Annotated in this window: 42 protein-coding genes, 1 tRNA gene and 1 pseudogene (2 of these 44 cut by a window edge); 26 read left to right on the forward strand and 18 right to left on the reverse strand. The window is 55.0% G+C overall.

Annotated features, from left to right (window positions below; all coding sequences use genetic code 11):
- The 4 genes in view from W02_RS20975 to asnB are tightly spaced (at most 17 nt apart) and all read left to right on the forward strand, a layout consistent with a single transcriptional unit that may run on beyond the window.
- Window positions 1–420 carry the 3' end of a hypothetical protein gene (locus W02_RS20975; protein WP_173051253.1) on the forward strand. The gene continues 1371 nt to the left of window position 1, outside the view, so 420 of the gene's 1791 nt are visible here — the last part of the coding sequence; its start codon lies off the left edge, out of view; it ends in the stop codon at window positions 418–420.
- Window positions 421–437: 17 nt separating this feature from the next.
- Window positions 438–1028, forward strand: a complete 591-nt coding sequence (locus tag W02_RS20980) for an acyltransferase (protein WP_173051254.1) — start codon at window positions 438–440, stop codon at window positions 1026–1028.
- A 5-nt stretch (window positions 1029–1033) separates the two neighbouring features.
- The gene (locus W02_RS20985) at window positions 1034–2194 is read left to right on the forward strand and encodes a glycosyltransferase family 4 protein (protein ID WP_173051255.1); all 1161 of its coding nucleotides are present in this window, start codon (window positions 1034–1036) and stop codon (window positions 2192–2194) included.
- Window positions 2169–4055 (forward strand): asparagine synthase (glutamine-hydrolyzing), encoded by a 1887-nt coding sequence (asnB, locus tag W02_RS20990; protein ID WP_173051256.1) that lies wholly within the window; start codon window positions 2169–2171, stop codon window positions 4053–4055. Before W02_RS20985 ends, asnB begins: the two co-directional genes overlap by 26 nt.
- Window positions 4056–4079: 24 nt before the next feature.
- On the opposite strand, the gene W02_RS20995 is transcribed toward asnB, so the two are convergent.
- The gene (locus tag W02_RS20995; protein ID WP_173051257.1) at window positions 4080–5201 is read right to left on the reverse strand and encodes a GDSL-type esterase/lipase family protein; all 1122 of its coding nucleotides are present in this window, start codon (window positions 5199–5201) and stop codon (window positions 4080–4082) included.
- Window positions 5202–5713: 512 nt separating this feature from the next.
- On the opposite strand from W02_RS20995, the gene W02_RS21000 reads away from it, so the two are divergent.
- The 12 genes from W02_RS21000 (at window position 5714) to W02_RS21055 (ending at window position 24161) form a co-directional block, all read left to right on the forward strand.
- On the forward strand, window positions 5714–7861 hold the full coding sequence (locus W02_RS21000; RefSeq protein ID WP_173051258.1) for a bi-domain-containing oxidoreductase: 2148 nt from the start codon (window positions 5714–5716) through the stop codon (window positions 7859–7861).
- Between the two features lie 19 nt (window positions 7862–7880).
- Window positions 7881–9800, forward strand: a complete 1920-nt coding sequence (locus W02_RS21005) for an alginate lyase family protein (protein ID WP_173051259.1) — start codon at window positions 7881–7883, stop codon at window positions 9798–9800.
- On the forward strand, window positions 9781–10578 hold the full coding sequence (locus W02_RS21010; protein ID WP_173051260.1) for a WecB/TagA/CpsF family glycosyltransferase: 798 nt from the start codon (window positions 9781–9783) through the stop codon (window positions 10576–10578). The genes W02_RS21005 and W02_RS21010 overlap by 20 nt, the downstream gene beginning before the upstream one ends.
- Window positions 10579–10600: 22 nt before the next feature.
- Window positions 10601–12235: a VPLPA-CTERM-specific exosortase XrtD gene (gene xrtD / locus W02_RS21015; protein ID WP_173051261.1), complete on the forward strand. Its 1635-nt coding sequence runs from the start codon at window positions 10601–10603 to the stop codon at window positions 12233–12235.
- Window positions 12236–12245: 10 nt separating this feature from the next.
- Window positions 12246–13880, forward strand: coding sequence for a glycosyltransferase family 4 protein (locus W02_RS21020; protein WP_173051262.1), 1635 nt, complete (start codon window positions 12246–12248; stop codon window positions 13878–13880).
- Window positions 13881–13903: 23 nt separating this feature from the next.
- Window positions 13904–16288, forward strand: a complete 2385-nt coding sequence (locus W02_RS21025) for a tetratricopeptide repeat protein (RefSeq protein ID WP_173051263.1) — start codon at window positions 13904–13906, stop codon at window positions 16286–16288.
- Window positions 16281–16901, forward strand: coding sequence for a polysaccharide biosynthesis/export family protein (locus tag W02_RS21030; RefSeq protein ID WP_232068603.1), 621 nt, complete (start codon window positions 16281–16283; stop codon window positions 16899–16901). Before W02_RS21025 ends, W02_RS21030 begins: the two co-directional genes overlap by 8 nt.
- 35 nt (window positions 16902–16936) lie before the next feature.
- The gene (locus tag W02_RS21035; RefSeq protein WP_173051264.1) at window positions 16937–18133 is read left to right on the forward strand and encodes a hypothetical protein; all 1197 of its coding nucleotides are present in this window, start codon (window positions 16937–16939) and stop codon (window positions 18131–18133) included.
- A 16-nt stretch (window positions 18134–18149) separates the two neighbouring features.
- Window positions 18150–19928 carry a Wzz/FepE/Etk N-terminal domain-containing protein gene (locus tag W02_RS21040; RefSeq protein WP_173051265.1) on the forward strand — a complete coding sequence of 593 codons (1779 nt, stop codon included), beginning with the start codon at window positions 18150–18152 and terminating at the stop codon, window positions 19926–19928.
- Window positions 19929–19965: 37 nt separating this feature from the next.
- Window positions 19966–20796 (forward strand): CpsD/CapB family tyrosine-protein kinase, encoded by an 831-nt coding sequence (locus tag W02_RS21045; protein WP_173051266.1) that lies wholly within the window; start codon window positions 19966–19968, stop codon window positions 20794–20796.
- A gap of 20 nt (window positions 20797–20816) precedes the next feature.
- A complete protein-coding gene (locus tag W02_RS21050; RefSeq protein WP_173051267.1) occupies window positions 20817–22205 on the forward strand; it encodes an AAA family ATPase in 1389 nt (462 codons plus the stop codon).
- 123 nt (window positions 22206–22328) lie between these two features.
- Window positions 22329–24161 carry a TIGR03790 family protein gene (locus W02_RS21055; RefSeq protein WP_173051268.1) on the forward strand — a complete coding sequence of 611 codons (1833 nt, stop codon included), beginning with the start codon at window positions 22329–22331 and terminating at the stop codon, window positions 24159–24161.
- Window positions 24162–24231: 70 nt separating this feature from the next.
- Here W02_RS21055 and W02_RS21060 read toward each other — a convergent pair whose 3' ends face one another.
- Window positions 24232–24645, reverse strand: a complete 414-nt coding sequence (locus W02_RS21060; protein WP_173051269.1) for a hypothetical protein — start codon at window positions 24643–24645, stop codon at window positions 24232–24234.
- Between the two features lie 318 nt (window positions 24646–24963).
- On the opposite strand from W02_RS21060, the gene W02_RS21065 reads away from it, so the two are divergent.
- From W02_RS21065 to W02_RS21080, 4 genes are all read left to right on the forward strand, one after another.
- Window positions 24964–25488, forward strand: a complete 525-nt coding sequence (locus W02_RS21065) for a hypothetical protein (RefSeq protein ID WP_173051270.1) — start codon at window positions 24964–24966, stop codon at window positions 25486–25488.
- A 43-nt stretch (window positions 25489–25531) separates the two neighbouring features.
- A complete protein-coding gene (locus W02_RS21070) occupies window positions 25532–26419 on the forward strand; it encodes an outer membrane beta-barrel protein (protein WP_173051271.1) in 888 nt (295 codons plus the stop codon).
- 480 nt (window positions 26420–26899) lie between these two features.
- The gene (locus tag W02_RS21075) at window positions 26900–27088 is read left to right on the forward strand and encodes a hypothetical protein (RefSeq protein ID WP_173051272.1); all 189 of its coding nucleotides are present in this window, start codon (window positions 26900–26902) and stop codon (window positions 27086–27088) included.
- Window positions 27089–27298: 210 nt separating this feature from the next.
- A tRNA-Thr gene (locus W02_RS21080) sits at window positions 27299–27373 on the forward strand.
- Between the two features lie 158 nt (window positions 27374–27531).
- On the opposite strand, the gene W02_RS22340 is transcribed toward W02_RS21080, so the two are convergent.
- A complete protein-coding gene (locus W02_RS22340; protein WP_370467951.1) occupies window positions 27532–28122 on the reverse strand; it encodes a tyrosine-type recombinase/integrase in 591 nt (196 codons plus the stop codon).
- Here W02_RS22340 and W02_RS21090 point away from each other — a divergent pair.
- Together W02_RS21090 and W02_RS21095 are read left to right on the forward strand one after the other, a co-directional pair.
- Window positions 28082–29198 (forward strand): annotated as a pseudogene (locus tag W02_RS21090) (IS3 family transposase). The gene W02_RS22340 and the pseudogene W02_RS21090 overlap by 41 nt on opposite strands.
- Window positions 29199–29249: 51 nt before the next feature.
- Window positions 29250–30370, forward strand: a protein-coding gene (locus W02_RS21095) for an IS3 family transposase (protein ID WP_370467949.1) whose coding sequence is annotated in 2 segments (ribosomal slippage) — window positions 29250–29496 and window positions 29496–30370 — 1122 coding nt in all. Because the reading frame shifts where the segments join, the coding sequence is not laid out codon by codon here.
- A gap of 121 nt (window positions 30371–30491) precedes the next feature.
- On the opposite strand, the gene W02_RS21100 is transcribed toward W02_RS21095, so the two are convergent.
- The 3 genes from W02_RS21100 to W02_RS21110 all read right to left on the reverse strand — a co-directional run bounded on the left by W02_RS21100 (window position 30492) and on the right by W02_RS21110 (window position 38258).
- Window positions 30492–35648, reverse strand: coding sequence for a DUF4011 domain-containing protein (locus tag W02_RS21100; RefSeq protein WP_173051274.1), 5157 nt, complete (start codon window positions 35646–35648; stop codon window positions 30492–30494).
- A gap of 143 nt (window positions 35649–35791) precedes the next feature.
- Window positions 35792–37174: a hypothetical protein gene (locus tag W02_RS21105; RefSeq protein ID WP_173051275.1), complete on the reverse strand. Its 1383-nt coding sequence runs from the start codon at window positions 37172–37174 to the stop codon at window positions 35792–35794.
- Window positions 37175–38039: 865 nt separating this feature from the next.
- Complete coding sequence (locus tag W02_RS21110) at window positions 38040–38258, reverse strand: hypothetical protein (RefSeq protein ID WP_173051276.1); 219 nt, start codon at window positions 38256–38258, stop codon at window positions 38040–38042.
- Window positions 38259–38317: 59 nt separating this feature from the next.
- On the opposite strand from W02_RS21110, the gene W02_RS22345 reads away from it, so the two are divergent.
- Together W02_RS22345 and W02_RS21120 are read left to right on the forward strand one after the other, a co-directional pair.
- Window positions 38318–38476, forward strand: coding sequence for a DUF433 domain-containing protein (locus W02_RS22345; protein ID WP_197742090.1), 159 nt, complete (start codon window positions 38318–38320; stop codon window positions 38474–38476).
- A gap of 225 nt (window positions 38477–38701) precedes the next feature.
- Complete coding sequence (locus tag W02_RS21120) at window positions 38702–39853, forward strand: outer membrane beta-barrel protein (RefSeq protein WP_173051277.1); 1152 nt, start codon at window positions 38702–38704, stop codon at window positions 39851–39853.
- A 234-nt stretch (window positions 39854–40087) separates the two neighbouring features.
- Here W02_RS21120 and W02_RS21125 read toward each other — a convergent pair whose 3' ends face one another.
- The 4 genes from W02_RS21125 to W02_RS21140 form a co-directional block, all read right to left on the reverse strand.
- Window positions 40088–40450 carry a TraR/DksA C4-type zinc finger protein gene (locus W02_RS21125; protein WP_173051278.1) on the reverse strand — a complete coding sequence of 121 codons (363 nt, stop codon included), beginning with the start codon at window positions 40448–40450 and terminating at the stop codon, window positions 40088–40090.
- 105 nt (window positions 40451–40555) lie between these two features.
- Window positions 40556–41245, reverse strand: coding sequence for a YbhB/YbcL family Raf kinase inhibitor-like protein (locus W02_RS21130; protein WP_173051279.1), 690 nt, complete (start codon window positions 41243–41245; stop codon window positions 40556–40558).
- A gap of 29 nt (window positions 41246–41274) precedes the next feature.
- A complete protein-coding gene (locus tag W02_RS21135) occupies window positions 41275–41634 on the reverse strand; it encodes a DUF3175 domain-containing protein (protein ID WP_255458546.1) in 360 nt (119 codons plus the stop codon).
- 42 nt (window positions 41635–41676) lie between these two features.
- The gene (locus W02_RS21140) at window positions 41677–42243 is read right to left on the reverse strand and encodes a type 1 glutamine amidotransferase domain-containing protein (protein WP_173051281.1); all 567 of its coding nucleotides are present in this window, start codon (window positions 42241–42243) and stop codon (window positions 41677–41679) included.
- Window positions 42244–42805: 562 nt separating this feature from the next.
- Here W02_RS21140 and W02_RS21145 point away from each other — a divergent pair.
- Window positions 42806–44191 carry a glucose-6-phosphate dehydrogenase gene (locus W02_RS21145; RefSeq protein ID WP_173051282.1) on the forward strand — a complete coding sequence of 462 codons (1386 nt, stop codon included), beginning with the start codon at window positions 42806–42808 and terminating at the stop codon, window positions 44189–44191.
- 30 nt (window positions 44192–44221) lie between these two features.
- Here the strand turns inward: W02_RS21145 and cysC are convergent, their stop codons facing one another.
- The 5 genes from cysC to W02_RS21170 all read right to left on the reverse strand — a co-directional run bounded on the left by cysC (window position 44222) and on the right by W02_RS21170 (window position 51105).
- On the reverse strand, window positions 44222–44758 hold the full coding sequence (gene cysC, locus W02_RS21150; RefSeq protein ID WP_173051283.1) for an adenylyl-sulfate kinase: 537 nt from the start codon (window positions 44756–44758) through the stop codon (window positions 44222–44224).
- A 4-nt stretch (window positions 44759–44762) separates the two neighbouring features.
- Window positions 44763–46025: a PepSY domain-containing protein gene (locus W02_RS21155; protein WP_173051284.1), complete on the reverse strand. Its 1263-nt coding sequence runs from the start codon at window positions 46023–46025 to the stop codon at window positions 44763–44765.
- Window positions 46026–46229: 204 nt separating this feature from the next.
- Entirely contained in the window at window positions 46230–48923 is a 2694-nt protein-coding gene (locus tag W02_RS21160; RefSeq protein WP_173051285.1) for a TonB-dependent receptor, read from the reverse strand.
- 292 nt (window positions 48924–49215) lie between these two features.
- Window positions 49216–50253 carry a FecR family protein gene (locus W02_RS21165; protein WP_173051286.1) on the reverse strand — a complete coding sequence of 346 codons (1038 nt, stop codon included), beginning with the start codon at window positions 50251–50253 and terminating at the stop codon, window positions 49216–49218.
- Window positions 50254–50595: 342 nt separating this feature from the next.
- Entirely contained in the window at window positions 50596–51105 is a 510-nt protein-coding gene (locus tag W02_RS21170) for a sigma-70 family RNA polymerase sigma factor (protein WP_173051287.1), read from the reverse strand.
- 456 nt (window positions 51106–51561) lie between these two features.
- Here W02_RS21170 and W02_RS21175 point away from each other — a divergent pair, with 456 nt between their 5' ends.
- The gene (locus W02_RS21175) at window positions 51562–51984 is read left to right on the forward strand and encodes a hypothetical protein (RefSeq protein WP_173051288.1); all 423 of its coding nucleotides are present in this window, start codon (window positions 51562–51564) and stop codon (window positions 51982–51984) included.
- 255 nt (window positions 51985–52239) lie between these two features.
- Here W02_RS21175 and W02_RS21180 read toward each other — a convergent pair whose 3' ends face one another.
- The 3 genes from W02_RS21180 to W02_RS21190 form a co-directional block, all read right to left on the reverse strand.
- The gene (locus W02_RS21180) at window positions 52240–54006 is read right to left on the reverse strand and encodes a tetratricopeptide repeat-containing sulfotransferase family protein (RefSeq protein ID WP_173051289.1); all 1767 of its coding nucleotides are present in this window, start codon (window positions 54004–54006) and stop codon (window positions 52240–52242) included.
- A gap of 75 nt (window positions 54007–54081) precedes the next feature.
- On the reverse strand, window positions 54082–56766 hold the full coding sequence (locus tag W02_RS21185) for a TonB-dependent receptor (protein WP_173051290.1): 2685 nt from the start codon (window positions 56764–56766) through the stop codon (window positions 54082–54084).
- Between the two features lie 193 nt (window positions 56767–56959).
- Window positions 56960–57671, reverse strand: partial view of a FecR domain-containing protein gene (locus W02_RS21190; protein ID WP_173051291.1) — the 3' portion only. Its footprint extends 335 nt past the window's final position; 712 of the gene's 1047 nt are visible here — the last part of the coding sequence; its start codon lies beyond the right edge, outside the window — the gene reads right to left on this strand; its stop codon occupies window positions 56960–56962.

The raw sequence follows: 57671 nt of genomic DNA on the forward strand, positions 1-57671 counted from the left end.
CCGGGTTTTTCGCCGGGACCAAATGTGTGGGCCAATAATACGGTCGTCGGTTCCACCTTTTCCGGTATTGGTCTCGTCCGTGACGCCGCACTTCCCCAAATCCACACGTTCGTCAACAATATCGTGGTAGGCAGCGGAGCGGCCGGCCATGGAGGCTATGGATTCCGCAATGGTACCCCCAACCCGCAAATCATGACGACCAATCTGTTTTTCAACAACGCTTCGGGAGATTACTTGAGTCAACCTCTTCATCCGACGGATATCACGGGAAAGGACCCGTTGTTTCTAGGATCGGCCGATTACCGGCTGCAGCCGGCTTCTCCTGCTCGCGCCGTAGGGACATATTGGGGACCTCAGTGCAGCGACATACGAGGAACTCCCTGCGTAGCAGGACAGGTCTCTCTAGGAGCGTATCAGTAGGGCGGCGCCGTTCACTTATGGATATCCTCGCAGTGTTCTATAACAGACTCTTGTATCGGCCGTACGTCCGCTCCCGGCTGAAACACGCAGGATCCGACTTCCGGCTGGGCTACTCATCTGAGTTTCTTCGGCCGGAACTGTTCCATGTCGGCAATAATTTCTTCACCGGCCCTCACTGCTACTTCGATACGAATCAGTTCAGTCCCGTACGGATCGGCGACGATGTCATGTTCGGACCGTATTGCAAACTCATAGGAGGCAATCATGACTACAGCTATACCAAGGGGCCTCTTGCCGACAATCGATATCCCCGACCTCATCAGCAGGAAATCATCATCGAGAATGGAGTATGGATCGGGGCAAACGCCGTGATCTTAACGGGTGCTCGAGTCGGCGAGGGTTCGGTCATCGGGGCCATGGGATTGGTCAACCATTGTATTCCGCCGTACACCGTCGCAGTGGGAGTGCCGGCCAAACGTTTGTTCGCACGCTTCCGTGAAGACAAAGACTTGGCGGACATTCTGCGGAATGTCGGAAGTCGTTACACGGTCGAGATGGTGCGGGCCCTGCAGAAGCAGCATGGAGTAGAGGTACAACGCACTCGATGAGCTCTATGAACGGGACCAAGAGAGAAGTCCCTCCCGTCGGAGTGATGGTGGTCGGACCGGACGCCCGCTCCCAGGGGGGCATCGCGGCGGTCATCGCGAATTACCGGCGCACCAGTTTTTGGAGAGAGTGCAACTGTGAGCATTTCTCGACGTGCGCAGATTGGGCCTGGAAATGGGCCAGAATGCTGTATTCGGCCTGGAGAGGATGCGTCTTTGTCCCGACGGTTGTGTTCAAGAGGCCGGCTGTCGTCAGCATCCACACCGCCGACCGGAGCAGCTTTTATAGAAAGTTATTTTACATCGTCGTCGTACGGCTCTTCTCTATCCCAGTGGTGGTGCACGTGCACCCGGCATCATTCGTCGAATTTTTCGTCAAGGGGAATCGCTTGACGCGATTTGCAATCACAACGGTCGCCGACATCAGCAACCGCATCGTGTTTCTGTCAGACATTGCAGCAAGCCAGTTTCGCGAACTCTTCCCGCACACGCGCATGGCCGTGATTCCCAATCCCGTCGATGTAGACCGCTATGGCGTTGAGCCACGCGCACCCATGAAAGACCATTACCGTATTCTGTTCATGGGGTGGATCGTCAGAGAAAAAGGCGTATACGACATCGTGGATGCGATGCCGGATGTGCTTGCGCGATTTCCCCAAGCGGAATTTCTGTTCGCAGGAAACAAGGAGACGGAGCAACTCAAGAATATGATCGACGAACGCCAATTATCCCGCCATGCGAAAGTATTGGGCTGGGTGGAAGGCCGGGAGAAGTATGAACTCTTGATGTCCAGCCGTTTATTATTGCTCCCCAGTTATTCAGAAGGAATTCCCAATGTTATTCTGGAGGCCATGGCGAGCGGTCTTCCGGTGGTCACCACTCCCGTCGGCGGCATTCCGAGCGTCTTTGTCGAAGGCGAGACGGGCTACTTCGTGTCTCCAGGCAATCCACGAGAATTGAGCGCCCGGATCGTTCAAATGTTGAGCGATGACGAGGACTGCGAAAAGATTTCACGTTCGAGCCGTCAGAGGGTCAAAGCACTGTACGACCTCGAGGTCATTGGCCGTCAACTGGAGCACCTGTACCGCGAGTTTCAGCCGCAGCCATCCCAGATGGCATATGCGCGACCCAACGGAGATCAACATGTGCGGCATCGTCGGCCTTTTTGACCCGGGGGGCCGGGGTATCACGGAAGAACAGTTGGCGCATATGCGCGATCAGATGGTCCACCGTGGCCCGAATGATGCCGGGTTCTTTGTTCACCGTGATCAGGATCTGTTTGTCGGTCTGGCTCACCGGCGCCTCTCGATCATCGATCTGTCGGAACTCGGCCGACAGCCAATGTCGACTTCCGATGCCCGGCTCTGGATCGTCTTCAATGGAGAGATCTTCAATTACGCCGAACTCCGCCGACTGCTCATGCAAACCGGACGGTACGCATTTCGCTCGCGCACCGATACGGAGGTCATTCTCTATGGCGTACGTGAATGGGGGCTGGACGGCTGTTTGAAGCGGCTACGGGGAATGTATGCGTTCGCCCTTTTCGATGTCACCGCACAGACTCTGACGATTGTCAGGGATCCGCTCGGCATCAAACCGCTCTATTACTCACGACAGACGGCCGGATTTGTTTTTGCGTCTGAGGTCAAAGCGATTCTTGCCGCGCCGGACGTGAAAGCCTCGCTCAACAGCGAGGCGTTATACCATTACCTTACCTTTGCCAGTGCTCCGGCGCCTTTGACGTTCTTCGAAGGCGTACAGAAACTGGAGGCTGGAACGTATCTGACTCTCGACAGGCGAGGCCGTGCGAATCACGTTCGATTTTGGGATCCGTTACATATTACGCCGGAAGTCTCGATGACCGAAGACGAGGCCGTGTCCGAGTTGCGACGCCTGTTGAGGCAGTCCGTGGCGAGGCGGATGGTGTCCGATGTCCCGTTCGGTGCGTTTCTCAGCGGCGGCGTGGATTCCTCGTTGAACGTGGCCTTGATGGCTGAGCTGCTTGACAAGCCGGTTGAAACGTTCTCGATCGGCATCAAGGACGATTCCTCGAACGAATTCGAATACGCGCGACAAATTGCGGGACGATTCAGAACCAATCATCACGAGTTAGTCATCGACGACGATGATTTCATCGATTTCCTCCCACGCATGCCCTATTTCCAAGATGAACCGCTCGCCGATCCGGTCTGTGTGCCGATCTACTATTTGTCCAAGCTTGCACACGAGTCCGGCACTCCGGTGATTCAAGTCGGAGAGGGCAGCGACGAGCTCTTCGCCGGATATCGGATGTACCACTCGTTTGTGAAATGGGAACGCAGGCTGTTTCACCCGTACAGCAAATTGCCATCGGGGCTCAAGCAGTTAGTCCACCGGGTCGCGGCCCATCATGTCAGACCGGAAATGGCCGATGCGTTCAGACGTGCGATTGACGAGGAGCCCTTGTTTCTGGGAAATGCCATCGCATTTTGGGACAACGAGAAAAGACGCTTGCTGAATCATGAGGGGGGAAGCGTTTTGACCTCCGGCGCGTTGATTGCGGATATCGTGCGCCGACTGCCAGCGAGTGATTCTCTGGCACGCATCACCGGCATCGAGCTCAAAAACCGCTTGCCGGAACTCTTGCTCATGCGCGTCGACAAAATGAGCATGGCCCATTCGATCGAAACCCGCGTGCCGTTTCTCGACGAAGATGTGGTCGAGTTTGCGCTGACGATTCCGTCCCGCGTGAAGTGTCGGAACGGTGTGTACAAATACGTCTTGAAGCAAGCCGCCCGTGGCATCATTCCTGATGAAATCATCGACCGTAAGAAATGGGGGTTCTGTGGGTCGACGACCAACATGCTGACCCCACGATTGGTCGGGTTTGCTCGTCAGCGCGTGTTAACAAGTTCTTTCATCCGTGAGCGCTTCCGGGTTGAGGAAATCAACGGGCTTTTCGAGTGTCACGGTCGCACGCCTCGATTCAACAGTTTTAAGATCTGGAACCTCCTTAATCTGGCCCTATGGCATGAATGCTGGTTCGAGTAGCTGCAGGCACAACGGGACTTTTAGTTAGAGGCGGGATTGCAGAGACGGCGTATCCCTTACGAAAGCAGCCAGCCAATCCGCAATGAGTGCATGAGCAAACGGTTTCGGGTGGCCATCCTTCTTGTACTGGATTTCTTCGACTGAATGACCTTCATAAATGTTCTCGGCGACATCGACGTTGTCGATCAGTGACGAATCGGGAAGTGCCCCAGGCGGCATGTTTTGCGTCAACTCTGTTTTTCCATACAGCGGAATATTCAGGACAATGAGGGGAATCTCTCTCCTGGTCGTCTCGTCGGACACCGCTCGGAGGAGGCGTGATGTCAGTTCTGTCTGCTCGCGGGTGAGCGTGGTGGACGATTCTGATTGTATGTCTTGCTGCTCCCCCAGCCGACGCGTGAAATACATAGAAAGTCGATCCCGAATGAAGTTGACGACGTGGGAATGCTGGCACAGAAATGAGTACCCGGGCAGCTGATAGAGCCGGTCACGCACATAAATTGCCGGGACAAACGCATGTTCAGTTCGTACGAGACGGCCATCTGTGACGCGAAACAGTTGGGATACGGCATTGTTGTAAGGATCGTTCGGGAAATAGGCCAGAATGACCAGGTCAGGATCATACTGTAGACCAACCTGTTGCAGTTGAATCAATTCTTCCGCTGTTCCGAATCCCGACACAGCCATGTTGATGACTTCGGCCGGTCTTTGCCTCGACAGTCGGGCTTCAAGTACGGACGAGAACGTCTCATCGTCGCCGACCCCGTGCCCAAGAGCTACGGAATCTCCGAGCACGATGATTCTGAATACATGGGCCGGTTTCTTGATGCTATATTCCCTTGTTCCACGGAACCCCTGGGAATTCGTACTAAACTGATGCCGGTATTCTGGGACGATCATCTCGCCACGAACATTGCCGATATTCTTCCTGATTCCATAGGGACTCGTTTCAACGTAACGTGGAACAATTGGTTGGGGATCGAAGAGCCGGAAATACACCTCGGCTGCGCCAAGAGCCAGCATGATCGACAGGATCGCTAATCCAATATTGAACAGGACCTCTTTGAGGGAAATGGTCGCCCGGCCGGGCGTGATCCTGGCTGCGTGGGGCTTGGTATGATCGACTTGGGTGAGTTCCTCGTTCATTACAGCGTCTCGACGATCCTTCGAACGATTTTCCTACCCGCTTGTCCATCTCACGAGAGAGGTCTTCTCAGACGTGCAGGCTTGCAAGCTTCTGTGCTGCCAGGATGATTTCAGCGGTCGACATGCTTGCCAGAACGTTCGTTCTCGCTCACACCTTCGCCGTGCGTTCCGTACTGTTTCGTAACTCACACACGGAACCCCGAGAACTATAGCATGGCGTTTCAGCAGGTTTGTTACATCTCCTTGAAGTTTAGAAGACACGGGCTCTTCTCGTTTAGCCAGAGGTCCCCGTCATGGAATGGACGTGACAATCCGGCACCAATCCTGGTTTCCCTCCAAGTACGCCGATTTCATCACATCGGCCTGTCTTTTCATGAGGATGCGAGGCGGCTCCTCTCATAGCCGCTGCCCATCATTCTTGACATTCTGTTAACACAATCTTGACACGTCTGGCGCGCGGGCACTTCCTGTGAATCGATAGACTGTGGCCAAGATTCTCCAGGAATGTCTTGATGAAGCAGGTCATACAACATTTCAGGACAGGTGTACTCAGTGTCGAATCCGTCCCGGCGCCTACTATTTCTGACGGCGAAATCCTGGTCGCCAATCGGGTCTCGCTGATTAGTCCGGGAACGGAGAGAGCCACCGTCCAAGTCGCCAAAAAATCACTGATTGGCAAGGCTCTGGACCGTCCGCAGGAAGTACGCAAAGTCGTTGCGGCTCTCCAGAAGGACGGCCTGCTTGCCACGTTCCACCGGGTCCTCGATCGTCTCGATACTCCCGGCGCCCTCGGTTACAGCTCGGCCGGTGTGGTGCTGGCTGTCGGCAAACATGTCCAGGGTCTCTCTGTCGGAGACCGGGTGGCCTGTGCCGGACAGAATTACGCGTCGCACGCTGAGATCATATCTGTTCCGACGCACCTGTGCGTGAAGCTCCCTGATGGCATCGCATTTGAGGACGCCGCGTTTGTCACGCTTGGTGCGATTGCGCTTCAGGGAGTTCGACAGGCCAAGCCGAGTCTAGGCGAGCGGATCGCCGTGATAGGGCTTGGTCTTCTCGGTCAACTGACTGTGCAACTCCTGAAAGCTTGCGGCTGCGTCGTTCTGGCTTCCGACCCTGACGTGTCGAGACGTAATCTGGCCCATGAATTGGGTGCCGATGTCATCCCATCGCCGCAGGATTTGATCGAGGCCTCGCGTGCGTTCAGCCGAGGGGTCGGCATGGATGCCGTCATTATCACCGCAAGCACAGCTTCCAATGAGCCGGTGGAAACCGCCGGTGAAATTTCACGCCAGAAAGGCCGGGTCATCGTTGTTGGAGCCGTCGGAATGACGCTCCCGCGCGAGCCCTACTACAAGAAGGAACTGGACTTTCGGCTTTCGATGTCCTACGGCCCGGGCCGCTATGACAAGCAGTACGAGGAGAGGGGACACGACTATCCGATCGGGTACGTACGTTGGACTGAACAGCGCAACATGGAGGCGGTTCTCGATCTATTAGGGCAGGGCAAGGTCAATACATCGAAGCTCGTGACGGACCGTTATCCGATTGAACGTGCAGAGGAAGCCTATGATCGTCTGAAAGCCGGTGCGGCATCGCCGATGGCCGTGCTCCTCTTCTATGCCGGAGAAACCGCAGATGGCTCGTCTCGAATGGTCTGCCGGGCCATCAGGAAGGCTGGAGCGGTTAGTCTCGGGATCATCGGAGCTGGACAGCATGTACGAGACATGTTGCTCCCACAGTTGACTGCCATCCGCAACGTGTCGATCGCAGCGATCTGCACCGGGTCCGGTATTACGGCCAAGTTGATTGCTGAAAAGTACGAGGCAGGCTATTGCACGACCGATTTCCGCGCCATCCTCGGTGATGAGACGGTCAATTCCGTTCTGATCGGCACAAGGCATGATTCCCATGCCGACATCACGCTGGAAGCGCTTCATGCCGGCAAGCATGTGTTTGTCGAGAAACCTCTTTGCATCACCGAGTCGGAGCTGGAGCGCATCGCGGAGCATTGGGAGCGCGCGGCTGCCGAGGGATTGCAGCTGTGGGTGGGATTCAATCGGAGATTTTCTTCCCATGCGACCAAGATCATCGAGTTCTTCAACGGCCGGCGCAATCCCTTGGTCATGATCTACCGTGTCAACGCCGGAACGATTGCTCCGACGCACTGGATCCAGGATCCGTCGATCGGCGGAGGGCGAATCATCGGCGAGGCCTGCCATTTCATCGATTTCATGCAGGCCGTCTGCGGGGCTCGGCCGATCTCGATTCATGCGGTCCGCATAGCCAGTCATACCTCGGGCATCTCGGAAGATCAGACGATTCTCTCGATGACATTCAAGGACGGTTCCATCGGCACGCTCGTCTACACGGCCGGGGGCGATGCGGCTATTCCGAAAGAGCGCTTTGAAGCGTTCGGAGACGGCAAAGCCGTGATTTTGGACGATTTCACGACGACTGAATTCTGGGAAGGTGGAACCAAGAAACGCCACAAGACGGCGGTACGCGATAAAGGGTTTCAGGAAGAGATGCGGCAATTTACTGAAGCGGTCGTCGGGGCCGGCCGCAGCGGACCTACATTCGAGGAGATCTACGCAGTGACGAGGACCTGTCTCTTGGCCCTGTCAGCTCAGAAAACCGGAGCGGTATACGACGTCTGATTGTATGCACGCGATGTCAATGTATTCACTGACAGCGTCGGGGCGGACGTTTGGTTGGTATGCCAGGCGGCTGAGCGTGATGAGGCCTCAGGAACTGTGGGCTCGAATAGGCTCACAGTGCGGCATAGCCGTGCTGTCACTCCGACATCGCCTTGGCCTGACGCCGGCCGTGTCGGAGCAATCGGATTTTCGACGCTATCGCTTCTGCACGGCGCAAACATCCGTTCTTCCCGCAAGACCATCGGAAGCACTCGATGAGCACATGGTCGAACGGGTCCTTGCCGGGGGATTGCCGCAGATAGGCTGGAACTGGACATGGCGCGACGAAAGCGATACATGGCACCGAGATCGGCAGACCGGAATCCTGTGGCCGAGACGCTTCTTCAATTCGATTTCCTATCGTGAAGGAAATCCCTACGGCGACGTCCGCTGTCTGTGGGAGCCCTCCCGTCTGCAGCAGTTGGTGATTCTGGGCATGATTGCCGCCTGCGAGGGAAATCCGTCGCGAGACCGCGCCCTCAAGATGCTCGAGGCCCAGTTCCTCTCCTGGGTTGACGCCAATCCGCTCTATACAGGCCCCCATTATATTTCGGCTATGGAATGCGCTCTCCGTCTCATAGCTGTCTGCCACACGTTCGATCAGGTGCGCATGCAGATCACCGATCCCGAGCGCATCTGGATCTCACTGGTACAACTCGTCGAAGGGCACGCGGCGTTGATCCGGCAGAGGATGTCTCTGCACTCTTCTCTGGGGAACCATACGATTGCGGAGGCAGCGGCTCTCGTCTACGCAGGAGTGCTCTTTCCAGAAATGCCGCAGGCGGCGGAATGGGAATCGATCGGTCTTTGGGTCCTGGAATCCGAGGCCGGTCATCAAATTCTTGCCGATGGCGGTGGAATCGAACAGGGGTTCTGGTACCTGAAGTTTATATCCGATTTGTACGGACTGACCGCGGATCTGCTCGCGCACCATGGGCGTAGTGTACCCGCAAAGATCTTACAGGCCATCAGGCGGAGCCGGTCATTTCTTTCCGCTATGGCGGACTCCGATGGCCGTTTGCCCTCCATCGGCGACAGTGACGATGGGTATGCGCTGACTCCCTTGTTGGGCATCCGGCACGACGTCCAAGAGGGGAAGGCGCTGAGCACCTTCGCTTCGTCGGGCTATTCGATCATTCACGGTAAGGGCCGGGTGAAGACCACGTTGATGTTCGATCACGGTTCTTTGGGCATGGCGCCGTGCTTTGCCCACGGGCATGCAGACGCCTTATCGGTCGCTCTGCGCGAGGATCGTGAAGACATTCTCGTCGATCCGGGAACGTTCGTGTACTCGGGAAAGCCCGAGTGGCGAGCCTATTTCAGGGGAACGCGAGCACACAATACGGTCGCGGTCGACAGCCTGGACCAAGCGGTTCAGGAAACACCCTTCCAGTGGTCTTCCTCATTCAGCGCGCGGTTGGTCTCACGCAGAGAAGCGAAGGACGGGCAAATTACGTTGATCGCGATGCACGATGGGTATGTGAGGAGATGCGGCGTCCACCACTGGCGTGGGGTGCTGTCCAATGGTGATGGATTGTGGGTCATCGTCGATATGCTGACCGGGCAAGGAGCGCACGCGCTTGAACTCAACTGGCACCTGGGCCGAAGGCCGGTCGTGCAAGGCACCGAATATGTGCTTCCCGGACTTGAATCGAAATTCTGTTTATCTGCCACCGGCGGGACTCATGAACTTATTCGGGCGGGTGACAATGCGTCCGGTGGGTGGCGTTCCTCCTTCTATGGGGTCCGTGAACCGCTGGATACGTTACGTGTCCGCTATCACGGAACCTTGCCCCATCATTTCGTGACGTGCATAACGGAGCGCCCGATTGACGAAAATGTTCGCCTATCGGCTATGTCGCTCCTGAAAGGCCTGATCGATGAAGCCCGAACGCATTGAGATTCTCGGCGTTCCGGTCGACTGCCTCACGATGAACCAGGCGCTGGAACATGTCGACTCCGTCTTGATGAGCGGCACGGCCCACAGCGTGGTCGCGGTCAATCCGGAGAAGGTCATGAAGGCGCTCGACGACAAGAGGCTACTCGAACGGCTCGGTCGCGCCAGCGTGCTGATCCCGGACGGAATCGGGGTGGTCTTTGCCGCGCGCATATTAGGCTTAGGCCGGTTCGAGCGTGTCCCGGGCTCTGAACTCATGCCCAAGCTCTGCGAGTTAGCCGCGCGAAAGGGTTATCGCACATTTCTGTTCGGGGCCGCTGTCGATGTTCTCGCCAGTGCGGTCGAGACACTACGCCAGCGATATCCCGGCATCATCATTGCCGGGTCGCAGCATGGGTTTGTAGCGGATGAAGACATGCCGGGGTTGATCGAGCGGATCAATTCACTGGAGGTCGATATCTTATTCGTGGCATTGGGCAGCCCCAAACAAGAGGATTGGATCGACCGCTATCTGCCTTTATTAAGAGTCCGGCTGTGTCAGGGTGTCGGAGGAACGTTCGACGTCATTGCCGGCCGGGTCAAGCGCGCCCCCGCTGCCTTCCGCGCAGCGCATCTGGAATGGTTTTACCGCCTGGCGACCAATCCGCAACGGATACGCCGGCAAACCGCGCTGCCAAAGTTTGTGTTCGAAGTATTGAAACAGCGAGCCAAGCATAACTTCATCTTGTTCGGACATCGTACGACCCCAAAATCGCAGCCGACCCAGCGCCCCCATTCGTAATGGATGTGAGTCTGGACAGCACATGGAGACCGTGCATATGCAGGACATGAACGTTGCCGAACACTCGATCCTCGCGGAAGGGAAACCATCCCGCTATTCGGAGAACGACAATCAACGGCGTTACTCGGCACCTGTGATGTGGGCGGTCGCCGGGCTATTCGCTGTGCTGCTCATCGGTGCGGCCTATGCCGACACGCTGGCGTACGTCATCCAACAGTGGATGGAAGACGACAATTATAGCCACGGATTCTTCATCCCGGTGATCGTTGCCGTGTTGATTTGGCGGAAGCGCGATTTCATGCTCGCCGCCGGTATCCGGCCTTCGTGGTGGGGCGTGCTGGTGCTAGCGGTCGGCGGTCTGCTTCTCATCGTGGGGCAACTTGCAACCTTGAATGTCATCGAGAACGCATCGTTATGGCTGGTCATTGTCGGTCTCTTCCTCGCGGTGACCGGACCTCGTGCGACATGGGAAGTAGCCTTCCCTCTCGGCTATCTGCTGACGATGTTTCCGCTTCCTCAGATGATTCAGCAGAACCTGTCATCCTCGCTACAACTTCTGTCTTCGAAGTTTGGGGTCGGCTGTCTCCAGTTGATCGGCGTGACGGCCTTCCGAGAAGGAAACGTGATCGACCTTGGTCCGATTCAGCTGCAGGTGGTGGAGGCCTGCAGCGGGCTGCGGTATTTGTTCCCGCTCGTGTCACTGGCCCTCTTGTGCGGGTACTTGTTCCAGGACCGCTTGTGGAAACGGGTCCTGTTGGTCGGATCCGCCATTCCCTTGGCGATTTTCCTCAACGGAATTCGTATTGGAGTGATCGGTGTGTTGGTGGAATGGTACGGGCAGGGTGCGGCGGAAGGGTTCATGCACTTTTTTGAGGGATGGGTGGTGTTCGTCGTGAGCTTTGTCATTCTACTGGCCGAAATGCAGTTGCTCAGTCGCATCGGGCAATCTGCTCCTCAGCCATCTCCGTCACCCGCTCACGGGTCCGTCGCAAAACCATTCTCTGCCGTTCCGGTTTGGTCTTCTTCGATGACAGTCTGTCTGCTCCTCCTGCTGGGTATTGCCGCCGCATCGGTTCCGCTTCGCGGCCGCGAGGACATTACGCCGTCACGGCAACTGTTTCTTGATTTTCCCATGGACTTGTCGGGATGGCATGGCAGCCCGTTGACGATGGAAAAGGTCTATGTCGATGCATTGCGGTTCGACGACTATCTGCTGGCCAATTATCAGACTTCGGCGAATGGTCCGATCAATCTGTACGTGGCATATTACGGGTCGCAGAAAACCGGCCAGTCTGCGCATTCCCCGAAAACCTGCCTGCCGGGGGGAGGTTGGGAGGTGACGTCATTGGATCAGATCACCGTCGGAAATGGTCTCTCGAACCGGATCTTCTTTGCGAACCGAGCCGTGATACAAAAAGGAGATGCTCGGCAAATCGTCCTCTACTGGTTCAAGCAGCGTGAACGCATCGTGACGAACGAGTACCTCGTCAAGGCATGGCTGTTTTGGGATGCACTGACAAAGCAGCGAACTGACGGAGCGCTGATTCGATTGGTTGCCCCGGTGTTGCCGGGTGAAGACGATGCGGCGACGGATCAGCGGTTGCAGCAATTTGCCGCATTGGTACAACCGACCCTGTCCGCCTACGTCCCGGATTAAATCGAAGGATATGGCCACCGCATTCTTTTTCAGCTTTTTGGGGTCTCTGATCATCTGCATGGCGCTCATTCCGCCGTTGATGGCATCGGCCGGGCGCCTCCAGGTGCTCGATGTTCCCGGCGGCCGGAAGGCACACTCGGGCTCTGTGGCCAAGGTCGGCGGTATTGCTTTGGCCACGGGCACCTTCATTGGTGTGCTGATGTGGGCGCCGAAGGACGATGTGATCCTGGCCAGTCTCCTGGGCGGATTGATCATTCTGCTGTTCGGCATCTGGGATGATCGGGTCGGGTTGACCTACTCGGTCAAATTTGCAGGACAGGCGTTGGCGGCATTCATCGTCTTGGCGGTAGGCGGAGTACACGTGAGCAGTCTTCCAATGATTCCAGATTCCTGGATGACTCCGTGGGTCAGTCTCCCGTTTACGTTTCTGACCTTGATCGCCGTGACCAACGCCGTCAATTTAGCCGATGGGTTGGACGGGCTGGCCGGCGGATTATCACTCATCAGCTTTGCCGCGACCGCCATTCTGGCGTTCCAAATGGAAGACTCCCTGCTGATGCTGATGGTGGTATCCGTGCTCGGCGGGCTGCTCGGGTTCCTCCGATTCAATACCTATCCGGCACGCGTATTCATGGGCGATGCAGGAAGCCAATTCCTCGGTTTCTATCTCGGCGTGACGGCGCTCGTTCTCACTGATCCATCACATGGTCCGTATAGTCCGATGACGGCACTGTTCATTTGGGGATTACCGGTCCTCGACATGTTCGGAGTGATGATCCAACGCTGGCATGAAGGCCGTTCACCGTTCATCGGAGACCGGAATCACTTGCATCATCGTCTGCTGAGCATGGGATGGTCGCATCGCGAGGCCGTGATGCTCATTTATGCCGTTCAAACCGGATTGGTGACATTGGCATATACCACACGTTGGCAGCCTGACTGGGTGTTGATGCTGATCTATCTGGTCGTTGCGGCGTGCGTCTTGATCATTTATATACGGCCGGTTGATCGGCTGATGTTGCATGCGCGATCTGCCGACACTATGCGCGAGGATGGCAGAGCCGTCGCCTGGCGTTCAAATTATCCCGGGCTTGCGCAATTGCCCATCCGTCTGCTGGCGGTTGTCGTGCCGGGATTTCTTATTGTGAGCGTAGGCCTGCCGCAACACATTCCCTTTGATGCCGGCCTCGTGGCCGCCGGCCTTCTCGCCGCGCTCGTGTGCGGCATGCGGCTGTGGCCCCGTTCGGCGCCATTTCTGGTGCGCGCGGGCCTTTACGTCGGCAGTACCTTTGTTTTGTATTTCAGTGAACTCAGCGCCCCTGCTATGGCGTCTCCGTGGCTTCAGCCGGTCAACCTGTTGCTCATCGGGGTGGCGCTGCTCGTCATCACGGTCATGAAGGTGACGGCGGCAGACAAATTTGAAATGACGCCGCTTGATTCCTTAATGGTGCTGTTGGCAACGCTATTGCCGTTTCTGCCGGACATGGAGGTCGGCGAGATTAATCTGAGTCTGTTGACGGCAAAACTGATCGTGCTCTTCTTCTCATTCGAACTTCTTCTTCACGGCTATAGCCGACGGATTACGGAAGCCGGATTCCTGGCCATGTGGCTCTTGAGCGGCCTGGTGATCCGCGCGTGGGTGTAACGATGCATCGAAAGGACGACCATATGTGGTTCCGCGGCCAAGCAGTGGTGTTCATCGTGTGTTTCATCGCGATCACGGCATGCGGAGGGCCGGAAGAGCGCAAAGCGCAACATCGGTTGCGGGCACAAGAGTACATGCAAGAGGGGAATTTCCCCAAAGCTCGAGTGGCCCTCCGCAACGTGCTGAAAATCGACCCGAAGGACGCCGAAGCGTACCTGCTGGCCGCTCAGGTGGAAGAAAAAGAACGTAACTGGCGGAATGCCTTTGCGAACTACCAGCGTGTGGTGGAGCTGGTTCCTGATCACGAACGGGCCCAAGTTCGTCTGGCAAAGTTCTACCTCGAAGCCCGCATGATCGACAAGGTCTCCGAGATCGTGGACAAGGTCCTTGCCCAACATCCAGACAACGTGCAAGCTGCGAGTTTGCGGATCGCCGTTGAGGCCGTCACCGGGCAACTTTCTGAGGCGACGGTCAAAGGTGAGAAATTGGTCGCGGCTCATCCGACCGATCCGGACGCCACGTTGCTGCTCGCCACTCTCTATGTGGCCCAAGGCAGAGGAACCGATGCGGAGGCCATTCTCCAGCGTGCGGTTGATGCCAACCCAAAAAATCTCGAACTGCTCGACGGATACGCGAGTGTCTTGAGCAAGATCGGTGAACCGCAGCGAGCAGAGAGTCTGTATCAACGCATCGTCGCGACCGAGCCGAAAGTCATGGAGCACCGGACCAGACTCGTGCAGTTCTACGACCAGCAGAAGCAGTACGACAAAGCGCAAGGAGTCCTGCGCCAGGCTGCACAGGACCAGCCCGACAGTGAAATGTGGCAGCTCCGGCTGGCTGAGTATTTGATGCTGCGAGGCACGCCGGCTCAGGTCGAGGCCGCCCTTCAGGATGCAGAGCGCAGGTTGCCCTATGCGACGAAACCGCCGTTGTTGTTGGCGAAGTGGTATGAGACGCGGGGAGAGATTCCGAAGGCCCGGGCCATCTACGTGCGGTTGCGCGACGACAACAAAAAGGAACCGATCGGCCTTGAGGCCAAGATCAAACTGGCAACACTCGATTGGACCGAGGGCAAGGAGGCCGATGCCGAGCGGCAAATGCAGGAGGTTTTGAAAGAGAATCCGCGGTCGTCGGAAGCGTTGATGCTCCAGGGAAAGATTGCACTGAAGCGCAACAACGGGAAGGAAGCCGTTACTGCCTTCCGTTCCGTCCTGAAGGATCAGCCGGAGTTGGTGGAGGGACACGTGCTGCTCGGCCGGGCTCATCTGGCCATCGGAGAAACCACGCTGGCGAAGGACAGCTTCGAACGGGCCGCGGCGCTGAGTCCTGGCGTCTCGGATATTCAGGTCATGCTGGCCGGAATCGACGTGATGACTGGAAAAACCGCGGAAGCCAAGCAACGGCTCGAAGCCGTGCTGGCGAGAGAACCTCAGAACCTTCCCGCTCTGGACGCAATGTTCCGCATTCAGGCTGCATCACAGGAATGGGATAAGAGCGAGCAGACACTCTCTAAGTTGCGGACCGCCGGAGCCGGGAAGGCCTGGGCGGATATGACCGAGGGCAACGTCCATCTGGCGAAGAAAGAATGGGATCTGGCCACGGCATCGTATGAACGAGCGCTCAATGCGGCTCCCAACGCTCCGGAGCCCCTCCTGGCGCTGCTTCAACTCGACCAGGCCTTGAACCAACGCGAGAGATCACGGGCAAGACTTGAACGATTGCTGCAGAATCCCAATCATCCGTATGCCCACGGCTTTCTTGGTGAGTTGCTGTTGCAGCAGGGTGATCGGGCTGCGGCCGATGAACATTTCCAAGCCGCTACCAAAGCGAATCCGAAGTGGACGATTCCCTGGATTCATCTTGCCACGTTGCGCTTTACCGACAAGCGTCATCAAGACGCGCAGACCGTCATCAGAAGCGGATTAAAGGAAAATCCGAACAGCCAGGAGCTGCACATGTTGCTGGCTACGACATTGACGGAGGTGGGCGAAGTGGACGAGGCGATGAAGGAGTATGAGATCATTCTCAAGGCAAGCCCCGGCGCAGCGCTCGCGGCGAACAATCTCGCGACGCTCCTCGTCGACCGCAAAGGGGATACGAAGAGTCTTGAACGGGCGCTTGCCTTGAGCCGGGACTTTGAACGGCAGGCCCCCAATGCCTTCTTCCTCGATACGTTGGGATGGGTGCATCATAAGCTCGGACACAAGGAAGAGGCCATTCGCGTCATGCAGCTCGCGGTGGGTAAGGCGCCCGAGCATCCGGTCCTGAACTATCATCTCGGCGTCGCCTATGCGCAAAGCGGAAAGGCAAAGGAGGCAAAGGACTATCTGCAAAAGGCGCTGGACACGGGGAAGGCCTTCACTGGTATCGATGATGCCCGATCGCTCTTGAGTTCACTCAATGGATAACAGGATTGATCTGGTGACGTCGATCCATAGCACGTTCGTAGTCCTGAGCCTCATGCTCGTTCTGGGAGTCGCCGGGTGCGCCGGTACGGCGAATCAGATGAGCACGCCGGCGGCGACTGATGCCCCGGACGCCGGGTATCTGCTGGGACCGGAAGATGTGCTGACCGTGACTGTATGGCGGGACGAACATCTGACGAAAGAAACGGTCGTGCGCCCGGACGGCATGATCTCCTTTCCACTGATCGAGGACGTCCCGGCGGCCGGCCGTACGGTGGCAGACGTTCGAGCAGACATTACAAAGCGTCTGACTCGGTATATGCCCACGCCGAATGTTTCGGTTGCAGTCACGAAGCTGCTCAGTTACCGAATATATGTGCTGGGCCGAGTCAACAAACCTGGTGAGTTTATGGTCGGTCACACGACCGACATTCTTCAGGCCCTGAGTCTCGCCGGAGGTCTGACGCCCTATGCATCGGAAAACGACATCAAGATCATACGCCGGGTTGGCGGAGAACAGCAGACGTTCGAGTTTCGGTATGCGGAAGTCAGAAAAGGAAAGGATCTGAATCAGAACATCATATTGCAACGCGGCGACGTGGTCATGGTGCCTTGACGGCCACCCGGACGTTTCAAGGAATATGAAGGCCCATGATGCGTGCATCGCGATGGTGGCTGCAAGGAATTGGCGTAATGATGGTGTTGTCTGCGACATTCATGAGGAGCGAAGCGGCCGAATGGTCCGCTCAGCCTTCCTTGAGTGTTCGGGGACAGTACAATAGCAATCTTCTCTTGACGTCTTCTCCTCATGAGGGCGTGTGGGGCGTATGGGCCAGTCCCGGGATGAAATTTGCCGGATCAACGGAAAATTTTGAAATGAGCGGTAGAACCGCAGCCGATTTTGTCAACTACTATGGAGGAGAAAATCGATCGCTCACGAATCTGTATTTTCCAATATCGGCCAAATATACCACTCAGCGGGAAACGTTTGGATTCGACGGCGGATTCATACGAGACAACACCTTGATGGGAGAACTGCGTCAAACGGGCGTGGCGATAAATTTTACTCAACGAAACATGTGGAATCTTTCGCCATCATGGACCCACGCTCTCACCGAGCAAGTCTCGCTTCAAGCCGGCTTTCAATATGTGAACACGACCTATGAAAATGGTCTGCAACTGGGGCTAGTGGATTACGATCTGCAAGGGGGGTCAGGAGCAGTGATTTATAGTCCGGGAGAAAGAGACGAATTCAAGCTTTCCTTCTCATACACGGATTTTCATGCTCCTCAGGCGAACAGCTTGCGGTCTGAGATCTATAACGTACAACCGTCCTGGACTCACGGGTTCAGTGAATCGATAAGCGCCACGATCGCTGGCGGGCCCAGTCTCGTACACTCTGCCGTTGGTGCCGAACCGTTTCGACAAAGTGACCGTCAGACTGTGTGGGTGGGGTCCGCCAATCTCAAAAAGCAATGGGAAGATGCCTCCGCACAGGTCGAGATCGGGCGAGACATAAACCCGAGCGGCTTTGGTCTGCTACTAAAGACCGACAGATTGACGATGACTCTTTCAAAAAATGTGAATGAGCGATGGACCGCTTCGCTCTCCGGGGCGTATGTGATGTCCTCAGGGCTCAGTACCCAAACCTTTCGGGGCAGTTTCCCGGACAATCAATATATAACCGTTTCTCCTGCAGTGAACTGGAAGATTGGTGAGTGGTGGGCGGTGGACTTCACGTACACCTATTCAGATCGACAGGTCAAGACGTTCAATGATCATGCCACTGCAAATATTGGCAGCATCATGTTGACCTATTTCCCTCCAAAACTCAGGATGGGCCGGTAGGTGAAGGAGTAGATGTATGGTATCTGTAGAATCTATTTCCTCGGTTCCAGTATCTCAAGAAACACAAAGTGTACGTGACCTTTGGCAGATGTTTCGCCGCCGTCGATGGGCGGTCGGCATCATAGGGGTCACGATCTTCGCTCTCGGTGTGGCTATCGCGTTACTGTGGCCTCCCGTCTATCGGTCGAAGGCCACCATTCTAATCGAGGAGCAGGAAATTCCTCCAGACCTCGTCCGATCAGCAATCAGCAGTTATGCGGACCAGCGAATCGAGACGATCAAACAGCAGGTGATGAGCCGCGCGACGCTCTGGAAGATTATCGAACAATACAACCTCTATGAAGCCTTGCGCCGCAGGAGCGCAACCGAAGAGGTATTGGAACAATTCACCAAGGACATTCGTCTCGAGGTGATCAATGTCAAGGTCGTTGACCGCAGGTCTCAGCAACCGACTCAGGCAACGATTGCCTTCACGCTGGCCTATGACGGAGAGTCTCCGGAAGTCGCGCAGAAAGTTGCGAACGAAGTGACGAGCCTGTTTCTCCAAGAGAATCTCAAGACACGTGAGCGGCATGCACAGGAGACGACCGCGTTTCTGAAACAGGAAGCAGAACATCTGAGCAAGCACATCGACGAACTGGAGATGAAGACTGCGGCGCTGAAGCAGAGAGCGGACGGCGCACTTCCAGAACTCACCCAACTCAACATGCAGCTCATGAGCCAGACGGAGCGTGAACTGCTCGAAGTCGATCGGGACATCAGAAGCACTGAAGAACGGAAGCGTTTTCTGGAAGGCGAACTGGCCACTTTGAAGCCGAACACGCCGATCATTGCAGCATCGGGGGAAAGGCTTCTCGATGCGGGAGAACGACTGAAGACCTTGCGGGCCCAGTATGCCAGCGCCAATGGATATTTGTTTCCCGAGCATCCGGATATCATCAAGATGCAACAGGAAATGGAAGCCCTTGAACGTGAGGTCGGCGCCAAAGCTCCTGGTGAGGAAGTCGGAAAGCGTCTGGACGGTCAACGGGCCTATCTTGCGTCATTGATCAACAAATATGGGGAAGACCATCCGGATGTCATTCGGGGACGAAGGGTCATAACCGGTCTGGAAGAAGAACTCGGGCGCATTGCGGCTCAACCGCGCGAGGCATATCCATTGAAACCGGAAAATCCGGCGTACATCAATATTCAGTCCCAGCTGTCATCGACGGCCGCATCCCTGGAATCACTGAAGAACCATAGGACCGCCTTGAAGAAACGTGCTGAAGATTATGCCAAGCGCGTCGAACGCTTGCCGCAGTTCGAGCCGGAGTATCAAGCGTTGCAGCATGACCGCGAAAGTTCGCTCCGGAAGTATCATGAAATTCGGTCACGTCTCATGGAGGCGCAGGTTTCAGAAGGACTGGAGATTCAACGAAAAGGTGAGCGGTTTTCGTTGATCGATCCCCCGGATCTGCCGGGTCGTCCGGATCGGCCGAACCGGCCGCTCATCCTCATACTAGCAGCGGTACTGGCTTCGATCGGAGGGTTGGGGGCGGGTGTGGCGATGGAACAGGTGGACGAGACGATCCGCAATCCAGCGCAAATATGCCTTGCGGCGGGAGTGCCTCCGCTGGCGCTGATTCCCTATGTTCCCGATGCAAAAGAAATTCAAGTACACAGAAGCCGGCGATGGAAGATGCGATGGGTAGGCGTGGGTGCTGCAGTGGTGCTGCTCGTCCTGGGACATCTGTTCTGGTATCCACTGGACGTCGTCTGGTATGCAGCGTTACGGAAGCTGGGGCTGACCTAAATCAAAGGATGTGCGAAAGCGTGTGAAGGAGCATGTAATGGAAGATCTACAACATGCCATGGAACGATATCGCGAGCAGGGCGGCGGTTCGCCCAGCAGAGGGCCCGGAGGTACCAGATTAAAAGAGGTTCCTCCTCCCATCATCTATAGCCGGACGAAGGTGATTGATTGTCCGGAGCATGTTCTGCGGCGTAAGCGCATCGTGGCAGGATTTGATCGCGGGCCGTTCGTCGAGGGTTACAATCTGCTTCGCACACAGGTGTTACATCGCTTACGGGAGAACAATTGGAATGTGCTTGGGATCACGAGTCCGAGGCAGTCGGAAGGAAAGACGCTCACGGCGGTGAATCTCGCGGTGACCCTTGCGATGGAGGTCACGCAAACCGTGTTGCTGGTCGATGCAGATCTGCGCAAGCCCGGAGTGGACGAGTTGTTTGGCCTGACAGACCTTCCCGGGCTTGCCGATGTGCTGCTGGACGAGAAACCGGTCGACGAGGCGCTCGTGCATCCTGGAATCGGCCGGTTTGTCATCCTTCCGGCCGGCCGGTCAATTCCTCGGTCCGCTGAAACGCTGACCACTCCACGCATGAGTGCGCTGGTCAGCGATCTCAAGCATCGATATGAGTCCCGCATTCTGATTTTCGATCTTCCGCCGGTTCTCACCAGCGCCGACGTGCTGGCGTTTGGGCCCTCGCTCGACGCGGTCCTGATCGTGGCAAGCGAAGGCATCACGCGGCGGGCCGACTTGGAAGAAGCGATTCACCGGCTGAAGGGGGCTGTGCCGATTCTCGGCACGGTCCTCAATCAGGTCGGCCGCGGAGATCCTCGTTCGGTCAAGGCCCATGCGAAGAAACCAATTACGTTCTGACGATGGAGGCATGATCAATCGTGTATGAATCGTACTATGGCCTTCGCGGTAATCCATTTTCGCTGATCCCGGATCCCGCGTATCTCTATCAAGGACGCAAGCACAAGTTGGCCTTGAATCTGCTGGAATACGGAATGCTCAATCGAAGTGCGTTCACGGTCATCACCGGCGAGCCGGGAACAGGGAAAACCACGTTGCTCAATACAATTCTGGAGCGGTCCGAACGAGCGGTGACGCTTGGCGTGCTGTCCCACACGCACGTGGGGCTCGGCAGTCTGCTTCCCTGGGTCTTAATGACCTTCGGGGTGGACGGCAAGGGAATGGACAGCGTCGAATTGTATCGGGCCTTTGCCGGGTTTTTGAATCAAGAACATGATAAACATCGACGGGTCGTTCTCGTCGTGGATGAAGCGCAAAATCTTGGCGGCGCGATGCTCGAGGAATTGAGGCTGTTGTCCAACCTGAACGACGCGAGACGTCAGCCCTTACAGATCATTCTGTCCGGGCAACCGGCGTTGCGCGCGCTGTTGCGCCAGAGCGAACTCGTACAGTTCGCCCAACGCATCTCCGTCGATTACCATCTGGAACCGTTTGACCATGTGGAAACGCCTGAGTACATCCGGCATCGCATCAATGTCGCCGGAGGTCCGGCGACATTGATGACGGACGCCGCGTATCTTGCCGTTCATCGCTTGAGCGGGGGAAATGCGCGATTGATCAATCAGGTTTGCGACGTGGCGCTGGCCTACGGCTTTGCCGCACAAAGCCGGTGGATTACCTCGCAAATGGTGATCAAGGCAGCGATGGACAGGAGCGCCGGGGGCATTTTGCCGTTGATGGACGTCAATCCTACCGAATTGTTCACCGAAGAAGAGCAACGCCTGGAGCTGCAACAGATTTGTGCATTGTCGCAGCCGGCGCCCGCGGTCAAGCCGAATACAAAATCCTCGAACGATTCGGAGACGGCGACCGGCTTATATAAGAGAGGCGTGGCGTTTAAGAATGCCGGAGCGTACAAGCAAGCTATCTCGTTTTTCGAACAGGCCGCTCAGGATCAGGGTTTGGCTATGAAGTCCAACACACAGATCGCACTATGTCTGCGGGCGTGCGGCCGAGCGGCAGAGGCCACGCGCATGTTCCAGCAGTTGCTGAAGAGCGGGCATGGAACGGAGGAAGATCGGCGGCAGGTCCGATATTTCCTGGCCAGGATCCTCGAAGCCTCGGGACAGATCGACGCTGCCATCGGACTGTACCGGGCATTGGGAAAAGAACATCGCGACTATCGGGATGTCAAGGACAGGCTGGGCCGCCTGGCGGCTCCTGAATCCTCTGGGTCTTGGTCTGCGAGCGGATGGTGGGCAAAGCTGTTACCCCGGCGCCGTACTCCGGCCTTTCGTAATCCGTCCTGAGGATGGAACACCGCTTCGGACTGCCGGCATACGGACTCCTCACATGCTCACGCGGATCAGGCCGACAGGTTTCCGCCGGACCGGCCGCGTGCGAGAACACCAACTCCAGGTATGATGGTACACATGCGCATGGATTTCGTTCCACATCCGGTCAACAGCAGCATGAGGTGGAAGATCTTGGCCGCGTCCATATTCATGTGGGTCGCTCAATTCTTTCCACTACCGGCCGAGGCAGAGCTCGCACCGAATCAGGTGATGATCGTGGCCGGCAGCAAACCGGACAGCCTCGCGGTCGCGCAGCATTACGCGATGCGCCGCGGTATTCCGGGCACACACATCGTCAAACTCGACATTCCGGTTGATGAGACCATCAGTTGGGATGATTACGAACGAAAAATCGTCGGGCCCGTCCGCGAGTCGATCCTGACGCAAGGATTGTCGCGGGACATCAGGGTTCTGGTCACCGTCTATGGTGTGCCGCTTCGCGTCTCGGCGCCGATCCTCACCGCAGAAGAACGGTGGTGCCGTCAGGATGCGGAACATCGTCTTGCCGCGGCTCGTTCACGTCTGTTGCAAGTGGAACGCAAGGCAAAGGAAGTGCCGGGACAAGGAGATGGGTTTCATACGGAAAAGATCGGCCAGGGGGTGCTTCAGTTCGAGCGCAATCTGGCGTTCCTCGATCACATCGACTTGGTTGCCCGTGAAGTCGTGAAGCGTGCGAAGTCACTCGATCCGCCGACGTTGGATCTGTGGTATCAACGGATCGAGTCACTGGTGCGGGATTATCAGGGCATCGCCGGTGTCGCGCAACTCAAGGTGGACCTTTCGCGGGAACAGAACGCACAGGCAGGTGAAGCGACACGCATCCGGGCACAACAGGGAGAAGGATTGCAGCTCCTGTTGGGGTCCGTCGAAATCCCCGTCCGGCGTGATCGAAATGAACTCTATGCTCTGGCGGAGCGGATCTACGGCGCCTACGGTGTCTTTGGCCTCGCGACGCTTGAATTGAGTCGTCTATCCGTCGAACATGCAGACGCGTCCGTCGATAGTGAACTCAGTCTGCTCTGGTGGGATCGGCGCCAATATGGTGCAGGCTGGCGGCAGCCGAACGTGTTGTATTACAACCACAAGAAATCCTCAGGCCGTGCGCGCAAAGACATTCCTGTGTTGATGGTCAGCCGGATCGATGCGTCTAACGCCGGACGAGCCATGGGACTGGTCGATCGTGCAATTGAGGCGGAGCAGGACGGCGTGAGGGGAACAGTCTATCTCGATGCCCGCGGGTTATCCACCAAGGATAAGCAGGACACGATGAGCCGATACGACCAAAGCCTGCGAGATCTTCACGCACTCATTACCCAGCGGACGTCATATCGAACGGTTCTGGAGAATACGGAAACGAGGTTCCATCGACCTGGGGAAGCGCCCGACACGGCGCTCTACATCGGATGGTACCGGTTGCGGCAGTATGAAGACGCGTTTACCTTCCGCCCGGGCGCAATCGGTTATCACATAGCGTCTGCCGAGGCCATAAGTCTTCATTCCGCGTCCGAAGCAGGCTGGTGCAAGAATGCCTTGGATCGTGGGATTACCGCCACGTTGGGTTCCGTCGGAGAGCCGTATTTGGATTCGTTTCCGGAGCCGTTGGAGTTCGGCGCGCTGCTGCTGACCGGACAGTATTCGCTCGTCGAAGCGTACTATTTAACCAGCCGATGGGTGAGTTGGCGGATGGTATTGATCGGCGATCCGCTGTATAACCCATGGAAACGCGCTCCGGCGATGCCCCGCTCCGCACTCACGATGTTTCCACTTGCTCCCATCGCCCCATCTGACCAGTCGATCGACGACCCGATGTTGGCGCGAGACGGCCTTCAACAGGCCCGCGACCAAGCCCGCGTCAGACTGGACGAGATCCTCCACGATCAAGTCTCGCTTGCCGAAAGGCTCAACGGCTGAAGGGAGAGCGAAGCGGAGTTATGAGAGGCTGCTTGGAGCGTACGGGGAGTCGAAAACCTGAACTGCATTTTCAATGATAGGCATCCTGCACCACGCCATTCTCGTCGTAGCGAATGTGGATTTCATGGGTGATCCATTCCGACTTGGGAGTCGTCGAGTCATCAGATCCGAGAGATCGTTCAATGGGTTTGGAGGTGACGGCGGTGGTTCCGAGGGGACCAGGCTGCACCGTCGGAATTTCGACTGGCGGAAGAGGCCGTTTTGAAGCGGTAGACTGATATGTTACCATGGTGCCGGTTTTTGTCGTCTCGACCAGATCAGGGTCGCCGAAGCGCGACACGATCTCCGCCCTTGTCGTCTTACCATTTTCAATCCATGTAATTTGATCGGGCGTGGAAGCGCAGGCCGAGAGATTCATCAGCGCGAACACCACAAACCACAAAGTCCCGTTTGAACGTCCGAGACTTGCCATGTCCAACCTCATAGAGGAACTCTCCTTCGCCGCATGCGTGGCTTCCTGCGCCATCATAGCATAGGTTTTCACCATTAAAGGAGAGGGTCTAGAGCCGTGACACGCAATATCCGCAAGAGCATGGCGTCAAGTGCGCTTGACGGATGACCGTAATCAAGGTCGGCAAGAGGGTGCAGTGAAGGTAACGCATCAACTGGTGACCGCTTACCTTGTAGGGGTGACTTGGCGGTATAAGTGGCTCTTGACGGACAGATCACGATGAGGCGAGAGTGGGGGATTCAATGGTGCCTTGAGGTGGAACGACACTATCGGCGGAGTAACGAGATGATCATGCACGAACAACACGAATCAAGTTCTGGAAAGTTGTTGAACGACTGGCAGTGGTTTTATCGAACCCTCCTCTGGCCATCCAAGCCGGAGACATATGAGGCGTTCTGGACCAAGGTCGAGTCGAGTACCTTGCTCAAACTCCTATGCGACACGCCGAATTACGAGGATCGATGGAAAGATGCCCTCATGTTTCACCTGAGCCAAATGTGGATGGCCGGCCCCGTGCATGGGCGGCTGGAACTGGGACACAAAGACCCTTCGATGTGGGTCGTGGAGTCGATCAGCATGCTGGATCTGATTGTTCGAAATTTGATGGCTACCACGACGGTGCGCAGCGAAATCGAAAACGTCGAGACCACGCTTCTGCTCATCAAGCACTTTTTCCCTAATGACGTCGTTGCAACGAATATGGAAGAGTTGAGCGACAAAATAGCAAGGCTGGGCAATGTGACCGAAGAGCAACTGGTGGCGGTAGTCAACCGGGCCGCTGATTGCCGCATGCAGATCAATGAAAGGAAGGGATAGCCTCCTCTGAGGGCGACTCCACTCACGGAGTGGCCTTTCTGTCTTGGGCGGTGGTGACTCCAACGCTACTCGCACATTTCTTGACCCTGATTTAACAATCCATCCGACGCCATATGTTAGCTTGCGGCGAGAACACGCGTACTACGCGAAGGTGCCTTTTAGTCTGTATCAGGTCACCAGAATGCGCGATGAATCGATCACCGGCCGTAAACACATGGTCGTGATTTTTGTCTTGTTTGGATTCCTGCCGGCCATGGCTCAGCCCGCCTTCGCCGAGTTTGAATTTTCTGTCTATGGAGGAACGAGCATTACGCCGAAGATCGACCTCACCGTCACCCTTCCGCAAAGCAATGTAAGCGTTCCGGGTGTCAAGGTGGATAACTCTATTACGGGGGGTGTCAAGATCGGATACTGGCTCGATAAGATGTCTTCGGCAGTCTCGGTTGGATTTGGCCTTGACGGATTTTATTTTGAACCGAAGATCGATCGCCAGACTGTGCCATCTACAACCAATTTCCAGGGGATCACGTTTCAAAACTCGAGCACGGTGAGCCCGCTCACGCTCGAAACCTTTGGCATTGGCATTGATGTGTTTAAACTTAGGCTCCATCTCCTTGAAGAAAAAAACTTCCCGATGGGCAGATTGCAACCACAGCTAAGCATCGGCCCATCCGTGTTTGTGGTCAACGTCAAAGACACCACCAATTTTGCCCCCAACAATCAACAGCAGCATCAAACGTCGGTCGGACTCAAGGCCGGCGCTGGCGTGCAGTTTCTTTTCACGCAATATCTTGGCGTGTTTGCTGAATATCGGTTCACGCGCTATTCCATGGATGTCGCATTCCGTGCACAAAACAATGTGGCATCTCAGAACATCACTGCCGATATCAACACCCACCATCTGGTCGGAGGTCTGAGTCTTCATTTCTAGGTTATGAGAGCGAGAAGTGATGGAGCGCACTTCACACCCTTCTACTGGGATTCTGATCAGCGGGGGCCCGGCAACTTTCTCTGTTGATCTTCCTCGCCCCTCCAGGGGAGAGCATCGCGAGCCTGAGATATAACAGTAGGCTCAATCCGAATGCCGCGGCATCTATTGGGACTCTGATCCTTCGGCCGGTTCCAATTCCTTCAGCCATTTCGCTTTTCAGTTCCGGCCTGGCAGCCCTCGCCGCTGATGGCGCCGAATCAATTGGCAAGATAGTGCGGACCTGAAGAGGGCTGGTTTACTGGACAGTTCCCGCACAAGTGCGCTACATTTCACCCGAAGCTGACGTCGCTCAACCAGCAGAGCCGTAATTTTGTAAGCCTGCCCGCGTTTTTTCTTGTCTCATTGAGTTGGTAAGATGGCCAAGGTTGCCATGCGCGCACCGGTGGGAATAACTGTGTGCAGAATTGAAGGAGAACATTTATGACTCTGGAAGCGGGAAGCAACAAGGAGAAGGCTGCAGCCATCGCAAGGGATGTCACCGTTGCGGCTGCAAGCGCATTGGATAAATCCGCCCTCATGCAATCTGAAGCCGGAGATCTGTACACAAGCAATCTCGTCAAACTATACGAGGCAATTCATGCTGCAGCCCTAAAATCAATTACCGGCTAGCCAATGGTCCAATCATGACGAAGAAATGTCACGAGCGTTTCTTCATCCAACTCAGTACAGGGGACGGGGCCTTTTTCTCTCACTGGACGGAATAACGGATAAAACTCGGTCTATCGGCGTGATGCAATCATGTGTGACGCAAACATTCAAGCTATAGTGAGCCAATCAACGGTTGACTGCCAAATATAACTCTGCGAATATCCTCACAAAGCTGGCGTAGCTCAATGGCAGAGCAGTGGTTTTGTAAACCACCGGTTGGAGGTTCAATTCCTCTCGCCAGCTCCAAACCAACCTTCGGTTGAGCCGGTGGCTTTTTAAAGTTTTAGGGGTTACGCCACCGGATAAACGCCTCCAGTAGCTTTCTTCTTAAATCTGTAGGTGCGCCCTCTTCGTGGGGAGCGTACGAGGGGGCTGGCCCCCTCAGTAGGAGCCGGGAGGCATTTTCAGGCCGATCCGGCGACGGGTGGACGGTTCAATTCCTCTCGCCAGCTCCAGAACTTCTTTTGCCTTTTCAGTGTAACCTTTTTCTGTTCCTCGAAGTATGCCGAGAGGGACTTTGCCGCTTTCTCGAGGTCTCGCTCATCAACGACGTTATACCTGTCGAAGATGCTCCGTGTCTTGTGACCGGAGATCGCCATTGCTACCTTTTCGGGCACGCCAGCACGCACCATGTTCCGCACAGCCGTTCTTCGAAAATCGTGCGGAATTCTTCCTTGCCAAACTTCACGGCCTTTCGTTGGATCCTGGACCATGGCGCCAAGGCCAACGGCGACACATGCTTTCCGCCATGAATGCTTGAGGCTTTCGAGCTGAATACCGCCCCGATGGCAGATCCAAGGACACAATGGCCATTTCTTCTCACAGCGAGCCTTCCAGGCCTTGAGAACACGCGAGGTGTACTGGTTTTCATGTCTTCTTGTAAGCTCCCCGCAATTGTGGACGGTCAAAAGGAGAACGTTCTGGCACAATAGCCACCCTAGCCAGGAGGTTCCCATGCGGCAAGCGAAGTTCACTGAGACACAGATCGTCTCCATCCTGAAAGAGGCTGATGCCGGCCGACCGGTCAATGAGATCTGGCGGCACTACGGGATCAGCTCAGCTACCTACGACAAGTGGAAAGCGAAGTATGGTGGCCTTGAGGCTTCCGACGTGAAGCGGTTGAAGGAATTGGAACACGAGAATAACCGGCTCAAGCGGCTGTACGCCGCTCTCTCGTTGGAGATGCAGCCCTCAAGGATGTCATTGCAACAAAGCTCTAAGGCCCGCGGAGCGCCGGGAGATCGTCACGCACTTGGTCACGGTGAACGGTCTGCCGATCCAGCGGGCCGGTCGAGCGATCAGGCTCGGGCGAGCCACCTGCTACCGTCCGCGGGTCGACTGGGCACGGCGGGAAGCGCCGGTCATGGCCGCGCTCACGACCTTGGTGGCCGCGAAGAGCCGCTGGGGCTTTTGGAAATGTTATGGCCGCTTGCGGCTTGATGGGCAGCTCTGGAATCACAAGCGGCTGTGGCGCGTGTATTGTCAACTGCGACTGAACCTGCCCCGACGGACGAAGAAGCGGGTCCCCCTTCGACTCCGTCATCCGTTGACGGTCATGCCCCAGCCCAAGACCGTGTGGGCCGTGGACTTCATGAGTGACACCCTCTATGGCGGGAGACGGTTTCGCACGTTGAACATTTTCGATGAAGGCGTTCGAGAAGGTTTGGCGATCGAAGTCGATACGTCCCTGTCGGCGGAGCGTGTGATTCGCGTGCTTGAGCAGGTCGTCGCCTGGCGCGGCCGCCCCCAGGCCCTGCGGCTGGACAATGGGCCCGAACTCCTCGCCGAGCGCTTCCTCACCTGGTGTGCGGAGTGGGGAATCGAGTTGCGGTACATCCAACCCGGGAAACAGAATCAACATGCCTTTATTGAGCGCTTCAATCGGACCTATCGGACCGAAGTGCTCAATGCCTCTGTGTTCGAGTCGCTCGAGCAGGTGCGCGAGATCAGTGGCGAATGGTTACAGAGTTACAACGAGGAGCGGCCCCACGATGCGTTCGCGGGCATGCCGCCGGCCGCGTACCGAGCCCAACTTGAAGTGACGTCTCCCCCGAAAACGACGGCAACTTAAAACTGGAGTAGACTACCGGCTTCGACGGTCCTCGACGAAAGGAGTGGATCGATGAAGCGGTCGAAATTCTCGGAAGAGCAGATTGTCTACGCCCTGCGACAGGCCGAGTCGGGCACCCCGATTGGGGATGTCTGTCGGCAACTTGGGATAGCCGAGCAGACCTTCTACGCGTGGAAAAAGAAGTACGCCCACCTGGGAGTGAGCGAACTCCGACGGTTACGCCAGCTCGAGGAAGAAAATAGCCGGCTGAAACGGCTCGTGGCCGATCTCTCGCTGGATAAGCATATGCTGTCGGAGGCCTTGCGAAAAAAAGTCTGAGGCCCGCCCGCCGTCGAGAACTCGCGCACTGGTTGCACGAGACGTGCTCGGTGAGCTGTCTGCGGGCCTGTCGACTGGCGCAGTTTAGTCGCGCGGCCTGGTATCGAACAAGTCGGGCGAAAGATCAATCGGCACTACGGTTGCGTCTCCGTGATCTGGCTCACGCGCGACCCCGCTTTGGCTATCAGCGGATCTGGGTGCTGTTACGGCGTGAAGGGTGGGTGAGCAATCGCAAACGGGTGCGCCGCCTTTATCGCCTCGACGGTTTACAGCTGCGCATGCGGGTGCGGCGCCGCAAGCACATCGCGCTCCACCGGGGGCCGGCTCCGGTGGCGGTGGGTCCACACGAGCGCTGGAGCATGGACTTTGTGCATGATAGTCTCGCCGACGGCCGGCCGTTTCGGATTCTGACCGTCGTCGATAACTGGAGTCGCTCTAGCCCGGTGCTCGAGGTGGGATTTCGCATGACCGGCATGCTAGTGAGTCAGGTTCTGGATCGGGTGCTCGGCACAGCGGCGGGGCCGCGCTCGATTACGGTGGATCATGGGACGGAATTTCAGTCTCGCGCCTTGGAAGATTGGGCCTACCGTCGCGGGGTACAACTGGACTTCATCCGACCGGGCAAGCCCGTGGAGAATGCCTTCATTGAGTCATTGAATGGCCGTCTACGTGATGAGTGTTTGAATGTGCATCAGTTCGTCTCCTGGGCGGAGGCGCAAGCGATTGTCGAAGCCTGGCGGGTGGATTACAATCACCACCGCCCCCACAGCTCACTCGGCCACCTGACACCGATGGAGTTTGTCAGTCAACGTCAGATCATGCAGACCGTCGAGGAAGTCGTCTGTTCTGGGTAAGAGTTGTCTCCACACGGGGCCAACGTCAAGAAGCCCAAAGTTCTCCTTTGGTCGTGTCTCGTTGACAGGGGAGCTTACAATGGGGCGTTGCAATTGAACTAATGGTGAAGGAGACAGGTAGTTAGGAGGGGTTTAAAGTTCTAAGCTGTTCGATGTTATGAACCAGCTTGTCAATTTCCGCATAGGGATTTCTGAACCAATCAGTTGACCAAACTCGGTGAATGTTCCATTTCAGTCGTTCTAAAATCTCCTGTCGCAAACGGTCGCGGTCTCGCACTGACCGAGCGGAATGATATGTAGCGCCGTCGCACTCTATTCCTAAGATAAAACTACCTAGACGATCAGGATGCTGAACAGCGATATCGATAAAATAGCCTGCGACGCCGAGCTGTGGGACGACTTTGTATCCCTTTTCTCTTAGGTGAGCGATCACCCACTTTTCGAACTCGCTATCAGGTTCTCGGCCTGTAGCTCTCGCAAACTCGGTATGGCCATTTCGCGCAAAATCTAGATAATTCTTAAAGGCTTGTACTCCTCGCCTCATCTCTTCCAATGGTCCCCAGTCCAGACTTGGATCCATTGACGTAAATACCTTTACCACTTGCTTGGCTCTTGTGAAAAGCACATTAAGTCTGCGGTGCCCATTCACTCCATTGACGGGTCCGAATCGACGATAAAAGTTCCCCGTACCATCTTTACCGTAAACTGTGGAAATGAATATGACGTCACGTTCATCTCCTTGTACATTCTCAAGGTTCTTCACAAAAAATGGTTCTAGGGTAGAATCCCAGTTCTCACGATAGGCTGCTGATTCAGGATCATTGGCAAATACTTCATTGTCCATTATCTCATTGATTAGATCTCTTTGAGCTTGATTCATGGCAACAATTCCAAGAGACCTTGTGGGGTACTGATGGGTAAATTCTTTTGCTGCATTCGTAATTGCTTCTGCTTCTGCCCGATTTGTTCCACCATCGTAAGTCCCATTGGTATCGACGAGATGAACGCCGAATTCTGGCCCACTCCCGTGAGGTGAGGGGAACACTATTAAGGAATTGTCGTAAAATTCAGAATTCGAAAAAGCAATTAATCGTTCATGTTGGGATCGGTAGTGCCATTTAAGTTGACGAACCGGTTGAAAAACACTTCTTGTCAAATCCAATATGGATTCGAATCCGCCAGACATTACAACTTCCTCACTCTCTTTGTCCTCAACGCAGTCGGAATCTACTTTTTCGAAGAATGTTGTCGGTGGTAGCTGCATCGGATCTCCAACAATTACTATCTGAGACCCTCGAGCAATTGCTCCGATTGCCTCCTCGGGGCGAACCTGCGAAGCCTCATCCATTATTATGATATCGAACTGTAAACCTCCCGCCTCCAAAAACTGTGCAACTGACATGGGACTCATTAAGAAGCACGGTTTCAGCGATTGAATAGCTTGGCCAGCTTTCCGAAATAAGCTCCGAAGAGGCAAATGTCGCTTCTGTAAACCTATCTGGTGTTGTAATAAGGCTAGGCCGGTACGCTCAGACGCTTTACCTCTTGCAACCCCAGGATCAACGTATCGTTGCAAGAGTTTATTGGCGATTTCTTCACGTTGCAGCTCAAGGATTTGTTTGTCCAATTTCTGAAAACGTTTTCTCAGCTGATCGTGATTACTTCCAGAATGTGAATTAAGCTTCGGGTCTTCGTCCAGTAAAGTTTCGGCGATTGACCGAAATAATATGCATTCAAACGCAGCAGCAAGACCCTTGTATTCAATTGCTGACTCACGCATTGCCTTTAGTACTGGCAATAACGGTGTGGAATTAGCTCTTGTTTCTACCCTGAGAAAATCTAAGTAAGCCTGTATAGAATCAAAATGCGCATGTGCGAAAAGCGCTTTCTCTTGTAACGTCTCTAATGGTGAATCTCTAAGGCTAACAGAGCGAGTCCAAAGATCCTCATCTATCTTCAAGACGGTGCATAGCCAATCCTGGACTTTCAGTGTAAGCGCAAGGTGATCAGCGACAATCTGTGAATGTTCCCTAAGGACTGTAATAAGGTCAAATCCCTCAGTTGGCGTAAACCTTGTCCATACGGCTTCCGGAATCTTGAGTCGTTCGAGGATCGTCGCGAATTGCAAGTTGCTGCGAAGGCGGACTGCATGATCGAGAGTTGGATTAGTGCTACCTGACAGAAAACGCATTGCTGAAGGTTGTTTAAGGCTCGCAAGGTAGGTCTCTACTTCAATTATGGCTGTGAGGAGACTTCTTAGATTGTCAATCGGACTCATTGTAGAAAGTCCGAGTTGCCGAACCTTGCCTATAATTTGTCTTAACTTAGCTAGGTACTCCCTTTTGGAAGTGAGAATAGTTTGGAGTGAGGAAAAGGGTGAGTTGCCTACCGCTCCTAGAACCTTTTGCAGGGATTCAAATGCCGTCGACTCAGCGATAGAATATATGCTCTCGAGTGTCTCACGTTCTCCAGCAAGCAAAACGTCGCGAATACTTCGCAAACTCAAATGCGATGCCCGAATGGCGCCACGGACGGTCTCGCCCCAGCGGGCAACTCTAATAAGATCCTCCCACGGTGTCCGTTCTTGCAAGAAAAACCTACCGGCGGCCTCTTGCCATCGAGGATCACCTGTAAAGGTCTGCAAATCCTCGAGGTATGTAAATGTCTCGATTAACCCGTCTATTGCCTCCTGACGGGATGGTCGACCCGATTGCGTTGAGATGCTCTTATAGAGTTTTCTTGCTTCCCGACACTCACGTGTAAGTAAATTCTGAATTGCTCCGGCGGTCTTCAATGTTCTGTATGCGGCCTTAACCTCAGGAAGTGAAGGCACTAGTTTTAGATTTATGCCTTTGCTCAACCGGTTCGCCGCTTCATCGAGTTTTTTCTTTTCTTCTAGTGCTTCTACAAGGACTAGGAGATTGTCTTCCTCCAATATGTCTGGCTGCCTATACTTCAATAGAGTCTTAGGAAGCCCGGTAAGTACGGACATCGCTTCCACAATATGATGAAGATCTTGCGTTGAGGCATCGCTTATGCTGAAAAGTTGAGTGAGACTATCTGCAACTTTAGCTGCATGCTCAAGAGGCAAAAGGTTCGCCTCAGTCTCCTGAAGAAGATTCTCAATCTCTTGTACCCTTAGACGGTCAAGCCCTTCTTCTGCGATCTCATCTATGAGAGTTGCGAGTGATGTACTCCCGGTATTGAGTATTGAATCACCTTCCGTTGTTATCGTGTCTATCTGGGCGCGGACGTGGGCTAATCCTTGGATGTTGGAGATCACTTCTTCCAGTGCCTCGCAATCTTGGTAGCTTCGCAGCTGTCTGAAAACAGATTGGTCAAAATCTCTTGGAAAGTCTGGAAGGCTCTTTGCACACGTACCGAAGGCGCTGGCACCATTTGTGGTAGAAACGATTGGCCAGAAAGTCTTCAGCGTAGCGACTTTAATAGCCTCCATTAAGGTTTCGATTAGCGTAGACCAAGAGAGCAGGCTGGAGCGGATTTCATCGAATTGGAAGAGATGTAAACTATCATTTCCCAGCCCCCGCCATGGGTGTTGATTAATCCCTCCGAAGGTGTTGGCAACAGAGGTTTTCTCATCGAGATCCTGTGCAAGTTCCATTAACCGATGACGTTCCAATGCCTCGATTTGACATGGATTGTTAATTCGGGCTCTGCGCAACCCAATGGGGAAGCCCTCCACCTGTCTAGCTCGTACACAATTCGCCCGAAGGATGTTGTGAACGGTAAATCCAGTTTCACCCACAGGCATATGCATTTTATTCACATAATGCAGTAGTTCGTTTTGCGATTCTTGACAGGCCTTTCGAGCGGCCCGGATCTGATTCGGATTATGGGAAGGACCCTCATACTCAATGCGTTTCTTGATTGAATCTATAATCCTCGTTTTTCTGGTTTTTCCCGAATGTAATTCGAGACAGAAGTTACCAAGTTCAAACTTATCAAGCCTGCTCTTAACAACCTCTAGGGCAGCCATCTTTTCAGCGACGAATAAAACTGTTTTCCCTTCGTGCAGAGCTGCAGCAACAATGTTTGTTATGGTTTGGGATTTTCCAGTGCCAGGTGGGCCTTGGATCACAAGGCTTTTCCCCTTAATCACATCGATAACCGCGCTATGCTGTGATGAGTCAGCATCAGTAATTAATTGAACGTCTTTGACTGTAGAATCAGCCCCATCCATGGGGTATTCTGGCGCTAAAGAAATGGTGCCTGTGGAGTCCTTTCCTAAGAAAAGATCTTGCAGCCTGGAGTGCTGATGCAGCGCAGGAGACCAATTTGTTTGGTCAAGATCGCGATACATGACGAGTTTAGAAAACGTGAACAAGCCTATCGTTACCCACCTTCTCACTTTCCATTTTCGTTCAGAGGAGATAACCTGTCTTACCTTGGCGAAGTATTTTGAAAGCTCCTCATCTGGATTCCATTGAGGTAGTTCCAGGTCATAGTTCCTCTTTAGGAGTTCCGATAGCGTTATGTTACTCTCGACATCTCCATCCCTTGATATAAGAACATAGGAATAGCGCCCGCTCTGAAGAGTGCGCTCGATTTCTACTGGGTAAAATAAGAGCGGTGCGTACAGGGCGGTATCAGAGTGGGGTGTTTCATACCATTCTATGAATCCGAATGCACAATATAGAGCGTTAATTCCGGCATCCTCAAGCAGCGTCCTATCACCATCACGGATGGCAGCGACCTTTGCTTCCATGTGCTCTCTGTAGTGCAGGGTTTGAAGCTTTGAGTCCGTGTGCCTCCGTGGAAGAGACTCGGTGATCTCTGGTAGATCATTACTTGGGTCTATTCCTAACTCTTTTGCACGATCGGCTAATGTAATCTCGCTTCGATTCGGTAGTCCCAGTTCTTTTCGTACTCGGTCGCGAAGGGATCGTTCTATCCGAGACAGTTGACGAGCTGATGGGTTTCGCCCCAATTTCTTTTTTTGATCCTGGAAGATACTGTTGTTTTCGCGAGCGTATTCAAGTGCCCTGAGAAATTCAGGAGTATTCTCATCGCGCAAATCACTTTCTGGCTCATCAATCCAAGAAAATACCAGCTTCTTATCCTGATCCAATTTGGCTAAAAGAATTTCAGGTACTTCATCGATGACTCGAATTTGAGTTCGCGATTTCTCGGAATGCTTGTAGTTAAGTAGGCGATTGGCGAGTGACAGATCTAGGAGGCGGGACCGGAAGTTTTCGATGCCCCTGCGGACAGTCTCAGCAAAATCGTCTGATCCTGGGGACGAGTCTCTTTCCGCCATACTGTCTTTCCGTTAGACAGCAAAATTGACGAGGGAAATATTACAACAAAGTCTTCTGAAAATGCTCTCTGGCATAAGGCGATGTTCCAATTTGTACGAGCATTCCGTAATAGATGATATTTGCGCTTTGGCTCATTTTTGACCTATAACCTGCTAGCCGACTTTTTGAGCTCCGCATCGATAACAAAGATAAGCGGTACAAGCTCCCCAGCTTTCTTAAGCTCATTTTCGGCACGGCTAAGGCGCTTCCTCCATTTTCCACCTTTCCCAATATCCAAGACTGCATAAATAGCCTTGTAGGCTTTTTCAGACTTGGCGTACTCACCCACCTGTCTCTTAAAACCACCTATAAGCTTTGAATTTGAGGAAAGCTTGATCTCAACTACGATTCTTGTTCTATAACCTGCGCTGACCTTAAAATCCACGGGACCGCGGCCGGCATTGGCTTCGCGACTTAGATCAAGATTGTTGGCTTCACAGTATGCATCGGCCATTGCATAGAATAACCGTTGCGCGTAGGACTCATGGCGTGGGTCGCCCCGTTCGTGATAGAGGATCCTTGCCAGATCATGATTCTCTACTGCGTCCTTAAATTTGTTACATATCGCCAACACCACTCTTAAGACTTCCTCATTTGTAGGATGCGGCGACAAATGTAATGCCAGCTGCAGCTGGTTTGCCAGTCTGTTGGCCTCCTGATACCAGGTGACTTCTCCATATGGATCTTTGTCAAAGTCATACGCTTCGGTCGGCTTTGATTTATATTGGTTGAGTAGATCTCGAATCAGCTCCGGATTCTGAAGAAGAGCTTTTCTTAGGTCTCGTTTCGCAATTCTTGTTGTTGCATGCTTCCATGTCTTTCCAACCTGTTTATTAACTCGATGTCTCAGTGCTTCATTATGAGCGGCAACGATATCAACATCGCTCCAGTCGTGAGCGATAGGCAGAGGGCGAAGTATTTCTTTTGGAACTAGTATTATGGGTTTCCGACTGTAGGGGTTTATCGACTGTTTAACATTGAGTTCTTTAAACACGCGTCGAGTAAAAGCCTTCAAGTGACTCTGGATAATTCCCGCTGTCATGTCGCTTATTCGGTCTGGCCCAATATCCTCAGCAAAAAGGCCCACCAGTTCAAATATCTCAGGGTCCTTAATGCCAACATCAATAATTTCCTTAGCGGTTTTGAGAAGACGATCCCGAAGACTGGGACCAATCCCGCTGCCGGCTGTTCCTTCTTTCCCATAACCGATACAAAGCCCTTGAACTTCTGGAAACGTTAATAGGGTTTTGGCATTCTCCCAAAATACATCCGCTTTGGCTCTGGAATGTCCTAACAGCCTTAGAACTTTCGTAAAGTGTTCTTCGAGTGTTTTGCGCGCCCCCGAAAGTTCAGGCTGTGTGGTTCTACGCAGAAGGTGGGGATCAATAAACAGCCTACTATCTAGATCAAGAAGCGCATCGAAGGCCCCGGTTTTTGAGAATTGTCCCTGTTTCAGGGCAAATTCTTGAGTAATTGTCTTTGGCATATGTACTTACGGTACAAGATTCAAGCTATGACATTGGGAGGACACGATAGCAGTTGATTGCAAAAAAGCTCCATACCTCTTTCTGGTGTACACCATGGGAAGGTGAGACAGGATATACATGTTTTATGAAACTCTCGCGCCTTCAGTAAGGCACCTATTCACCCATTCGAAAGAGTAATCTTCAAATTCACTCATCCATCCAAAAGTGTCGCTCCCTCCTATTCAGTTTTTGATGTTGCAGGACTTGCCTACACGCCTTAGCGTCTCGGTTTAACATCAGTGCGTAGAACTTCATTGATGGATGATCCTCCACGGACAAGATGACTTGAAAGTGTTCGGTCGGAACTCTGATACGTAACGAGCAAAAATATCGATGCTCTTCGAATTGTCGTGGAAGGGCATCAAGGTCCTTACTAATATACTTGGAAAGGTATCGAGCTAATTTCACAGGTGATGTTCCAGGACGTGGCCCTTTCACGTTCACCTGACCTTCCGCATGACCGACGATCTTATACCAGCAGCGACGGAGGAACCGTATATCCTGGACTCCTTTTACAGCCAAATGAGGATGAATGGCTCCTCGTTTCTGACACTCCAAGACAGTTACATAGGGAATTGAACAACCATTGCGCGACAGCATTCTTGGTAGTCGCTCCAGATCATTCAGTACCTTGTCCCTGTCTTCAATATTTCGTCGATAGGTGAGCGTTACTAGATGGTCAGCGCCAATGCTAATACACTTTCTGCGGATCTTCCCTGTAGCGCGAGCACGAGCCCGCTTCTCGTTTTGCTCCCTATTGACCGATCGTCCCTTGTGACCTTTCTTGCCTGATCTCGGTGTCGCCTTTCCCCAGGATGCTTCGATCTATTGCCTTCCGAAATCGTTAATCTTGATCGACCATGCATGGCCCTGTGGAATATTGTTCCTGTGTGAGGAGGTGTGATCGACGAGAAATGTCTTCTTGTCAAGGTTAGGGGCTGCCGGCGGACCGGCAGCCGCGCCGGCGGCTGGCGCCATCCTGCGCATCGGTGCCAGTTGCGCCACGTTGCTCTCTGCTTGCAATTGAGTCCTTTGACTAGACACTCTGTACCTCCTCGTTCTACACTCAGTCTTGGCTGTAAACCTTGTGCATCAGGTGAACCATGGAAGATCGAATTGTTGTTGATCGTAGTATTTGCAGTGGAAAGCCGATCATTCGCGGCACCCGCATCATGGTGACCAATATCCTTGGGATGGTCGCTGGAGGGTATACCCGCCAACAGCCCTCGAAGCGTATCCTGAGATCACCGTTGAAGATGTGACAGCGGCACTTGAGTACGCCAGCCACGTAGTGGATGAAGAGAAAGTTATTCCGCGTGCCTGACCGCCTGACCGTCCTTCTCGACCCAAACATTCCGCGCGCGATCGCTCCCAGGCTCCGACACATCAGACCTGGATGCCCTAATGACGTCGTGAAGGTGAAATAACCCTAAGCGATGTTCCAACTTTTCATGGTGTTCTTGGCAATCACGGTCCCGGTCCTTTCTGTGAAAGCATCGGATCATGATGAGCCGTGGGCAAACCCAGCGACTGCTCGTACGACGGAAGGCCCGCCGTCTGAATCAACCCACTCGCGTTGGCATTACGGTGCATACCTCGATTTGAGCTATCCGATCGATTTTAATTATCCGGAAAACCATCGTTGGCGCAGCAAGGCCACAACGCAGCGGGTGAATGAGCTGACTCCGAACATGATAATGGGTTATGTCCGGAAGGATGCAGACGAATCATCTCCCTGGGGGATGGAATTCGGAGTTCAGGGTGGCTACGACGTCACAGGGCAGGTGCCCAATGCCAGTCTCCGGAATGGTCAACCTTACTCGGGTGCCGATACGTTCAGCCACTTTTCCCGGGCCAATGTGTCGTATCTGGCTCCAGTTGGAAATGGCCTGAAACTCACAGCTGGTCTCTTTAATAGCTATATCGGGTACGAGTCATTCTATGCCAAGGACAATTACAACTATACGCGCAGCTATCTGCCGGACTATTCGCCGTACTTCATGTTCGGAGTGTCCGCCGAATATCAGATGAGCCAGTCAGTGAAGAGCGCCTTCTATATCATTAATCGCTTTAATTACCTCTCTAACCCCAATGACTTGCCCAGTTATGGCATTCAGCTCGCGTGGACGGTTTCACCATCCGTCACTGCTGTGCAAAATTTCTACTATGGCCCCGATCAGTCGAACAGCGATCTCCGGTATTGGCGCTTCTTCTCCGACAGCAGTATTCAATGGAAGCGCGATCGCCTCACCGTTGCATTAGTTTATGACATTGGCACAGAGCGAGTGATACCAGAAGCCGGGGGTGCGCGGGTTTTCTGGACCGGCACTGCGATCTATACGCATTGGCAGTTTACTCGAGCATGGGCGCTGGCGGTCCGGCCGGAACTGTACTACGACCCGAGCGGGACGATGACCGGCGCTCGCCAATTCCTGAAGGCGATCACGACCACGCTTGAATACAAACTACCAATTGCTGCCAGCATGACACGGTTGCGAATGGAGTATCGATATGATGATTCGACCGGACCGCAAAGCGGTTTTTTTAGAGGCGCAGAAACCAACCCCGGCGGAACCGGTCTCGTACAAGCCCAACATCTGCTGATTGCAGCAATATTGTGGAATTATGATTCCCCATAGCGGCGGTTTTCCTCTTAACCCTCCTTGCCACTCGATGTGCTGCCGAAGGGAAATTTCGATTGGGAAGATATCATCATCAGCAACTGGAATCCGAGCACAAGGCGCCAGTTGGTGGAATGGCTGGCTGGAGCCCGTTTTGAGGCACGGAAGCAATCGGTCCTCGATGAAGCTCATGCAATAGGTACTGCGCATCGGCAAGCAGAACTTTAGAAAATGTATCCCCCGTGGCCGACTTCATAGGGTGGGTTTTCGTGTCCGTTCAGTTTCCTCGACCTCTTGCTGGTGCTTCACGCAGTAACGAGTCCATGGGATCGCCTCGAGGCGCTTTTCCTCGATCATCTCGCCGTCTGCAAGACAGGCTCCGAAGGTGCCATCCTCAATCCGTTGAAGGGCCTCGCGTACCTGGCTCAAAGTCGACCATTTGGCATCGGTACTCCGGAATTGTTCATCTTTTCGTTCATTCTCGATGCTTTTATCACCGGAATCACGGGCCGGGCCGTCACTTGGTTCTCGTGCCTGCTCGCCGGCTTTGACGAGTCCGCCAAGGAGTCCTTGTTCTTTTTCCAGGAGTTGTCGTTTGAATTTGTCGAGATCCATATGTACTGCATCCCATGATCAGGATTCTGTCACTCTCTGCGACGGTATCTACCTGTCATGACGTCACCTGCTGAGTGTTGACGGATTGAGCCCTGCACTGGTGCTTCACCGCGCTCGGAGGTGCGGAATGCGTTGCGCCAGGTTAATCCATGACGACTGACGGGATTTGCTATTGCGGATGGTATAGACGACCAGCGCAAGCATGCCGGCTCCGATGACTCCGGTGGCCAAGGCCGGCTTTAAGCCTCCGTCCTGAATGAGCGGGGAGTTCTTGATGAGGCTGGCAGTCCACGTCATGGGAGTGCGGCCCGCCCGGGCATCGGAGAAACCGACCAATTGGGCCTGGTCGATGACATGCCCATGAATGGCTCGATAAAAGGCGGCACGACCGGATCCGGGAGGCAAATGAGATAGCCGGTCCAAGGCATAGAGCTCAAAAATATAGCTATGTTTGCCGTGACGCGGCGGGACGTTCGGTCCAGTGTATCCGAGGCTGAACAGGCTGTTCCTGCCTTGGCGAATCGGGTTATAGAGCGAAGCGCCTGAGATTCGTCCTGCCTGAGGAATCCCTTCCTCCAGCACTCGCTGATCGGGCGATATCCCATACGCGATCCAATGCACGAAGGTTCGAGGCGTCGGGGCATCGGGATCCAAGCAGATCAAGGCCAATTCTTTCGTTTCCGGCGTCACACCGCTCCATTCAAGGGGCGGCGACAGGTTTTCGCCCGCCGAGGTGAACCGTTTAGGAATGGATGATCCCGACTCAAACGCCGGACTCGTTAACGTTAATGCCATGAAGTTCTCCTTTATCGTTGAGTCTCATGTTATCGGCGCTCAGGTGTTCGCCGTTTGTCGGCAGGCTTATCATTCCTGCCGAAGAGATTGCGCAATTCTTCCTTGGCCCGTTCAAGTCTGTGTTTTTGCGAAGCAGGAAGTCCGCTTCCGCCTCGGTTGATGTGAAAATTCAGCATGGACATGGCTGATTGAAAAGGGGTGCCCTTCCGTCTGTGGCTTCGGAGGGCGGAGCGTTTGAGAGAGGCGGCAATCTCCTTTGGGCTCTTTTTAGTAAAGACCCCTTGTTCCAAGTCCAGGGCATCGCTTCGTTTCATGACGCCGGCCGACCATTTCCGAGTCTTCCGTGGCTTCGATATATGTTTCGAGCTGCCGTGCACACGCTTTCTCATGCGAGTCGCCATTGTGGTGCTCCGTGGATGTGGAAGCCTTTGTCAGGCCGGGCTGTTCGTTCGTTCCTGGTGCTTGGAAAACACATCGAGCATGGTCTGATTAAAGAGGGGAATATCGTCGGGCTTCCGGCTTGATATGAGACCTCGATCCACCACGACCTGCTCGTCCACCCACTGCGCCCCCGCGTTCTCCAAATCGGTTTGCAACGACGGATAGGACGTGATCCGCCGGCCGTTCACCACGCCGGCATCGATCAACGTCCAAGGTCCATGGCAAATCACGGCGACCGGTCTCTGCCGGTCGAAAAATGCTTTGACGAAACGCAATGCTGTGGGATTGCGCCGGAGCTTGTCCGGATTCATCACTCCTCCAGGAAGGAGGAGCGCATGGTAGTGGCCGGCATCGGCCTCATCGAGCGGGACATCAACTGCTATTTGGTCACCCCATTCTAGATGATTCCAAGCCTTCACCCTTTTTTCCGCCGGCGAAATCACGTCAGCTTGCGCGCCGGCCCGTTCGAGCGCTTCGCGAGGTTCCGTGAGTTCGACCTCCTCGAATCCATCCGCAACAAGAATTGCGACCCTTTTATCTGCCAGCTGTCCGGCCATGATGTCCTCCCTCCTGCATCCTGATCACAGGTGCATGGCATCCGTAAGTTGTTCAACATTGCTTGTCCTTCTCCGTCATCATCGACTCGGCCGGATAGTGACAATCCTCGATATGGCGCGACCAGCCGAACTTTGAAAATGAGTTTGAAGACTGCGAGCGAACGTTTCGAGGAAGATTGCAAATAAAGGGCCATTCAAGCGAAAGTTTCAGCTCGGAAAATGGCCGTACTGAGGGCAGTTGCGAGGAAGATCCGTTGTGACGGTCAATGGCATCGAGGCAAAATGTCCTCTAAGACAAAGTTGTCCTTCTGAGAGGTACTTCTACGGATGTTCCATCTAGCCAGGTTTTGCCAACACAAGTATAAAGAATCTCCCTGCGGCAGAGTCATCTGTCTTCCTTCGTCTTCTTATCTTGGTATGGGGCATAGGCCATCCGCAGCCAGAATCCTGCCTTGCTCACCTTTCATGCCGTGAACTATTCTGGATAGACATTGCCGCATTGCGGCGTCCGGCCGTTCGATCTGTATGCGACAACGTGTCGGCCGCGATCAAGGAGAATGGAATGATTCGAACCCTCGTGATACTTGGCGCGTCAGGCGATCTGACTGCGCGATTGCTCATGCCCGCCATTGTACGTCTCTACGAGGAGGGACAGCTCCCCGATGGCTTCCGCATCATCGGCGCGGCACGGAACGATTGGGATACACAAAAGTTTCGGGCTCATCTTGATCAGAAGTTGCAAGAATTTTTGCCGAACGCCGAAGCGTCCAGCAAGGCGGTGCTGTCGGCCACGGAGTTCCATCATGTCGATGTGACCAGGCGTGAAGACATCGCAGCTGCCTTAGAAAATCTGAAAGAGCCGATCGTCGCCTATCTCGCGCTGCCGCCGCCGCTGTTTGCGCCGACCATTCAAGCACTTGCCGCATTGCCGCTTCCGGCGGGGAGCAAGGTGATTCTGGAGAAGCCGTTCGGTGAGAGTCTGGCTTCGGCTCAGAAGCTCAACCGGCTGCTTCATGATTCGTTTCCCGAAGAGGCCGTGTTTCGCCTTGATCATTTCCTGGGCAAGCAAACCGTTCAAAGCCTATTGGGTTTGCGGTTTGCGAATCGGGTGTTCGAACCGATCTGGAATACACAACACGTCAGCCGGGTGGAGATCATCTGGGACGAGGTCCTCACGGCATCGGGTCGAGCGTCGTTCTACGACGGAGCAGGGGCGCTCCGGGACATGATTCAAAACCATCTCCTGCAGCTGCTGGCCTTGGTTGCGATGGAACCGCTTCACATGCTGGATGCGCGCACGCTGAGAGACCGAAAGGTGGATGTTCTGAGAGCGGTGCGCAAGCTGTCACCGGAAGAGGTCAAGCGGCGTACAACACGAGGCCGCTATACCGGTGGCATGATCAACGGCGAAAAGGTGCCGGGCTATGTCGAAGAGCCGGGCGTCGATGCGAAGCGGCAGACCGAGACGTTTGCTCAAGTCGAATTGCTGATCGACAACTGGCGCTGGTCCGGTGTTCCGTTCGTGCTGCGCACCGGAAAGGGGCTGGGGCGTGACCGCCGTGAAATTGCCATCTACTTCAGGGCGGTTCCTCATCTGGCCTTTGGACAGGCGGCACAACCGGAGCCGAATGTCTTACGCATCGAGTTGAGTCCCGACCGGATTGTCCTTCGTGTGAATATCAATGAGTGCGGCGATCTCTTCGATCTGGAGCAGATCGACCTCGATGCATCGCTCCGCTCCGGGGGGCTCACGGCTTACGGACGGCTCTTGCTCGATGTGTTGAACGGTGATCCCACGCTGTCGATCCGTGACGATGAGGCGGAAGAAGCCTGGCGTATCGTGGCGCCGATTCTGGCTGAGTGGAGCAAGGGCTCCGTGCCATTGGCCGAATATGCGGCAGGCTCGCAAGGGCCAATATCCGATCATCCCGATCGCACAGGGGCATGACAAGACTGTGGTGAGGATCAGATCTGCCGGCTAGATAAACTTCAGTCGGCGCAGCCCGGCCATGATCGTTTGCAAGCTGGACTCAGGGAGTTCCTGATCTGTATCGACGACGATCTCGGGATTTTGCGGCTCTTCGTACGGATCGGATAATCCGGTCATGTGCTGGATCTCGCCGCGGGAGGCCATGGCATAGAGTCCCTTCGGATCGCGTATCATGCACGTGCCGATCGGGCAGCGGACATATACTTCCGCGAATCTTTCAATATCCGCGCGCGCCTTGTCTCGCGAAACGGCATAAGGGGAAATGGCCGCGACGACCGCCACTCCACCGATCCGTGCAATGAGCTTGGCCACATAGGCGATACGGCGGACATTTTCCTCCCGATCCTGGCGTGTAAAGCCAAGGTCCCTCGTGAGTTCGCGACGGACGGCATCGCCGTCGAGTGTTTCGACCGGCAGGCCAAGCTGCCGAAGCTCCGCGGCCACCAGGTGAGCCAGCGTGCTCTTGCCGGCTCCCGGCAGGCCGGTGAGCCACACGACAAATCCCTTCGAGTTCGGTCCAATCATGGCTTCAACCGGCCGGAACGGGATCGAAATGATCGGCCTCGCGTTTGGCGCGCCTGCTATAGGCCGTATGCTTTTGCCACCAAATGACGACTCCGGTGATAGAAAGAGCAGCGGTACCCAATCCGAGCAGTGAGACGAGAATTCGGCCTGGCAGGCCGAGAATGCGTCCGGAATGCATCGGGAATTGGGCCTGAACAAAGATATCGGCCGCAGTGCCTTTCCATGGCTGCTGATCCCCAAGATAGCGGCCGTCGCTGCCATCGAAATACAAGGCGGGAGGACCTACTCCTGCAGCGCCGTGATCATCGCCAGGGTGAAAAAATCTCACACCATATATTCCAAATTCCTGACTGTAAAATACGTCACCGAGCGGTTCTGGCCAACCTCGCTTGGCTTTTTCATACTGGGCGCGTTCGAGAATCGAGGCGTACCCGACCATCGGTGCGATCGGCTGATGTTTGTCGTTCGGTGTGCGCACATCGAACGGCGAAGGCGTGACCTCACTCACCAAGGACATCATCGGATAGAACATCTCCCGATAAAGATTGAGGGAGAATGCCGTGAATGCCAGCATGAACAACAATCCCCAGGCCCACAGACCGAAGGCGCGATGGACGTCGAAGTTGATTCGGCGGGCCGTACCGGACGTCTTCACCATCCAGGATGGTTTCCAGCGGGTCCACCATCCTGGGTGGGTCTGAGCCGTCGAGCTCGGAATCTTGGATGGCAGGGTCAGATAGAAGCCGACGAAGCAGTCCAGTGCCCATAAGATGGCAATGCCTCCCATGAGCCATATCCCCCAACGGTCGATGCCCCACAGTTCTGGAAGGTGCAGCGTGTAGTGCAATCGATATAGGAAGGACACCAACGTCTCACGAGTGATGGGCCACACCGCACCCCATTCACGCCTGCCCAATTCTTGTCCGGTCCCAGGGTCAATGAAGACCTGGTTATATCCAAGCTCGTACAGGCGGCCGGTTGCCGGATCGATGCGGGGATCGACGCCAAAGGGAAGAGAGTCTCCCGGTTCGTGTGCCAGTGGAACGAACGTCACGCGTGCCCTCTGGTCGCGCGCTTCGATTGCAGTGACTAGATCGAGGATGGGAAGCGGCAGCCCCTGGCTTGCTACGTGAGTGAGATGCGGATTTAAAAGATCGTCGAGCTCGTGGTCCCAGGAGATTACAGCACCGGTCAGTCCGGACATGATCAAGAAGCCGGCCATGATCAGACCGACCCAGCGATGGAGCAGCAGCATGATGTGGTTCATGGAATTATTAGGGGCACAATCGGGCCATTATGCTTACACAGATTTGCCGGCCGAAGGCAATGGCTGCCGGACAGGTCTATATAGATTAAGACGAATGAGAACCGCAAAACCTGGCGTAAATAGATCGTCGAACCAAGAGTTGGTTACGGCCATATTGACGCCTAGCAGGGAACATATACCTGAACGGGAAGCGGGCAGGTTCACTCAGAAGAAAATCCGCACCGTGGCGATGGCAGTGATCGGTGCACCGAATGCGTTAATGCCGCCTGGGAAGCCCGGACTCTCGATATACGTGGCATTGAGCAGGTTGCGGATGTTGACGGACACATCATACCGTTTGTCGCGGCGGTAAAAGAGGACTGCATCCACCCGCTGATACGGATCGGTACTGATCGAGTTGGGGAAGGTTAATTCATACCTGCCTTGGTAATAGACGCCTCCTCCAAATCCGAACCCTTGCAGGAGGCCGGACTGAAGCTGATATGTCGCGAAGACGCGCCCCACATAGTTACGCGGAATCGACGACGGATAGCTCCCGACAAACCCTGGGTCATTGGCTTCGGTAATCACAGCATCCAGATACATGAAATTGGCATTCAGATTTAGGCCGGGAATCGGCTGGCCGTTCAGATCAAATTCCACACCCTGATGACGCTGCTCACCGACCGCGATGCTAAACTGAGGGTCTCCTGGATCACGCGTCGACACATTGCGGCGGTAGCTGCGAAACAAGGCGGTGGTGAACAGCAGCCGATTGTCGAACAAGTTGAGCTTAGCGCCAACCTCGTAATTGATACCGGTCTCCGGCGGCAGAAGCTGATTATCTCGTGTGAATGACAAGGAGTTTGGGGCGAAGGACTGTTGGATTCCCCCATAGACGTTCATCCAGTCGGTCACTTTCACGGTCACGCCGCCCCGGCCGGTCCACGCGGAGTCCGTCCGTTCGGTTGTTGGAATCCCCTCGTCAGTAATGGACGAGCGCGCCTCGTCGTGCCGTCCCGCCAGGACGAGAGTGACCCGTTCGTGAGGACGGATGACAGCCTGCCCGAATACACCGGTCTGTTTCAAGGTCGTGAGGAGAGGCGAGCCCACCAAGCTGCGCAATTCATCATCGGACAATGCGCGTGTGTCGTTCCGTGGGTTGAACACGTTGTCGATTCCCAACTGGGGATGCGTGAGAAAGGAATTACGCGTCATGTCACGGTAGTCGACCCCCGCCAGGATTTCGTGTTTTTGTCCGAACAGCGTGGATTCCTTGCTGAGATACAACTCGCCTGCATAGGTGTCCATCTTAATGTCGCGAAATCTATTGTAGAGGTAGGCATCCCCGCTCGGAGGAATCCCGGGGTAGGTATAGGTGTAAAGGCTATTTTCGAGCAGCTTGGATCTCGAGTACTTGCCGTTGGCGGACAGCTTGATATCGTGAATGAACGTGTGATTGTAATGGACCTCGCCGTTGTAGCCGGTGAAGTTGGTGTGTGCCCCGTTCGGTGCGCCACCGCCGAAGTTTCTCGTGCGAGGAACATTGAGCATTTTCCCGTCTGTCGTGAGCGGCCACCCGAGATAGTCGGCGCCGTTGAACTGTTGATAGGTGCCGAGGAGGAGCAACTTGCCGGCGCCTTTGAACAGATCAAACTCCACCGAGGGCGCCACGGTATACTGTCGAACCGGCGTGAAATCGACGAAGTTGCCGCCCTCTTCGACTGCAAAGACGAGGCGACCCCGAATGTCCTCGTGGGCTGGCAACACGCCGTTGACATCAAACAGGCCTCGGTAAAAACCATACGACCCGGCATTGGCTTCGACGTTCGCAAAATTCGCGCGCTGCGGCGTTTTCGTGATGCGATTGACAATGCCGCCGGGATTCGCCGCCCCGCCGACGATGGAAGCCGGTCCCTTGACGATTTCATACCGTTCGACGATGCCCCAGTCCGGTGCGAAGAGGCAGTCGGTCGGTAACCCGTTAACTTTCATGCCGTTAAAGTTACCGGCAGGTGAACAGGCCGTGAAGCCCCGGATGTTGAAACCTTCGCTTCGTGCCCCGTTCACTTGGTCGCGCGTCACGCCGCTGACGGCTTCAAAGGCATCGCCTTGTGTACGAGAAAACGTGTCGCGAATCAGATCGCGTGTGACCACACCGATCGACACCGGCGTTTCCTCGATGGGCATTGTGCTGCGGGTGACGGTGGAGGCGTTGTCTGCCTTGTAGCCATCGACTGAATCTGTCCACGCCGGCTCCCGCACGTCTTTGACGACAACTTCGGAGACTTTGATGGGTTTCGACTGATTGTCCGGTAAGACTGCACTTCCCGAGGGTGCCGCGCTGTGCAACGTGATCGAACTCGGGTTGCTGAAGCGATACTGCAATCCGGTTCCTGCAAGCAGCCGATGCAGGGCTTCTTCTATTGTGTATTCACCTCGGAGACCTTGACTCGCGAGTCCGGCAACCGCTGTAGATGCGGAGACGACCTGAACACCTGATTGCCGGGAAAACTCAATCAGCGCATTGTCCAAATCTCCGGCCGGTATGTCGAATGATTGCTTGGGTCCTCCAACCGGCTGCTCGTTCGCCGCCAGTTTGACCTTCGGGGCGGCGGTGTTCCGGCTTTTAGCATCCAGAGGGCCTCGCGGCGTGCCGAAGCTGCGTTGAGATGTCGAGCTGTTCTCCGGTTCGCGTGGAGTCTGTTTCCAGTCCTCCGGAATGGCATCTTGCGATAGAGCAGGTTGGTAGGTGGTCAAGCTCAAGGCAGAGAGACTGACGAGAAATCCCCAGGCAAAGCGGCGACGGTCATAGCCGGATGCCGTTTCAGTAGCGGCGGCGATTGCGGCCCGCAGACGAGCCCATGCAGCGGGCGATGGGGTAGTGTTTCGGACAGATTTTTGAGATCGCTGAGGCATTCCTTCCTCCACTGTTCAAAAGAGGTCAATCGCGGAAGACTCTAGTGGTTTAGCAGAGCAGGATGTTTAAAAAGGCTGTCCAGCAAGGCCGCAGCGAGCGAGGAGGCGAGGCGTACTCTTTGCTGTACGTTGAGCTTCTAAGCGACGCGAGAACGAAGCTGGCAGACTTTTTCGACATCCTGTTGGGAAACATGGGGACTAAGACGACAGAGAAAGAAAAAGCCACACGTCGATGTGAAATGTTTTGAGAATGAAAGAAAAGTGCTGAAACAGCGGGAGGATATGAGGGTAACTATCGGGTTCGGGAGCGTGGCGCCGTAGTGGAGGGCGATGCTCGTTCGACAATGATGAGATTTGCATTCACTCGTTGCGCACGAATCGGTAGGGCATCTTGAAGCAGTTCCAGCGAGTTCTCCAACTCCCGGATGTTGAATACTCCGGTGACCGGCACATCCTTGAGCGAGTTGTCCAGCAACCTGATTTCCTCGGTCCGGTAGCGCGCCAATTCGTTTAAGACCTGTGCCAACGGGTGTCCTTTGAAGATGAGCTTTCCGTCTTTCCATGCGCCTGCCGTGATTTGGTCGAACGGTCCGACTTCTGATATCCAACCGTCCATTCCGTAGGACACCCGTTGTCCGCGATGGAGAATGGCGTGGCGTGCCACCGGGGGATGGAGGGCCACCTCGACGATGCCGTCCAACACCGACACCTCGACTTGTTGCGAGGATTTGCTGACGATGAATTGCGTGCCGATGTCATGAATAATGCCGTTGGCGACCTCAACCTCAAACGGCCGCCGCCCGTCCTGTGCAACCGTGAACCAGGCTTCGCCTTGATCCAGACGGATTGCGCGTGTCTTACTGGAAAACTCCACCGTCATCTGAGTATTCGTATTCATCATGACGGACGAGCCGTCCGACAACGTCAATTGCCGTTGTTCTCCCTTCGCTGTCTGATAGTGCAATGACTCGGTCACCCCATTAACCCACCACAGGGTGGTGAGCGTGATCAGCCCCATCAGCGCGCCCGCGGCAACCATGCGAGCCGGTGACCACCAGGACTGTCCCGCTGCCGGCTCCGAGGTGGAAGCATATTCGGCCCACCGGGTTTCCGCTTTGCGAAGCTCGGTTTCAAACAGTGGTTTCGCACCCGTCATGTTGGTCCACATGCCGGAAACACGCCCGAATTCCTGTCGATGACTGGGATCTTCAGCCAACCAGTTGTTTAAACGGCGGCGATCATCGGCGGTGGCCTCTCCTGAACGGAGGCGCACCAACCAACGCGCGGCTTCTTCGCGCAGGGACGGGGATTGTTCTCGTTCTTCGGTCATGGGCATCAACTTGTCAATGCCTCCGCGAGACGACGGATCATAGCGCTCCGGGATATGACGAACAAGACGGCGGTTCCCACAGTAGGATGGTGAAAGTGTCCGCTCATATCACCCGCCCATCCTTGGCACGCCGAGTGCCTTGCACCAGGCTTTGTTCTCAGTCCGTTGATCTCTCTGCGGCCTCACCGTGGAACGGCGCGTCTCGGCGCGCCGGGGTGGGCGGGTGAGAACTATAGCCATTTTGACGATCCTGCGTCAGGGGGACTGTTGCCCTTCCCCTTGGGGACTGGCCGTGTTCCGATTACAGGGACAGGCACCGCAAGGCCGGAGCCTTGTCCCTTCCTAACGATCCTTCAGTTTATTGCGACAGTAGACGGTCGCTTTCAAAATGTGTTTTTCCACCATGCTTTTCGAAATGCCGAAGTGTGCCGCGATCTCGGCATGGCTCAAATCTTTAAAGAGATGCAGCAGAAACACTTCCCGGCATCGAGGAGGCAGTTCGAGGACCGCGTCATAGAGCAGTCGGGTTTCTTCCCGGGATTCAGCATCTTCACATTGCCGGGCCGGTGCGACGAGGACGTCCCGGAGTTCTTCCGCGTCCAGCGATTCCTCGGCCTGGCGTTGTTTCTTTCGAAACAGGTCTACCGTGAGATTGACTGCGATCTTATAGAGGAACGCGCGCGGTTGTCGGATGGCAACCGGTGAGTCCTGCGCGAGCGCGCGAAGAAAGGTTTCCTGTGTGATGTCCTTCGCCTGGTCGCGGGACTGCAGCCGTAGTGTGAGGTAGCTCAGAAGTTCGTCGTAGTATTCCCGGAAGAGGGAGAAACGGTCCAGTCCCGCCTGGTTATCCACGCATCACCATTTTACGGATGACAATCAATTGGCCAGATCTAGGGTGAACAAAAGGGAAGGCATAACCGCGCAGTGTTCCCGTATCTGGGAACTCACTATGGAAATTGGTCGTCAGCATCGACATGTATTGATCTTGAGCAGGCGGGAATATATCAATCCCACCCCTTCCAAGGCCATGTTCAGTTTCCGGATACGGAACCCTGCAATGGGGATAGGTCAGTGTGGGGAGTGGGAGCTTGATCGAAGGGTGGAAATGCTTTTTTAAGCAAGGGTAAGTAGGGCGCGTAGGCTTTCCATCGGCTGACGGATTTTGTGTAAATCGGTTGGCGCGCCTGCCAGCGGCTGGAGGTCTGGTTTTTCTCGTCAGGCCAGACACATTCAAACAGATTCCTATCATGATTTCAGATTGGTCCTGTGTTACGCTCGGATGCACCCATCGGGACTGAGGGTGAAGTAATGCAAGAGCTGGCACGCCTGCTCAATGAAATGTGTGAGAAACAAATCATCGCCAATTACGCCTTGTTCGGGGCAGTCGCTCAAATGCGATACACAGAGCCGGTGGCGACGCTGGATGCGGATGTCTTGGTCGCAGTGGAGGGAGAAGCACGTTTCGATGTTTTAGGGCCGATCTCCGAGTTCTGTTCGCTGAGAGGCTATCATCCGAAAGGCGAAGCCATTGAGGTTGGCGCGTGGCCTGTTCAATTCATTCTAGTCTTTTCCCAGCTCACCAAGGAAGCCATGGAAAAAGCTGAAACTGCCGACTTCGAGGGAGTTCCACTGCGTGTCGTGCGGGCGGTACACCTTGCCGTGATGGCACTCAGTGTCGGTCGAGCCAAGATTTCATCCGCATCTTGGCTTTACTTGACGCCGGGAGTGTGAATCAGCAAGATGTCGCCGATCTAGCCGCCAAGCATGGTCTTATGAATGAATGGCAACGCTTCGAAGGGAAATTCCTCAATGACTGAATGGCAAGAACGATTCAAGCGTCAAGCCGATTGGCAAAAGACGCTCAGAACGCTCTCCTGGTCGGAGAAAATTCGCATGGTGGAGAAAGTGAAAGACTCTATCAGGCTTCTCCGTGTCGCCACCTTTTTACACAGGGGACCCAGCAACCGTACAGCCGGCGGCCATGAGTCAAACCCCATCATGCCCTCTGTTACTAAAAGCTGTCTCTAACCCAGGCAGATATTCCCGGTACTTCTTCCAGCGTCCGACAGATTTTGTATAGATCGGCTGGCGTACCTGCCAGCGGCTGGGTGTCTGGACAGCTCGATCATTTTGGTGGAAGTTAAGGCATCGCTCGTCCCAGGGGACCTTGAGAAATTCCAGCAGCCGTTTGGCCTGACCATCTAAATCGCTCACCACGTCTTCGTACTGCACATCCAGAATCGGAAGCGGGAGCACATCATGCCAGTGCGCCATGAGTTGGCGCTCCTGGGAGATAAAGAACGCCAGATCGTCGAAGTCAGTGGCGTAGCGCTGGTCGGCGTTGAAGTTCTCCATCCAGATCGAGAGCGCATTGTCGCGCGCATCGCGGCGGCAGTGGATCACGCGGGCATTGGGAAACAATAGCGCGGCAAAGGCCAAGTGAAAATAGTTCAGCGGCTGCTTGTCGCTGATGCGTGGGCAGTCCGGTGAAGCATTGCGGCGAAGCGCCTGAAGATACTCCTGTGCTAGCCCCCGGCTGGCCATCTCATCGTGTAAGACGGCGGCGGCTTGCCAGGGCGATTTCTTGCCCCCTGCCGTCGATTGCACGGCCAGGCGTGCAAGGTCGGGCAATTCTCCGGCTCCGTGCATGAACGGATGGGCGGAGAGAATCTGTTCAATGAGTGTCGTGCCTGATCTGGGAAGTCCGACAATGAACACCGGCTGATCCGTGCCGATGCCGAACCGCCGTCGTTCGGAGAAAAAATCAGCCGTGTATGTGTGAATGATCCCGTCGATGCGCGTCTGCAGCGTTGCACGGTTCAATGGTCCTGTCTTTCGTCGGCGGGCCGCATTAGCAGTCAGGCTTGCTTGCGCCGCTTCAGCATACTGGCCGCGCCGGTCATAATACTTCGCGAGACCGTAGCCCACGAGAGCTTTGGCTTCATCCGGAGTTTCGTGGCGCCCAAGCGCCTGGTGCGCATGAGTGACCCAAGAAGCTGCCTCCGTCTCATCCTTCACCAAGCTGAGGTATTGGCCTAATGCCAGCCCATGGCCGGGCTCCCGCTGTAGTATGTTGAGATAACACGTGGGAGCCAGTTCGCCGTGGCCTAAGTCCTCCATTGCGTGGCCTAAACCGAACCAAGCGTCGAGATCATCTGGATTGCCAGTGAGCGACGAGCGGAACAAGGCTTCAGCATCGCCGACCTGGCCGCGATCGGAGAGTTCCTGCGCCAGACGATTGCGAGCCCGTGAGGAATCCGGGGCATGGGCTGCGGCCCGCTCGAAGCACCATAGGGCTTCATCGAGTTGGCCGTCTTCGATCAACAGGCTGCCAATCGCGAGATACGTCTCGTCGCGCATGGGATCGATTGCAAGCGCTCGTTGCAGGCAGGACAGCGCACGTTCCTGTTCGCCCATCTGTTTGAGGGCCGCGCCCAGATTATGCCAACCGTCGGCATAGTTGACATCGAGACCCACTGCCTGACGAAAGCAGCGCACGGCGGCTAGCCAGTCACGAGAGAGAACCCAGACACGGCCGAGATCCGACCAAGTGCGCGGATCGTTTGGGGCCAATTCGGTGGCGCGTCGTGCGGCGGTGCGAGCGGCATCGAACTCACCCTGTCGGGCATACAGCTGGCCGAGATAGCGGTGCGCGTCCGGATCTTTAGGGGCAACGGCTAGCCGCTCGGCGCAGAGGCGGAGAGCGTTCCCGACATCTTCAATTGCCAGCGCGGCATTGATAGCGTTCAGCAACGAGGAATGTTCTGTTGAAGGGCCTTGAATCAAGGCATTCTCTCTTGTCGGATCATAGGAAGAGATGCGCTCTGTCTAAAATGTCATCCGCACCATGCCGATCACATGCCGGGGCGCGCCGAACTGGTTAAAGCCGGCATAGCGATTCGGCCCCTCGACATAGCCTGCATTGGCGATGTTGTTAAAGTTCAACTGCAAGCTGAGCCACTCGAGTGGTGCATAGATGGCAAATAGGTCGGCGCGGGTATACCCCTCGTAAGTTTGATTCTGAAATGGGACAAAAGAATTAACTTGACTCCGGTAGTACACGACAGCGCCGAGCTTGAGCCCTTTCGCAAATAGCTCGGTGAAATCATAGCTGCCGAAGGCGCTGACGGTGTGGTGTGGGGCATTTAAGGCGTTCGCGCCCACCACTCCAGGAATGAGGCTCTCCGTAATTTTCGTATCCAGGTAGGTGTAGGCAAGGTTGACTTGGAGTTGCGGAAGAAGCGCCCCGCGGGCCTCGAACTCAAACCCTTGATTGCGCTGGCTCTGACCGCCGATGGAAAAACCTGAATTGGGAGGAAACGCCGGATCTGGAGTGGCGACGTTGTCCAGCAACGTGCGGAAGACGGCGGCGGTCACCATGAGCCGTTTCCCCAGCGGCTCCCACTTGCTCCCGATCTCGACTGTCTGACCGGTGATCGGATCCAAGAGGGATCCGTCTGCCGTGACCGCGAAGTTCGGCTGGATGCTTTCTCCGTAGGAGGCATAGAGATTGAGCCCTTCGACGAGTCGTTGGGACAGACCGATCTGCGGGGTGAGACGGCTCACATTGAGACCGTCATGGGTTCCATCTTGGTTGAAGGATGTCTGGGTAATCCAATTTCCACGCAGAGCCGCCATCACCGTTGTGCCCGCGAAGGGCCGGAGCAGTCCCTGCAGGTAGGCGCCGGTTTGCTGGAAGCGCAAGTTATTTGAGCTAGCCGCTACCGCATTATTCGGATAATCTGGTGGAAACGGTAGATTCACCTCGGGGTTGGCGATATTTCCAGTACCCAGGAATACAAAGCCCGGCCTCTGGCGGGTTTGGTTTCCGAGCGAATAATCCATGCCTGCGGCTACGGAACTCATGTTCCCCAAGAGGGAGAAGTCTTTGATCAGGTTGACTTCCCCAGCCCAAGATTCCCGGCGAGAGGTGGCGGCATTGGCATAGATGCCGAAATTGCCGTTCGGCCCGATGCCGCCCGTATACTGGTAACCATAGACATACGAATGATTTATTTCGTCGTGGCTGTATTGACCCTTGGCTCTTAATCGAAATCCCTGTGCAAATTTCTTCTCGGCCTCGATATGGGCGCTCTGGTAATTCTGTTTGAGCTTGTTGTCGGGGCCCAGCAAACTGTCTTTGATACCGGCCGGAATCTGCCCAAAAATATTCGTCGGAGTGCCATAGTTACCCTTGCCTGTCAAATGCTGGATGTTGCCGGTCGCGGTGACAGTGAAACCATTGTCCGTGGCTAACCGGACGGAAGGCAGGAACGAAAACCGCTGATTACCAGTATTGTTGAAGAATTGTGGATCCTGATTCTGAACGAATACGAAGCGGCCAGCCAATTGGGGGATTGTCGGTATTGTGCCGTTGGCGTCCAGCGTAGTGCGGTAGCCTCCATATGAGGTGCCGCCGGCCTCGGCCACTACGAAATTTTCATTTAGTGGCGCCTTCAAGAGTCGGTTGACAAAGCCGCCTGCGGCGACCAGGCCGCTCGTAAAGGATGCCGCGCCCTTAATGACCTCGATGCGTTCGTACAGGTTCGGATCGGCGATGTAGTTGTTGAAAGCCGCCAAGCCATTGTCCCTTATAAAACCAGGAGTATTAGGAGATGTTGAGAACCCTCGGAGGACATAGTCGTCATTATTAAAAGAAGACTGAGACGCTTTCGTGAAACCAGCGACTCCCTCTAAAGCCTCATTTTGTGTGACGGCGCGACGCTCACGCATGCTGTCTCTCGTCACGACACTTATGGACTGCGGCAGCTCCTGAATCTCCGCTGGAAAGCGCAGGACGGCTTCCGATGACACTTCGGCCATATAGCCGTCGGGTGCATCGACGACCGGCCGCTCTTTGACATCCTTGACGAGAATCTCAGGCACCAGTACCGGTTTGCCCGTCGACGTCTGGGTCGCTTCAGAATTCCCCGCCCGTTGAAGCATCACGGTGTTGGCGTCGATGAACCGATAGCCCAGACCGGTGCCCGTCAACAGCGTAGCGAGTGCCTCCTGTGGCGTATACACTCCCTTCACGCCTTGGGTTTGCACTCCCGCCACCACGTCAGACGTGTAAAAAATTTGCAGGTCCACTTGCTTGGAGAAAGCTTGCAACGCTGACTGCAGGTTCCCCGCCGGAATGTCGAAGGGCTGCTTCGGTCCACCTTGCACATCTTGCTGTGCTGCGAGCCGCAAGCCGGGCAGAGAGCGCTGCGGCTGCTGATCTCCTCCGAGCGAGCGGCTGCTCCCGTTGAGCAATCGTGCCCCTGCATGATTACGGGAGGGACTGCCATCTTGAGATGTGGGTTGATCTCCTCGCCAATCCTGAGCCAGCGCCGGGTTGTGCGCGCTGAGCGCCATGGAGGATAACCCCACCATGATGCCCCAGGCCAGGCTCTGAGGGCGGCATCCGTGGCAGGCCTCGGCAACTTTCTGATACGCCGATTGCAGATGAACGGTCTCGGGGTGACGATTGGCTTTGGGGAATCGTCGCTTCAACTTGATATGACGCATGGATATTTTCCTCCCGTCCTAATTGATGCAACTCAGCATCGCTGCTGACTAGGACGAATGCCTCTCGCAAAAGCGGACCATCAGACAGAAAAAAATTTTATTGGCTGCTTTCGTGATGGATGCGCTGAGGGAGAATGTCGGAGAGAACTTGAGCTTGACTATCGGAGCGTGTGGATCGAACTAGGAAAGGCTGTTAGGAACGCAACTGGCGATCGAGGATGATGAGGTTGGCGTTGACGCGATGTGCTTTAATGGCGAGAGCCTCCTCCAGAGCTTGCAGGAAGCTCTCCATGTGGTCGATACGGAACTTGCCATTGACTGGAAGAGTGCGCAGATTCGAACTCAGTAATCGCAGTTCTTCGGTTCTGTATCGGCCCCATTCTTTCAGGACCTCTTCGAGCGGAGCATTGTTGAAGACGAGAAGCTGCCTGGTCCATGCCAAGGCAGTTTCTGCATCGAACGCGTGGACGGAGGACAGCTGACCCGCGGAGGTATACTCCGCGTATTCGCCCTGAGCGAGCCGTTGGAGTTTGCCGGTGCGAGAGGTGAAAGTCTTCGCATTCGGAATGTCGACTTCGACGACACCCTCCAGCACGGACACCTCAACATGCTCGGGAAACGCGTGGATGAGAAACTGAGTGCCGATGTCGCGAATGAGGCCGTTCTTCGCAATCACCGTGAACGGGCGCTGTTCGTCGTGCGAAACCGTAAACAATGCTTCTCCCTGTTGCAGCGTAACCATGCGCTTGTGTTTTGAGAGTTGCACGGTTAACGCCGAATCCGTGTTCATGACGACAGTGGAGCCGTCCTCCAGACGAAGAGTGTGTTGTTCACCTTTGGCCGTACGATAGTGCTGCATCGGAGCCGGCGCTTCCCATATCCACCAGAAGGTGAATGCACAGACT

This window comes from Nitrospira sp. KM1 (genome assembly GCF_011405515.1).
GTDB lineage: Bacteria > Nitrospirota > Nitrospiria > Nitrospirales > Nitrospiraceae > Nitrospira_C.

Excerpts from the sequence above, each read along its gene's own strand:
- W02_RS20980 (WP_173051254.1), top strand. The coding sequence starts at position 438 with ATGGATATCCTCGCAGTGTTCTATAACAGACTCTTGTATCGGCCGTAC.
- W02_RS20985 (WP_173051255.1), top strand. The coding sequence starts at position 1,034 with ATGAACGGGACCAAGAGAGAAGTCCCTCCCGTCGGAGTGATGGTGGTC.
- asnB (WP_173051256.1), top strand. The coding sequence starts at position 2,169 with ATGTGCGGCATCGTCGGCCTTTTTGACCCGGGGGGCCGGGGTATCACG.
- W02_RS20995 (WP_173051257.1), bottom strand. The coding sequence starts at position 5,201 with ATGAACGAGGAACTCACCCAAGTCGATCATACCAAGCCCCACGCAGCC.
- W02_RS21000 (WP_173051258.1), top strand. The coding sequence starts at position 5,714 with ATGAAGCAGGTCATACAACATTTCAGGACAGGTGTACTCAGTGTCGAA.
- W02_RS21005 (WP_173051259.1), top strand. The coding sequence starts at position 7,881 with ATGTATTCACTGACAGCGTCGGGGCGGACGTTTGGTTGGTATGCCAGG.
- W02_RS21010 (WP_173051260.1), top strand. The coding sequence starts at position 9,781 with ATGAAGCCCGAACGCATTGAGATTCTCGGCGTTCCGGTCGACTGCCTC.
- xrtD (WP_173051261.1), top strand. The coding sequence starts at position 10,601 with ATGGAGACCGTGCATATGCAGGACATGAACGTTGCCGAACACTCGATC.
- W02_RS21020 (WP_173051262.1), top strand. The coding sequence starts at position 12,246 with ATGGCCACCGCATTCTTTTTCAGCTTTTTGGGGTCTCTGATCATCTGC.
- W02_RS21025 (WP_173051263.1), top strand. The coding sequence starts at position 13,904 with ATGTGGTTCCGCGGCCAAGCAGTGGTGTTCATCGTGTGTTTCATCGCG.
- W02_RS21030 (WP_232068603.1), top strand. The coding sequence starts at position 16,281 with ATGGATAACAGGATTGATCTGGTGACGTCGATCCATAGCACGTTCGTA.
- W02_RS21035 (WP_173051264.1), top strand. The coding sequence starts at position 16,937 with ATGATGCGTGCATCGCGATGGTGGCTGCAAGGAATTGGCGTAATGATG.
- W02_RS21040 (WP_173051265.1), top strand. The coding sequence starts at position 18,150 with ATGGTATCTGTAGAATCTATTTCCTCGGTTCCAGTATCTCAAGAAACA.
- W02_RS21045 (WP_173051266.1), top strand. The coding sequence starts at position 19,966 with ATGGAAGATCTACAACATGCCATGGAACGATATCGCGAGCAGGGCGGC.
- W02_RS21055 (WP_173051268.1), top strand. The coding sequence starts at position 22,329 with ATGCGCATGGATTTCGTTCCACATCCGGTCAACAGCAGCATGAGGTGG.
- W02_RS21060 (WP_173051269.1), bottom strand. The coding sequence starts at position 24,645 with ATGAGGTTGGACATGGCAAGTCTCGGACGTTCAAACGGGACTTTGTGG.
- W02_RS21065 (WP_173051270.1), top strand. The coding sequence starts at position 24,964 with ATGCACGAACAACACGAATCAAGTTCTGGAAAGTTGTTGAACGACTGG.
- W02_RS21075 (WP_173051272.1), top strand. The coding sequence starts at position 26,900 with ATGACTCTGGAAGCGGGAAGCAACAAGGAGAAGGCTGCAGCCATCGCA.
- W02_RS22340 (WP_370467951.1), bottom strand. The coding sequence starts at position 28,122 with ATGGAGACGATCTGTGTCTCAGTGAACTTCGCTTGCCGCATGGGAACC.
- W02_RS21100 (WP_173051274.1), bottom strand. The coding sequence starts at position 35,648 with ATGGCGGAAAGAGACTCGTCCCCAGGATCAGACGATTTTGCTGAGACT.
- W02_RS21105 (WP_173051275.1), bottom strand. The coding sequence starts at position 37,174 with ATGCCAAAGACAATTACTCAAGAATTTGCCCTGAAACAGGGACAATTC.
- W02_RS22345 (WP_197742090.1), top strand. The coding sequence starts at position 38,318 with ATGGAAGATCGAATTGTTGTTGATCGTAGTATTTGCAGTGGAAAGCCG.
- W02_RS21125 (WP_173051278.1), bottom strand. The coding sequence starts at position 40,450 with ATGGATCTCGACAAATTCAAACGACAACTCCTGGAAAAAGAACAAGGA.
- W02_RS21130 (WP_173051279.1), bottom strand. The coding sequence starts at position 41,245 with ATGGCATTAACGTTAACGAGTCCGGCGTTTGAGTCGGGATCATCCATT.
- W02_RS21135 (WP_255458546.1), bottom strand. The coding sequence starts at position 41,634 with ATGAGAAAGCGTGTGCACGGCAGCTCGAAACATATATCGAAGCCACGG.
- W02_RS21140 (WP_173051281.1), bottom strand. The coding sequence starts at position 42,243 with ATGGCCGGACAGCTGGCAGATAAAAGGGTCGCAATTCTTGTTGCGGAT.
- W02_RS21145 (WP_173051282.1), top strand. The coding sequence starts at position 42,806 with ATGATTCGAACCCTCGTGATACTTGGCGCGTCAGGCGATCTGACTGCG.
- cysC (WP_173051283.1), bottom strand. The coding sequence starts at position 44,758 with ATGATTGGACCGAACTCGAAGGGATTTGTCGTGTGGCTCACCGGCCTG.
- W02_RS21155 (WP_173051284.1), bottom strand. The coding sequence starts at position 46,025 with ATGAACCACATCATGCTGCTGCTCCATCGCTGGGTCGGTCTGATCATG.
- W02_RS21160 (WP_173051285.1), bottom strand. The coding sequence starts at position 48,923 with ATGCCTCAGCGATCTCAAAAATCTGTCCGAAACACTACCCCATCGCCC.
- W02_RS21165 (WP_173051286.1), bottom strand. The coding sequence starts at position 50,253 with ATGACCGAAGAACGAGAACAATCCCCGTCCCTGCGCGAAGAAGCCGCG.
- W02_RS21175 (WP_173051288.1), top strand. The coding sequence starts at position 51,562 with ATGCAAGAGCTGGCACGCCTGCTCAATGAAATGTGTGAGAAACAAATC.
- W02_RS21185 (WP_173051290.1), bottom strand. The coding sequence starts at position 56,766 with ATGCGTCATATCAAGTTGAAGCGACGATTCCCCAAAGCCAATCGTCAC.